This window comes from Ruegeria sp. ABM4_193, from assembly GCF_056158705.1.
The window spans coordinates 2,892,962-2,950,632 of sequence record NZ_JBSWTT010000001.1; the positions used below are offsets into that span (position 1 = coordinate 2,892,962).

Genomic DNA, 57,671 nt, shown 5'->3' on the forward strand with positions numbered 1-57,671 from the left:
TCCACGACTGCGTTTGCGTTCCCGCCCAAACCTCAGCACCTTGCCCGTCCGCATCGACAGCCGCGACAGCTGCCATCGGCTCAATCTGAGCGTGGTAGGCATAATCCGACAAATAAAGCTGCGAATACTGACGGTCAGCGTTGCCAATGGCTGTAGGGGCATCGCCTTTCTCGGCCCAGGTTGCACCCGACGCTTCAGGAGCGCTGACAGCTGCGGCGTATTCGGCCAGCGTCTCTTCGCTGTTTGAGGTTCGGAAGGGTGAGGTGGTGGACCATTCGACCTCAAGCAAGCCCCGTGCCCCTAAGGCAGACCACAGGCTTTCCGCAACTACGGCGACACCGTCTGGCACGGTAACGATGCCTATGACGCCCGGTACTTCGCGTGCGGCAGCGTCGTTGATGGAAAGTGGCACCTCGTCCTCGACCGGTGCGCGCAGAACAGCTGCATAGGCCATATTGGGCACATCCACATCGATCGCATATTCGGCCTGACCTGTGCTTTTGGCCGGAACGTCGCGACGCGGTAGATCTTGCCCGATAATCCGAAACGCGGATGGGTCTTTCAGCGGCACGGTTTCAGCGTCTGGTACCGTCACATCCCTTGAACCGAGCGCCGCAAGTTCACCATACCCTGCCTGCTGGCCATCCGGGCCCAAAACAACACTTGATTCGGTCCTAAGGCTGGCTTTGTCCACACCCCATTCGCGCGCTGCGATTTGCAATAGAACGTCGCGGGCCTGCGCGCCTGCCTTACGCATAGGGTCAAAGTAGAACTGCGTTCCAGTGCTGCCAGCCGTGTACAAAACACCGCCAAAAAGCTGATTTCCAAAGCGCCGATCATCAGCGTTCAACTGTTCGATCTCAACGTCGTCCCATGCTACATCAAGTTCCTCAGCAAGGATTTGTGGCAGCGTGGAATAGCTGCTTTGCCCCATTTCGGTCGAGGGGAAGACGATCCGGATGCTTCCGTCGGCCCGGATCGTCAACCAATGATTGACATCCAGCGTTCCAACTGCGGCCTCAGAGCGGACCGATGACAGCCCGCCCGCTCCAATGAAGAACGTCAGGCCAGCGGCGCCTTTTAGAAAACCTCGGCGGTTCATGGTCATAGTCATCTCAAACCTCCTTGGCTGCGCGTTCGATGGCTTTGAAAATGCGGTTGTACGTTCCGCAGCGACAAAGGTTCGCGCTCATCTCATCGACGATTTCCTGTCGCGTCGGGGATGGATTGTCCGCCAGAAGTGCCGCTGCGCGCATGATTTGGCCCGACTGGCAATAGCCGCATTGTGCAACCTGCTCTTCGATCCAGGCCCTCTGAACAGGATGCGAGCCGTCTTCGGACAATCCTTCGATCGTCGTGACTTGCGCATCCTCCACGTCGCTAACCGACATCTGACACGCGAAGCTCGCAACACCATCCACATGCACCGTGCAGGCCCCACACATGGCAGCACCGCATCCGTATTTCGTGCCCTTCAGTTTGAGTGTGTCCCGAAGGACCAGCAGCAACATTTCGTCAGGGGGGTTATCAACCTCTACGGGTCGGCCGTTCAATTCGAATTTGATCATTTGGAACAGTCCTTTTGATGCCTGATGCTGATGGGGTCGTGTGAAGTGGGTTTCGTCATGGCCTGACCATGGAGTGGTCTTGCTCGGCGCCGGTGACTGGGTCGACCATGGGCGTGACACGAACTTTCATTCCCGGTCTCAACGTTTGGTCGGGGTTTGACAGATCAGCCCAGACACGTATCTTTTCGCTGTTTTCGTCGAACCAGACCGCAGATCCGGTGAGCATAATTGCATCCGCCAAAACTTGACCGGTCTCCGTTTCAATACGGAACCAGCCGGAATTTGATAGCTCCCCTGAGCGCGTGTTGCTCGTGTTCAACCTTGAAACCCATTGGGAGTAGGGAACTTCGAATACAACGCGCAGGCGATCCAGATTTACGAGTTGAAACAGGGGCGGGTCGCCCGAACTGAACTCAACCAGTGAACCCGGTCCAACACGCGGGTCTTCAACATGTCCTGAGATCGGTGCACGTATGAGCGTGTCGTTGTAGTTCGTTTGTGCGATCTCCAACTCGGTTTCCGCCAAGGCCCTTTCCGCCTCAGCCAAAGCCAGATTGGTTTCAGCGTCCAACAAAGCAACTTCTGTCGCCGCTCCCCGCGTTGAGAGTTGGGCCGCGCGTTCCAGCCTATCCCGGGCTTGAAGCAACAGAGCCTCGGCTTTGGCCAACTCTGCACTCGCGGCATCGACCGCCAGTTTCTCCAGATCGTTTCGAAGCTGCAGCAATGGCGTGCCCGCTTCGACATAGTCGCCTTGCTCAACCAGCACTTCTTCGACAATGCCCTCCGCCCGGCTATAGACGTCCGACCGCTCGACTGCTTCGATACGGCCTTCAAACTCCGAACCACCAGCAGATACCTGATCAGGCGCATGAACCCAGAACAGAACCGCAAAGACTGTGGCGGAAAGAACGGGCCTATGGGTGACCAATGTCGATAGCATCTCAAACACTCTTTTCATGGTGCGATCAGATGGCGAACGACGGGTCCGCTTTCACGGGTATCAAAGGCTGCGACGGTCCGTTGAAGATCCTGATCCTGGTGTGATACACGCTCGTGCTGAGCCAGATGTTCTTCCCAAGATGAAACCATGAAGGCTTCGACCCATAGCTCAGGCTCTTCTGCACTTTGGAAAACGCGCCAGTCATAGGCTCCGTCGCGCCAGCGCTCGCCGGACCATTCCTGAAGTGCGGACAGGAACGCAGCTTCATCCTCGGGTCGAATGCGATACTCGACTTCGACCATGACAGGACCGCGGGATCCCAAGCCGTCTTTTTCCAAGGCGACTTGTGGCGCCGGCCAATGCATAGAGGGCGTCAGGTCCAGATCTTCGCCCTGACCAAGCTGGAACTTGCGCGTCAGGATCAAGCCGACGATCAGGCCGCCTGCTGCGATCAGCAAGGTGATCGAAACAGATGTTGCCGTTGCCACCTGACCCCAGATCGCTGATCCAAACGCCATGGATCCGAAGAAAACCATCAGGTTCACAGACAATCCTCGGGCCCTGATCCAATTGGGCAGCGCGGTCTGGGCCGACACATTGAACGTGGTGAGAACGGCAATCCAGCTAAACCCACCCAACAGTGCGGCGATATAGGCCAGTGGAGGGGTTGTCGCCGTTGCGAGAATTGCCATGGCAACGGCAGTGCCGATGGTGCCGCCTGCTGCTGTTGTGCTTGCATCGAGCCTCGCGCGGAACTGCGGGAGGGTTAAAGCGCCCACAACAGCCCCAGCACCGATCAAAGTCAGCAAAAATCCATACAGCGTCGCCCCGCCACCTTCGATTGTCCTTACGACAAGTGGCAGCAGTGCCCAATAGGCAGAGGCAAAGATGAAGAAGGCAAAGGATCGGATCAACGTTGCCTTGAGCGGGCCGTTATGAGCGACGTGCCGCATGCCGGTCATCATCGCGTTGAAAACAGGCTGAGATGTCTTTGAAACGCTGCCTTCATGCTTCCAAAGCAACAGAGCGCCGATGATCACAAGGTAGCTGACCGCGTTGACAGCAAACGGGGCCGCCAGACTGACCGATGCAATCAGAACGCCCGCCAAAGCAGGGCCAATGGCACGGCTGATGTTGATGCCCATTGAATTCAACGCAATGGCTGGCTGCAACGCATCACGCGGCACCAGAGTTGGCACGATCGCTTGCCAGGCAGGAGCCATGAAAGCTGTGCCAGTTCCGATGGCCAACGTGAACAGGATCAGCAGCGTAGGTGTTACCAGTTCAAGCTGAACCAACACGGTTAGCACCGACACCAGTACCAGAAGCACCACGTTCACTGTGATTAGCAATTTGCGTTTATCAAGCCGATCCGCCAGCGTTCCGGCGTACAAGGCAAAGACAAAAACCGGCAGGGTTGTTGCCGCCTGCACCAACGAGACCACAGCAGGGGATGAGTTGAGCGTTGTCATCAACCAACCCGCGCCCACATCATGCATCCACGTGCCGACGTTGGAGATGAGTGTCGCGACCCAAAGAAGGGCAAACGCCCGATGTTTGAACGGGGCCCAAGCCGAGTTTGATGCCGCAGGTGCAGGTTTTGCGATGCTACCACTGGATGACATCTGCCAACTCCTCGCGGTTTTTTTCGGCGTAGGACCGCACAAACGGGCAAAGAGGCACTATGCGGAGACCCTTGTCGCGCGCGTCTGCCACAAGCTGTGCAGCCAAGGCCCTCGCCAGGCCACGGCCACGCAGCTCATCCGGGACAAACGTATGATCGGCGATGACAAGGCTGGGCGTGACCTTAGATAGTGTCAGTTCCGCCTCACTCACGATCCCGGACACCGAAGCGCCGTACCGAGCTTTTGTGTCGCTTTCGCTGTAAGTGATTTTTAGCTTTTGGTCGTCCAACATGGGATATCTCCTGAGGTCTTTCCGCTATTCAGCGGCAAGGCTGCCTTGGTTTTGCGCCGTAGCGCCGGGGGCACCGAAAATAGGAACGGGTGACCAATCGGGAAGCTCCGGCAATGGGGCTGGTTCATGCGCCGCAAAACGGGCCTTGGCGTGCACGATCTTGCCGCCTGTCAGCGTCAGGTCGGCCTCGACCTCGGTGATCTCGTCCTCGGCGATCGAGAAATAATCCCGGTCGAGCACGGCGATATCTGCCCATTGACCTGCTTTGATCTGACCCTTCTTGCCGTTTTCCCGGCTGAACCAAGCCCCTGCAGCTGTCCAATGACGCAACGCGTCGTGCCGATCCAAGCGGTTCGCCGCACTCCAGATGACGTCTCCGCCGCGACCCTTGCCAGAAACGGCCCAGTGAATGGCCAACCACGGATTGTATGAGGATACTCGCGTGGCGTCCGTGCCAGCGGCAAGAGGCACACCAGATGCCATCATCTTCTTGACCGGCATAACCTCGCGCAGGGCGTCTTCACCGTATCGGTCGCGATAGGCTGTCGTCTGAAAAGCGATGCGGTTTTGGTAGCTGATACCGCCGCCAAGCCGGGCGACCCATTCCATGGTGGATTCCGAAATCGTCTCACCGTGATCGAAAATCCAGTTCAGCTCTTCCAGCCCTTTGTCACGACCGACCTCTTCGATAAGGCTCAGCAACCGGTGGGCGCTTTCCTCGTAAGTACAATGGAAGCGGATCGGCCAGCGGTTTTCGAACAAGAATTCAAGAACGGGCCGCAAATCACCTTCCATCCGCTTGGGCAGATCGGGGCGTGGGTAGCTGAAGTCTTCGAAATCATAGGCCGACGCGACCAGCATCTCGCCCGCTCCCACGCATTTCAGGTAGTCGTTGCCTTCATCTGGTTTGACGATGTCATTCCACCGTTTGAAATCGTCCAGTTCGAACATCGGACGTTGTGCAAAAAGCTGATAGCCGATGCGCACCGTTTGCTCGCCGCGCTTATTTAACTCGGTGATCACACCGTAATCATCGGGATAGTTCAGGAACCCACCCGCGCAATCCAAAGCTGAGGTCAATCCAAGCCCATTCAGCGCCTTGAAATAGTGCTTGGTCGAGGTGACCTGCTGCTCGAAATCCAGCTTGGGTGCCATGTCCAACAGCGCATAAAGCGGCTGAGCGTTGGGCCGCGCCATTGCCAACCCGGTCGGGTTGCCCTGATTGTCCCGCTCAAGACGGCCCGAGACAAAGGGTTCGTAGAAATGCTTGTCGATGCCGATTGCACGCAGGGCGGCTTTGTTCAGCCACGCGCGATCATACAGGTGCAACACGTAGACAGGCACGTCCGGCGCAACCGCATTGATCTCATCAATTGTTGGCAGACGCTTTTCGGCGAATTGGTCAACGGACCAGCCGCCTACGACACGGATCCATTGACCCGCAGGTGTACGCTCCGCCTGCGCCTTTAGCATACGCAGACCGTCGGCAAGAGACGGAACGTGGTCCCAGCGCAGCTCCATCGCGAAGTTATTGCCTTGCCGAATGATATGCGTGTGGCTGTCGATCAGCCCGGGGATCACACGCTGGCCGCCCAGATCGATTGTCTCGGTCTCGGGGCCCGCAAGCCCGAGTGTCTCCTTGTCTGTACCAACAGCCGTGATCTGATCCCCCGATATGGCCACAGCTTTAGCTTCGGGCATGTCGGGATCCATTGTCGTGATCTTGCCGTTGAAGAGTATCTTGTCTGGGGCGGCCATGATTTGCATCCTTTGGCAAAGCGGGACAGGTCGGTGCCCGCCGGTCGGGCACAGATGAGAATGGTTTGGGAAATCGCCCGCTCGGCAAGATGGGGAGGGGGTCGAGCCGAGCGGGCGTGGCGCGGCAGATTATTCTGCGGCGATACCAGCTTCAGAAGCGTGCTCACCCAAAGCCCACTTCGAGAAGCGAACCTGGATACCGTATGGCGTATGCGTTTTCAGGATATCCATGACACCATCGTAGGTTTCGCCGCGGGCCCAGTCCTGCTGAAGCTCGAAGATGAACTGTAGCGCGTTCATCGGAACTGCACCCGCTTGAACCAGACGATCCATTGCCCGCTCATGGGCTTCAGGCGTTACGTCGCCGCACGCATCAGCCGGGATATAGACTTCATAACCTTCGCGCAGCAGATCAAGTGTCGGGAACATGACACAGGCTTCGGTCCACAGACCGGCCAGAACGATTTTTTTGCGACCGGTAGCCGCAACTGCTTTGCGAAAATTCTCATCAACCCAAGAGTTGATCGATGTCCGGTCAATGACTTCCTGATCCGGATACAGATCGGTCACTTCAGGCATGAACGGACCCGAGAAGCTGTCTTTCGCGACGGTTGAGATCACGGTCGGCAAACCAAACAGTTTCGCGCCTTTGGCAAGGATCTGAACGTTGTGCATCACCGACAGGCGATCATGGCTTTCGACGCCCTGGAACATCGCGGGCTGAAAATCGATCAGCACAAGGGCCGCGTTCTCAGGTGTGATCATTTCGTGTTTCGACATTTGACTTCTCCGTTGTTGAGTTTGGATGGGGTTAAAGGGTTTCTGTTTTGGGTGGTTCGGTGGTCTTTTCCGCATGCGTCACGGCAAAAGACTTCATATGAAGCGCCTGGGAAACGGCGTCGGAATGACCCCTAATCCATTGCACTGCTGCTTCTCCGGCGAGCATGCCCAGAAGGCCCAATAGCGCGATGATCGGCGGGGCGGGACTGCGGACTGCGATAAGGCCATAGATGACGCCGATGCCGAGACCGGCGCCCAACGAAATAAGGTAGGGTTGCCAGGTCACGTCTGGCCTCCTTTCAATACGGGTTCGGTTGAATTCACAGCATGTTTTTCTGAGCCTGCGAGCCCGTCATGGGGTCGGTGCTGAAACCGCCGGCACGAGGTTTCGTGGCGATTATCCAGCCATCCGTTTTGCGTACGTTCCCGCGATGCTTTTTCATGAATCTTGATCATTTTACTCTGTTCCAAGTTCTGTTGTTCTTCGATGTGGGGTGTAGTTTGAACTCGACAAAGCAGAAGTTCTGCGGGTATGCATTAGCTGGGCTAAACTATAAATTTGAGATGCCATGCCACTGACCCGATTGCCTTCCTTGCTGAGTTTGCGCGCCTTTGAGGCGGCGGCCCGGCGCGGATCGATCAAGGAAGCAGCATATGAGCTTTCGGTAACGCCAGGTGCGGTTAGCCAGCAGATCAAGGCGCTGGAAGCCGACCTTGGAGTGCCTTTGTTTGTACGAAAGACCCGCGCGATCCATCTGACGCCCGAAGGTCAGCGCTTGCAGCCAACGATCAGCGAAGCGTTCCTGCAGATCCGCCAGGTGGTCGATGAGGTCCGCCCCAAGAAGACGCCTAAACTGCGCATCAATTCCAGCAACGCGCTGATCAGCAAGTGGCTTTTGCCAAGGTTGCACAAGTTCACCAAGAACCACCCTGACGTTCAGGTCCACATCGAGTCCGAAAACCCCTCGGACCACAAAACCCACGCCACGGCCGATATCGAGATCCGATATGCAAGCGAGCCGCCTTCGGACCGGTATGCGCAGTTGCTCCACCGTGAGCTTATGCTGGTTGTCGCCAGCCCGGCTGTGCTGAACACATTTGGCATAAGGTCTCCTGCCGATATTAACGCCGCGCAGGTTTTGTACGACACAACGCCGATGCTGGCCGGATCGGTTCCCAGCTGGGTTCTTTGGAGCCAACACGCTGGTCTCCCGAATGCGGTAGACCCATCCAAAGCCATGCGGTTCGAAAGACCACCGGGCGGTCAGATTGTGGACGCCGCGATCGCAGGCGCGGGTGTAGCGCTGTGTGGATCGTTGCTGGTTTACTCGGCACTTTCTGACGGTCGGCTGATCTGCCCATTCGGTCCTGTAGTAGAGACAGGGTTCAACTATTTCATTTGTTGCCACCCGGGGCGCGAGCGTGAAGAGCATATCCATGAGTTTATGTCCTGGGCGCGCAAAGAAGCCGCTGTGTTGTCTACGTTGAATGCGCTGCTTGATCATTCAGCCGAGGCTGACGTCCCCGTTGAAGTGGGTCGCTAGGGCCGTCAGCTCGGAGTTTCGCAATTCGTGCCCGCCTTCGTGAATATCTGATGTGACCACGGCGCCATTCTCGGACAGCCATTTGATCAGGCGTTCCGACATCGTCAGCGGCGTGATCGGATCGCGTCGACCCGCCGTTACCAGAACTTTCCGCCCCTTTAGCTGCGGATTTACTTCGGGTTCCCAAGTCACCATCGGATGCAAGAGCCCGACCGCTTCGAAAAGGTCCGGACGTTTTAGCAAGACGGACGCCAGAATATTCGCCCCGTTCGAATAGCCGAAACCATAGACGGGGTGGCCGGGATACTCTGAGCGATGGGCTTCGATGAACGCGATCATCTTTTCAGTCGCGCGCGCAAGGTCCTCCATGTCATAAATCCCCTCTGCGGCGCGACGGAAAAACCGCGCCGCGCCCATCTCAGAGACATCACCGCGCGGCGAGACCACTCCGCCTCCGGTAACAAGCTCGCCAGCCAGTTCGAAAAGCTGATGCTCGTCCCCTCCGGTGCCGTGAAAGGCAAAAACCAGCGGACGGGCAGATTGCGGCGCCCGCACCAGCGCCTGATAGAGATCTTTGGACATCTCAACCTCCGTCATCATGGTTCAAGTGAGGGCAGAAGACTTTCTATCTTGCTGCGATGTGGCTCGTAACGGGTGGGCAGCTTGAGCGCTTCACCCAGATGGGCCGTATCTTCGTCACGGTCAAAACCGGGCTCGTTCGTGGCGATTTCGAACAGCACACCACCCGGCGTGCGGAAATAGATCGCCCAGAAGTAGTCGCGGTCAATAACCGGCGTGACCTGATAGCCTGTATCCAGCAAAGCCTGCCGAACACGCAGCTGCGCGGCGCGGTCTTCGACGGCAAAAGCGATGTGATGAACGGACCCAGCGCCTTGACCAGCGGTCGGAGCACCTGACGGCAGCTGTTGCAGATCAATCGTGTCTGCAGCGTTACCCCCCTCGATCACGTAACGAGTAACGTCACCTTCGGATTCAGCTTTCTGGTACCCCATGAATGTCAGCAGTTCACCCGTCGCGTCGATTTCCTTCAACGCAAAGCGTGCGCCTCGGAAACCCAAGATTCCGGCGTCATCGGGAACGCCGCCCTGGGTCCAGGCTGTCCGACCTCGCACGTCAGTTTCGACCAAGGCAAAGCTGTCGCCATCGGGACCGTCGAAGGACAGCCGCTTTTCTCCGAAGACGGTGTTTTCGGTCAGCCCGGTCACACCGCCAGATGCAAGATGCTGTTTCCAGAACGCGATACCACCTGTAGGGATGGCAAACTCCGTTACGCCAACCTCTCCGGCACCACGACGCCCCCGAGGCATCTGACCGAATGGAAAGTAGGTCATGACCGAGCCAGGTGTTCCAACTTCATCTCCGTAATAGAGGTGATAAACCTCAGGTGCGTCGAAATTGACCGTCTTTTTCACCCGGCGCAGACCCAGAGTGTTGGTGAAGAAAGCATTGTTGGTGCTGGCATCTGCAGCCATCGATGTGACGTGGTGCAGCCCTTTGATGTCTTTGATCATGTTCCGCTCCTGGGCGAGTGTTCAACTTGCATCAAAGATGGCGCATCTATTATTGAAGTGAATAGACAATCATGTAGGTTTATTATTGACGAAAACGGAATTATTAAGCTGACATGATCGAGCTTAAGCCCATCCGCGTCCTGCGCGCTGTATCAGACCAGAAAAGCTTTTCCTTGGCCGCGCGCGAACTGGGTATCGCTCCGGCATCAGCAACACGCATCATAGCGCAGCTTGAGAAAGACCTCGGCACACAGCTTCTGGTACGCACCACACGTCAAGTTTCATTAACCAGCGCCGGAGCAACTGTCCTTGCGCAGTACCGACCGTTGTTGGAGGGGTTTGAGGAGGTTACACGAAACCTTCAACGGGCCAACCAACCTGACAAGGGCCATCTGCGTCTGACCGCGCCGGTATCACTGGGCGTAACTTTGCTGCCGCAAGTGATCTCGGGGTTTCGTCTCGTCTATCCGAAAATTTCAGTCGAGATCAACTTCACCGATACCCTGCTCGATGTGATCGAGGAAAACTGCGATTTAGCTGTACGTGTATCGGGCCCGCCTACCGATAAATCAACAATTTGGCGCAAACTGTGCGAAGTCCCACGACACATGATTGCTGCGCCGTCTCTGTTTGACCGCATTCCCAGGCCTGATCATCCGCGCGATCTGAACCCAGACTTTCTTATGTCATACAGCGCGCAAGGCCGCTCCGAAACCTGGGAATTCTCTCATGCAGGTAGCAACGTTTCAATTCAAGCAGGCGAAAAGTTAATCTCCAACAATGGAGACTTCCTTTACGCTCTTGCGGTCGCTGGAGACGGCATATGTGTTCTACCAGATTTCATAACTTACAAGGGATTGGCCAGCGGGCAAGTCGAGCAGGTGATGCCAAACTGGTCTATCACATCGTTGTGGCTTACGCTGTACTACCCGCCATACGAACAACTCCCACCGATCGTCGGAACGTTTGCCGAGTACTTTGAAGCGTTTGTGCAGAGCCATCCGAACCTGGAAGCAACAGCTTAGGCTCCAGACTCATTGATTTACAGCCAGAACAGGACTGTTGCAGCGAGAGCGATGGCCGAGAGGAATACCTTTGGGCATCTGTCATATCGGGTGGCGACGCGCCGCCAATCCTTCAGGCGTCCGAACATGATCTCAATGCGGTTGCGTCGTTTGTAGCGGCGCTTGTCGAATCGGACAGGCTTGTCGCGTGACTTTCGACCTGGGATACAGGACTTTATTCCCCTGTCATTAAGGGCTTCGCGGAACCAATCTGCGTCATAACCTCGATCTCCCAGCAGCCAGTCAGCCAATGGCAGACTGTTTACCAAAGCCCTGGCGCCCGTGTAGTCGCTCACCTGCCCGGCGGATATGAAGAAGCGGATGGGGCGTCCGAGGCTGTCAGTAACGGCGTGCAGTTTCGTATTCATGCCACCCTTGGTGCGCCCTATCAGCCTGCCACGCCCCCCTTTTTCAACCGCAGGCTGGAAGCCGCCCGGTGCGCTTTGAGGTATGTTGCGTCAATCATGATCGTCTTGTGGTCCGTGCCTTCAGCAGCCAGCCCGGTCATGATCCGAGCGAATACACCCATATCGCTCCATCGTTTCCAGCGATTGTACAGGGTCTTTGGTGGACCATGCTCGCGAGGTGCATCTGACCACCGCAACCCATTGCGATTGATGAAGATAATCCCACTGAGCGCATGCCGATCATCAACCCTCGGCTTGCCATGGCTCTTTGGAAAGTAAGGCTGAAGATGCGCCATCTGCTCCTCGGTCAACCAGAATAGACTACTCATTATAAACCCCCTGAAACTCAGGGGCTTGAATCAGGTCGTCGAAATGGCCGAAACCAAATTAATGGTTCCAGAACCTAGCCTTTTGGGCTCAGAATTAAAGATTTTGCCACCAGCTGCGCCAATCGCCTTGCTGCACGGGGACTGGGCTACCGTGGGCCCAAATCGGACGTTCAGACTCCGGCAAAAACCAGGCGCCGCCCAGCGCAGAAAATAAATGTGAACTGAGCTGATCACACCAACAGCGTTATGTTGTTAAGACCATCATGCAACTCAAAAAGCCTTAATTTTACGCGTTTCGCCGGAAGGCTCCGGACAACCAAACTCAAATAACTTGAAAATTCTGAGCTGATCGCGAGACTTAAAACATGAGTGAGTATTTTGATGAAATGTTTAACGGCGATGGATTACTCAGAGATCCGTATGAAGAAATAGGCCGTTGGTTCAACGCTGAGGATGCATCTCGGTTAAGGGCCAAACAGCGTGAAGCCGAAGAAGTTTTCAGGCTGACGGGCATTACATTTAACGTATATGGCAAAGCCGAGGCCGAGGAACGATTGATACCGTTTGATATCGTACCACGCGTCATTTCCGCGCGCGAATGGCAGCGGCTGGAACGCGGCATCGAGCAGCGAGTGCGGGCAATCAACGCATTTCTACATGACATTTATCATCGCCAGGAAATAGTCCGGGCCGGGCGTGTGCCGGCTGAAATGATTGCCGGAAACGAAGCGTTCCTGCCGCAGATGCTTGGTGTCTCACCGCCCGGGCAGGTTTATACGCACATTGTAGGTGTCGATCTGGTGCGAACCGGACCAGACGAATTTTTCGTTCTGGAAGACAATGCCCGCACACCATCCGGGGTCAGCTATATGCTGGAGAACCGGGAAACGATGCTAAAGATGTTCCCCGAACTTTTTAGCGCGACCAATGTGCGGAATGTTTCTGACTACCCCCGCAATCTGAGACGGTCTCTTGCGGCCTGTGCACCAGCTTGCGCAGACGGAGAACCCACTGTCGCGGTGTTAACCCCCGGCATTTATAACTCAGCCTATTACGAACATGCGTTTCTTGCCGATCAAATGGCCGTGGAATTGGTCGAAGGCCACGACCTTCGCGTTGTCGACGGGCGCGTCTGTATGCGCACCACCAGAGGCTACAAGCCCATCGATGTGCTTTATCGCCGGGTTGATGACGACTTCTTGGATCCACTGAATTTCAACCCTGACAGCGCATTGGGCGTGCCAGGCATTCTGGACGTTTATCGCGCAGGCGGCATCACGATCGCGAACGCTCCCGGAACGGGTATTGCCGATGACAAGGCGATCTATTCCTACATGCCAGAGATCGTTGAGTTCTACACAGGCGAAAAGCCTCTGCTGCAGAATGTTCCAACCTGGCGATGTAGTGACCCTGTCTCGCTGTCCTATGTTCTGGACAACCTGTCCGAACTTGTTGTGAAAGAAGTGCATGGGTCTGGCGGTTACGGTATGTTGATTGGCCCAACCGCCAGCAAAAAAGAAATTTCCGCATTCCGGGACAAGCTCAAGGCGCGGCCGGCGAATTATATCGCTCAGCCGACCCTGTCTCTTTCAACGGTTCCAATCTTCGCGCGTTCGGGGCTGGCCCCCAGACATGTCGATCTAAGGCCGTTTGTTTTGGTGTCTCCCGACGGGATCAAAATCACACCCGGAGGATTGACCCGCGTAGCGTTGAAGAAAGGCTCACTGGTCGTAAACTCGAGCCAAGGCGGCGGGACCAAAGACACCTGGGTTCTGGAGGACTGACCATGCTGGGAAAAACTGCTGGTGGGTTGTTCTGGATGTCCCGATACTTGGAGCGCGCGGAAAACACGGCCAGGCTGCTGGAGACAGGTCAAAGGATGGCGTTGACCCGGACTAAGAACTCCGCCGAAGAATGGGGCTCTGTTCTGAAAACGGCCGGGGTTCTGGACGGGTATCACGCCAAATACGATGACATCTCAAAAGAGAATGCCGTCGATTGGATGCTGCGTGACGCTGACAACCCGTCCTCGATCAAGTCGGTTATCAAGCAGGCCCGAGACAACGCGCGCCTTGTTCGAACCGCGCTGACCCACGATGTCTGGAGTGCTGTAAATGCGACTTGGATGCAGATTGATGAGGTCATGAAGCGGCGTGTGAATGAGCGGGATCTGCCAGCGACGCTGGAGCTTATTCGGCAACAGGCGGCTTTGGTCCGTGGTGCCACATTGGGAACCATGCTGCGCAATGACATTTTCGACTTCACCCGCATTGGCACATTTGTCGAGCGGGCCGACAATACAGGGCGCATTCTGGACGTGAAATACTATGTACTTCTGCCCACAGCCTTCTCGGTCGGCTCGTCCTTGGACAACATCCAATGGGAAAGCATCCTCCGGTCCGTCGGCGCAGGCGGGGGGTATCGAATGACCCATGGCGAAAAAACCCGGCCGTCTGACATTGCGCAGTTTTTGATCTTGGATCAGCGGATGCCTCGCAGCCTTCACTTTTGCTGCAGAAAGATCCAAGAGAACCTGTCATACCTGAAGAAAGACTATGGCTTTGCCGGACCTTCCTGCGAGGCGTCAAACGCTCTCTACGAGAAATACCTGGATCAGAAGATCTCGGATATCTTCGAATTCGGTCTTCACGAATACATTCAGGACTTTCTAACCGACCTCGGCAACTTAAGCCATCAGATCGAGATTGATTACCGGTTCTACGAGTAGCCAATGAAACTGCACATTCGACACGAGACACGATACGATTTCGACGCGCCGGTTCCCTTCGGGCTGCAGCAACTGAGGAAGACGCCAAAGTCATTTCGCAATCAAAGCATTGAAAGCTGGAACACCGAAATCACCGGCGGGCGCAAAGAACTGACGTTTGAAGACTACCATCGCAACACCGTGGAATTGATCAGTTTCGAAACAAACACCCAAAGTATTTCGTTGATCTCCGAAGGTGTTGTTGAGGTGGAAGACACCAATGGCATCTTGGGGCGTCACGAAGGGTCGACGCCCTTGTGGCTGTTCAAAAGGGGAACCCAGCAGACAACGCCGGGAAAAGGGGTTGCCGAACTGATAGCCGCATTACCCAAAGGCGAACTGCTGGAGCAGATGCATGCACTGTCCGAAAAAATTCGAGTTCAGGTCGCGTACGAAATTGGTAGTTCGCACCCGGGCTGGAGCGCAGAAGATGCCCTCAAAGCTGGGCGCGGCGTGTGTCAGGACCACACGCATATCTTCATTACATGCGCGCGACAGATCGGAGTGCCAGCGCGCTATGTGTCCGGTTACTTGATGATGAACGAAACGGAACTGCAAGACGCGACCCATGCTTGGGCAGAGGTGCATTTGGATGGGCTTGGCTGGGTCGGATTTGACGTGTCAAACGGGATCTCACCTGACGATCGTTACGTCCGCGTTGCAACCGGGCTGGACTATGCCCAAGCAGCACCGGTAATAGGGAACAGAATTGGTACAGCGGGCGAGCAATTGACAGTGCAGTTGCAGGTCGCACAGCAGTAACGGAGAATTTGATGACCTATGCTGTGGGCATGCGGCTGAATCGTGGGCTGGTGTTCATGTCCGATACGCGCACGAATGCAGGCGTGGACAATGTTTCGACCTTCAACAAGATGTTCAATTGGACAGTCGAGGGGGACCGCTCGATCACAATCCTAACAGCCGGAAACCTTGCGACCACTCAGGCCACAATAAGCCTTCTGGAAGAGCGTACAAAAGTGCCGGAAGAACGCTCGCCGTCCATACTGGAAGCGCCGACAATGTTTCAGGTTGCGCAACTGGTCGCGGCTACACTGAACGACGTCATCGAGGAACATGCCAGATCCGGTCAGCAAGCTGACAGCGCTTTTCACGCGACACTCATTCTAGGCGGTCAGATCAAGGGCGGCCCGTCTCGCCTGTTTTTGATCTACCCTGAAGGCAATTTTATCGAAGCCGGCGACGACACCCCGTTCTTTCAGATTGGTGAGACAAAATATGGTCGCCCGATTCTGGTGCGCGCCTATGATCCGGAAATGAGTTTTTCAGAAACCGTAAAACTCTTGCTCGTCAGTTTTGACTCTACGATTAAGGCCAATCTGTCTGTCGGGGCTCCGCTTGACATGCTTCTCTACGATGAAGACAGCCTTGACGGCGGTACGCGGTCAAGATTCGAAGCTGACGACCAGTACTTTCGCAGTGTTTCCGATGGATGGGGTGACGCGTTGAAATCGGCCCTGGCCAGACTTCCAGAGTACAATTTAGAGAGAAAATTAGACGGTTGAACGTCTGCTATGTCCCGCACTGTGTGAGTGCATAGTCCACAATTTTCACACCCTGCCTGAATGACCGCGTTCCCTCTGCCTTAAAGCGGGAGTTTTTTGGCAGCGCAGCGGATTGGCACGTTGTGTGCACGCACAGTAAGTTATTGACAGTTCTGCTTGGGGCTCCTTCGAGACATTCGTCGCGACCCGCATAAGCGTCAGGTTTTGAATTCTCGGAAGGAAGGCCTTAGATAAAACCCAATGGGCATTGCTGAACGGGTGTTACCCGAGTAGCTCGTGCAGGGAGTTACTCGTTTTATCGTGACTCAATTTCGAATGCTCGGCGATCAAGTCAGCTAATTCTGGTCGGCATGAACCGCAGTTCGTCCCAGCTTTGAGGACATCTCCGATACCGTCCACATTGATCATATGATTGTCGTGAATGGCACCGACGACGGTTTTTAATCCGACCCCGAAACACGAACAGACGATCGGGCCGCAGTCTTCAAAGCCAGCAGATGATTGGCCAGACAGAATCTGCTGGGGTGCCACCTTGGGCAAAGTTGCCAAATAGTCTCGCATCAGGGTGATAGGTTGGCGCGCGACAAAGAGCACTGCCAGAATGCGCTGACCGTCTGACAGTGCAATTCTATAAGAGCCACGTTTGGGATCTTCTACTGAAGTCGCCGTTGCATCCGGTAAACCAAACCAAACGCGAGCAGTCCTTTCCCAGTCTTCAACAATCTGGCTCCCTGCCAATTCCATCCTATAGCCGTTGTTTGTTTTGGCAGTCGCCGAATACTCTGCGTCAGTGGACGCAGCATCTACTGAAACGGCGAAACCGTACCATGCAGCTTTCATGCGTCGAACGGATACCGCTGTTGATTTGCTTTCCGGTTGTCCAGAAATCGGGTCAGTTACACTGGGAATTATCGCGTTTACACGGGCCGACGGTGCTGTTTCTCCGGTCCAATGAATGGGCGCAAACACATTGCCACGCGCAATAGCTTCCGTAATGCGAAGTCGAAATATGCCGCTTCCAGCTGAACTACTGACTTCGATCAAATCGGCAGCGCCAAAACCCAGTTGGTCAGCGTCTTTAGGGTTCATTTCCAGATAAGGCTCGGCAAGATGGGCCGATAAGCGAGGCGACAAACCGGATCGTGTCATTGTGTGCCACTGATCCCGGTTTCTCCCTGTGTTCAACAAGAAAGGGTGCCGTTTTGATGGCTCTGCCTTGGGTCGTCGATGGATCACGGGCAAAAACCGCGCCTTGCCATCGGGATGAAAAAAACGCCCGTCGCCGAAGAAACGACCATCAGATTTTCGCGATGTCGTCGGCCAACGCGTTGGGCGCAAAGCATCATATTCTTCGTCGTTGATGTCCGAAAAACCTGCAATTTCAAAGTCCTTGCCAAAAGAGACGGCAAGCGAGGACATGTTCGCGTATTCCTTGAAAATCTCCGCTGCAAACTCGTAACTAAAAGCTTCTGTCCAGCCCATGCGGCGGCCCACTTCGGCCAAAATATCCCAATCCGCGCGTGCCTGTCCCGGAGGGGCTAAAACGGCGCGTTGCCTGCTGATCGTGCGGTCGGAATTGGTTACTGTGCCGCTTTTTTCGCCCCATCCTGCCGCTGGAAGCAATACGTCTGCGAGACGCGCGGTGTCTGACCGGGCAGTCAGGTCGCTGACAACTGTGAATGGACAGCTTTCGATCGCTGTCTTCACCCGGTCGGCATCCGGCATGGTGGCCGCCGGATTGGTGTGGATGATCCAAAGTGCTTTTATCTGACCGCGTTCGACAGCGCGAAACAAGTCAACCGCTTTAAGCCCTTGCTCCTCCGGCATCTTTGGTGCTTTCCAGAAGTCCTGGACGGCTGTTCTGTGAGCTTCGTTTTCAATATCCAAGTGACACGCAAGCATGTTGGCCAGACCGCCAACCTCTCGACCACCCATGGCGTTTGGCTGACCGGTGACCGAGAACGGACCCATCCCTGCGCGCCCGATCCGCCCGGTGGCCAGATGGCAGTTCAGGATCGCGTTGACCTTGTCTGTTCCGCTGGAGGATTGGTTTACGCCCTGACTGAAAATCGTAACGACCCGCTCGGTTCCAATCCACAGATCGCAAAACGCTTCGATTTCATCTGGTGTAAGCCCGGTCTCATCCGGATCATCAAGCTGGGCGAGTTCGAGGGCTTCATTGTACCCATGGCTGCGATCCAGAAAATCCGGTGCCACATGCCCCGTCTGGTGAATTCTGGTTAGCAGTCGATTAAACAGCGCCACGTCGCTGCCAGGTTGCAACGCCAGATGAAGATCTGCTTGATCGCAGCTTGCTGTACGACGTGGATCGACAACCACAATCCTTGTACCGCGCGCCTGACGTGCGGCTATCACGCGCTGATAGAGAACGGGGTGGCACCAGGCGAGGTTCGAGCCAACCAAGACAACCAATTCAGCCTCGTCCAGATCCTCATAAGTCCCGGGCACCGTATCTGTGCCAAAGGCGCGTTTGTGTCCGGCCACTGTTGACGCCATACACAGTCGAGAATTGGTGTCGATGTTGGCCGACCCCATGAAACCCTTCATCAGCTTGTTGGCGACGTAGTAATCCTCTGTCAGCAACTGCCCCGAGACATAAAATGCCACGCTGTTCGGTCCATGGTTCTTGATTGCAGCGGAAAACCGATCTGCGACCAGCTGCAGCGCCTTGTCCCAGTTTGTGTCCTGGCCGAAGGCGCGAGGAGCCAGCAACCGATGTTCCAGCCCGACCGTTTCGCCCAAAGCCAAGCCTTTCGAGCACAAACGCCCGAAATTCGCCGGATGGTCCGGATCACCGCGAACAGTCAAGCCTCCGGCCCCATCGGGTCGCAGAAGCACACCGCAACCGACCCCGCAATAGGCGCAAGTCGAGCGAACTTCGGGTAGACCACTTCCGTCCATCAGGCGGCGCTCCGCCGGGTAACTGCGCTGTCGTTCAACAGGATACGGTCCTCTTCAAGGCGCACGGGATAGATGGTGATGCGGCCAGCTTCCGCGCCCTGCGCCTCGCCCGTGTTCAGGTCAAATACCCAATTGTGCAAAGGACAGGTCACCGACTGCCCGTGCACGATACCCTCAGACAACGGACCGCCCTTGTGCGGGCAGCTGTTGGTCGCGGCAAAGACCTCCGCCTCGGCAGTACGGAAGACAGCGATGCAGCCAATATGCGTCTTGACCAGACGCGCCCCGCGCAACGGTACTTCGTCGATATGTCCGATGTCGATCCAGCTCATTCCGCGGCCTCCAGTGTGAAATCTGCAATTGGCGCGTAGGTCCGCGCTTTTTCTTTGACGTGTTCTGCCCACGGGTCTTTGCGGTAGATGCTCTGCGACAGTTCGAACCGGGCGACCAGGGCAGCGCGGTTTTCAAGGTCTTCAACAACCTGAGCTTGGACCCAGCCCATTCCGACCTTACCCAACCATTTATACAGGCGATCCAGATATTTACCGCCTTCGCGGTAGGCCTGCGTGACGGCCATCACGACCTCGATCGCTTCGTCTTCGGTGGGAACCTGGCAGAGCAATTCGGTCTCTTTGACGTCCATGCCTGCGGCCCCCCCGATGCTGATCTGATACCCAGAGTCCACGCAGACCACGCCGATGTCCTTGCACGTCGCCTCGGCACAGTTTCGAGGGCAGCCGGATACGGCCAGCTTCAGCTTGTGCGGCGTCCACGACCCCCACAGGGTTTTCTCAAGCTTGATGCCTAGCCCAGTGCTGTCCTGTGTACCAAACCGGCAATGATCGGTGCCGACGCAGGTTTTGACCGTGCGTAGACCTTTGGAATAGGCGTGGCCAGAGACCAGCCCGGCCTTGTTCAGGTCTGACCATATGGCGGGCAGGTCTTCGCCTTTGACGCCCAGCAGATCGATCCGCTGACCGCCAGTAACCTTGACGGTGGGCACATCGTACTTGTCCGCCGCATTTGCAATGGCGCGCAGTTCGTCAGGCGTGGTGATCCCGCCCCACATACGCGGTACAACGCTAAATGTGCCGTCCTTCTGGATGTTGGCGTGCTTGCGCTCGTTGACAAAGCGGCTTTGCGGGTCGTCCTGATACTCCAGCGGCCAATCCGCCAGCAGGTAATAGTTGATCGCCGGACGGCAGACATGGCAGCCATTGGGCGTCGTCCAGCCAAGTTCCTGCCAGACGGCAGCCTGACTTTTCAGTTCCTGGCCCTTGATCAGACGACGTACATCCTCATGCGTCAGATCGGTGCAGCCGCAGATTGGTTGCGCCGTTGGCATCTGGAAGTCGTCACCCAATGTGACCTGCAACACCTGTTCCACCAGCCCAGTACAGGTGCCGCAGGACGCACTGGCCTTGGTGCTTGCACGAACCGCGCCCAGATCGTCGGCGCCACCGTTGATCGCCTCAACAATCTCGCCTTTGCATACGCCGTTGCAGCCGCAAATCTCCGCCTCAGGCGGCAATGCTGCAACGGCTGAGAGAGGGTCCGCGGAATCGCCCCCCTGATAGGCCGGGCCGAAGATCAGTGTCTCTCGCATCTCTTCGATGCTGGTGCCATCCTTGATCAGGCCAAAGAACCAGCTGCCATCGGCCGTGTCGCCATACATAACGGCGCCGACCAGACGGTCCTCTTCGATCACAAGGCGTTTGTAGACCCCGCGCGAGGGGTCTCGGAACACGATATCCTCACGTCCGGGACCATCGGCAAAGTCGCCAGCGCTGAACAGGTCACAGCCGGTGACTTTCAGCTTGGTCGAGAGGGTTTTTTGCGCGAATGCAGCGTCTTCCTCCAGCAATGCCTGCGCTGCGACTTTCGCTTGATCGTAGAGCGGTGCGACAAGGCCAAAGACCTCTCCGTCATGTTCGACACACTCACCAACCGCAAAGACATCCGGGTCCGAGGTCAGCATCTGGTCATCCACATGAATGCCACGCCCGGTGGCCAGACCAGCCTCTTGCGCCAGCGCCGTATTGGGGCGGATGCCCACCGCCATGATCAGCAGATCACAGGGCAGTTCGGTCCCGTCATCCAGCAACAAAGCGCGGACCTTGCCGTCTTCCCCGAGGATTTCTTTGGAGTTCGCCTGCAGGCAGATCTTGATTCCTTTGTCTTCCAGCGATTTCTTCAGCAGGTAGCCTGCGGCTTCATCCAGCTGCCGCTCCATCAGATGGCCCATGATATGCACCACCGTGACGTCCACACCACGCGCAGCCATGCCCGCTGCTGCCTCTAGGCCCAACAAACCACCGCCGATGACAACGACCTTGTTATCCGGGCCCATGCCCATCATCTGTTGGGTGTCTTCCAGATCACGATAGGCAATCACGCCCTCCAGATCATGCCCCGGCAGAGGGATGATGAACGGGTTAGATCCGGTGGCGATCACCAACTTGTCATAGGGAACGTGGCCGTTCGCACCCTCGACCACCTTCATCTCGCGGTCGATCTTTTCCACCTTTTCGCCAAAGCGACAGGCCACGCCCCGCTCGGCATACCAAGCGTCATCATGTGTGACGATCTCTTCGTACGTCTTTTCACCCGACAGCACCGGGCTAAGCATGATGCGGTTGTAGTTCCCGCGCGGCTCGGCGTTGAACAAGGTGATGTCGAACGCATCCGGCGCGGCGTCGGTCAGGTGCTCCAGCACCCGGCCCGAGGCCATACCTGCGCCAATGACTACAAGTCTTTGCTTCATGATTTCACTCCGCTGCAATCGCCTTGGGGGCGGGTGTTTTGGGTTTGGCGCCATGTTCGTATTCTTCCAGAAAATCGAGTACTTCCTGCCTGTAGGCGTAATAATCTGGGTGCTCCAACAAGGCTTTGCGCGTGCGCGGGCGTGGCAGGTCGACCTTGGTGATCTTGCCGATGGTCGCTTGCGGGCCGTTGGTCATCATCACCACGCGGTCGGCCAGCAGGATCGCTTCGTCCACATCATGGGTCACACAGATCGCGGTGACCTTGGTGCGGGACCAGACCTCCATCAGCACTTCCTGCAATTCCCAGCGGGTGAGGCTGTCGAGCATTCCAAAAGGTTCATCCAGCAACAGGAGTTTGGGAGACAGGGCAAAAGCGCGGGCAATACCGACGCGTTGCTTCATGCCGTTCGACAGATCACTTGCGGATTTGTCCATGGCATCGGCCAGACCAACGCGTTCCAGATAGTACTCAACCACATCCTGCCGCTCGGCCATGCTGGCTTTTGGGTAGACCTTATCCACACCGATCGCGACATTCTCTTTGGCGCTGAGCCAGGGGAACAGGTTAGGCGATTGGAACACCACCGCGCGCTCAGGATCAGCGCCTTCAACGTGACGACCATCCAGCTTGATCGCGCCTTTCGAGATGTCGTTCAGCCCGGCTGCCATGGTTAGGACCGTGGATTTGCCGCATCCCGAATGGCCGATCAACGAGATGAACTCGCCCTTATCGATCTTCAGGTCGAAGTCCTCAACGACGGTCAACGGGCCTTTGGGCGTCGGATACACCTTGTGCAGCTGCGAGAAGTCGAGGAAGCGATTCTCGATCATCCCCTTTTGCGCCTCGGCGACCGCCGTTGGAACCCCGTGGATCGGTGTAACATCCGGCAGGATGCGCGAGCCTTCAACCTTGGCCTCGATCCCCACATCCATCAGGTATTTGGTGACGTCGGCACGCAGGCGCTTGAACGTCTCATCGTTGTTCATCGCCCCACGTTCACGAGGGCGTGGGATCGACACGCGGAACTCCTGACCCAGCGTTCCATCCGGGTTCAGGGCAATTATCCGGTCGGCCAGAATGATCGCTTCGTCCACATCGTTGGTGATCAGAACGCAGGTCTTCTTGTCAGCTTCCCAGATGTGTTCGATCTCATCCGCCAGATTGGCGCGGGTGAGCGCGTCGAGCGCCGACAAAGGTTCATCCAGCAGCAGCACTTCGGGGTTCATCGACAAGGCGCGCGCCACATTGACCCGCTGGCGCATCCCGCCGGACAGTTCTGCCGGGCGGCGCGTTGCGGCATGGCTAAGGCCCACCATCTTCACATAGTGCGCGACCTTCTCGGCCTTCTCGACTTTGCTGAGGCCCGGAAAGACCGTATCGACCGCCAACCCCACATTGCCGCTGACCGTCAGCCACGGCATCAGCGAGTAGTTCTGAAAGATCACGCCCCGTTCCGGGCCTGGCCCTTTGACCGGAGCGCCTTTGAACGTGACCTCTCCGCTGGTCAGGCTATCAAGCCCCGCCATCAGTTTGATCAGGGTGGTCTTGCCGGTGCCCGAGAAGCCGAGGATCACCAGAAACTCGCCCTCTTGCACGTCCAGATCGATGCCTTTCAGCACATCCGTGCGTGCGGTGCCCTCGCCAAAAGATTTCGAGGCGTTCTTGAAGCTAAGAATGCTCATCTCGATCACCGGTTATTCGTGAAGGTAAACAGGGATTGCAGCGCATACATCACCCGGTCCAGCAGGAAGCCAATGATGCCGATGGTGAAGACTGCAACCATAATCTTGGCGAGCGAGCTGGAAGAGCCGTTCTGGAATTCATCCCAGACGAATTTGCCCAGTCCGGGGTTCTGAGCCAGCATCTCGGCTGCGATCAAGACCATCCAGCCTACGCCAAGTGACAGGCGCAAACCGGTAAAGATCAAAGGCAAGGCCGAGGGCAGCACCAGCTTGGTGATCTTGGTATAAGTGTTCATTTTCAGAACTTTGGAGACGTTCACCAGGTCCTTGTCGATGGACGCCACGCCCAGTGCGGTATTGATCAGGGTCGGCCACAGCGAACAAAGCGTCACGGTGATGGCCGAGATCAGGAAGGATTTCGCGAACCAGCCGTCATTGGTGACGTAAACCGCCGAGACGATCATGGTCACAATCGGCAGCCATGCCAGCGGCGAGACCGGCTTGAAGATCTGGATCAGTGGGTTCAGAGCCGCATTCGCAGTTGGGGACAGACCAGCGGCGATCCCCAAAGGCACGGCTACTACGGTCGCGATCAGGAACCCGAAGAACACGGTTTTGATCGAGGTCCATATCTGCTGATAGTAGGACGGCGCACCGGTATAGGCGACTTGCTTGACCTCATCCGGCCGGCCCGCATCGATCAGCTTCTGGTTTCGTTTCTCTACCATTGCCTCGAACTTGGCGCGTTTGGCAGCCTTCGCTTGTGCGTCCTCGTTGAGGTTGATCATTTCTTCCCAGACCTGAGCCGGTCCGGGGACTGCACCCAAAGAGGTCTGCACTTTCGGTGCCAGTGTCGCCCACAGAAGCAGGAAGGCACAGATCGACAACAAAGGCACGATCAGCAAACGCCAGATCTCGGTCACCTGGGCGCGAGGATTGTCTCCGGCGGCAGCCTTCAGAACAGGGGTGGCCCAGCTGAGGCCAAGCACCTGAAACCACTTGTCTGCGGCGTTGATGCGGGTGAACAGGCGGGCGCGGCGCGCCTCTCGGGCGGCGTCTGCGTTGAATTCTGGATCGACCGTTGTCATCTGATCTTGTCCTTGCGATGGCGGGGCAATATTTGGGCCACGCCCGGCAGATGCCGGGCGCGGATTTTCGGGATTAGCCTTGCACGTCCGAGCCGACGATCTTCTGATCGCCCTTCAGACCGATGGACAGGCTTTCGAGATAGGCGTTGGGGGTACGACCGTCATAGGCGATGCCGTCGATGATATCCTCGGCTGGGGTCGGCGCTTTGTAACTATCGCTCTCCCAAGGAAAGTCGGCCTCATTCGCAAGGCCTTCGTCGACAAGCAGGCGTGCGGCTTCCAGATAGATTTCGGGCTTGTAGACAGACTTTGCGACTTCGTCATACCAGCTGTCTGGTTTCGCTTCGGCGATCTGACCCCAACGGCGCATCTGAGTCAGGTACCAAACCGCGTCCGAGTAGAACGGATAGGTCGCGTTGTAGCGGAAGAACACGTTGAAATCGGGAACCTCGCGCTTGTCGCCTTTCTCGTACTCAAACGTTCCGGTCATCGAGTTAGCGATGACGTCGTAGTCCGCGCCCACATATTCCGGGCGGCTGAGGATTTCGACCGCTTCGGGGCGGTTGGCGTTTTCGTTCTCGTCCAGCCACATCGCGGCCCGGATCAGGGCCTTGGTCACGGCCAGAGTGGTATTGGGGTACTGTTCAGCGAACTCGGCATTGAGGCCAAAGACCTTTTCGGGGTTGTTCTTCCACAGCTCATAGTCAGTGATCACCGGTACGCCGATACCCTTGAACACAGCCTGCTGGTTCCACGGCTCACCCACGCAGTAGCCATAGATCGTACCGGCTTCCAACGTGGCAGGCATCTGCGGCGGAGGCGTTACCGACAGGAATACATCCGCGCCGATCTGACCGGTCACATTTTCGGGGCTATAGAAACCTGGATGCAGACCACCTGCCGCCAGCCAATAACGCAGTTCGTAGTTGTGTGTCGAAACCGGGAAGACCATGCCCATGTTAAAGGGTTTTCCCTCGGATTTGTACTTCTCGACTACCGGAGCAAGCGCCTCGGCGCTGATCGGGTGCTGCGGGCGACCATCCTCCATCTTGGGAATGTTCGGCTTCATCTCTTCCCAAACTTCATTGGATACGGTGATGCCGTTGCCGTTCAGGTCCATCGAAAATGGCGTGATGATGTGGGCTTCGGTCCCGTACCCGATAGTTGCGGCCAAAGGCTGTCCTGCCAACATATGCGCGCCATCCAACTGCCCGTCGATCACACCGTCCAGCAGGACTTTCCAGTTAGCCTGTGCCTCAAGCGTCACGAACAGACCCTCGTCCAGAAAATATCCGTTCTCATAGGCGACGGCCAGCGGTGCCATGTCGGTCAGCTTGATAAAGCCAAAGGTCAGCTCGTCTTTTTCCAGTTCCAGTTCGGCCAGTACCGGAGAAACAAGCGCCGTTGTCGCAGCGAGGCCTAGTAAAAGCTTTTTCATTTCGATCCCTTTCGGTTCAGCCCAACCCGCTGGGCAAACAAAAAAGCCGCCGACACACACCGCCGGGAGGAGTTGGCGGTTGGTCGAGCGGCTTTGCTCTTGTGAGGTGCCCAAACAGTTGGGCGAATTCCGACGGTGGGCTTCGTTGCCTACCGATGACCCGATTAAGACATCCTTGATCTAGGCGGTCATCCAGTTTTTGGCGTCAAAACGCGATTTTTCTGCATTGCAGCGTGAATTGATGCTGCAATGCAAAAAATTTAGGCGCTCTTACCCTGTTGGCTCGAAAATACGACGGTCGAAGAAGACATTCGGCGGCAGAATCAGGCTTCCGTTTGTCGACGCTACAGCAGTCGACACTGGAAGCGCCCCCTCCAGCTTCTCCGACGCTCCGGGGGTTTCGGCACCTAACCCGAACAGTTCGCGCCGGTAGAGATCGCTGCGAAACACTCGGGCTGCCTGACGTTCGGCCGTGCTAACATCGATACCGTTCCGAAGTGCCAGCTGATGCGCGATCCACTTGGCCTGACTGCGCCAAGGGAAGGTGGCAGCACCGTCGTAGAACTCGACAAACCCTTCTACATGGCGTTGTTCGCCACGTGCCGAGATAGCGAACTCGCCCATCAGCGCTCGATCAATCAGCTCGGGTGAAACGTTGAGGTAGGTTTTGCGTGACAGCATCTCGGATGCGGTTGTTCGGCTGTCCGTGTTTGAAAGCCAACGACCCGCACGCCAAACGGCCCGCATGAGTCCGCCCAGCAAATGTGGTTCGGTTTCTGCCCAGTCATTTCTGACCGCCAACACTTTTTCAGGTGCGCAGGTCCAGATCGCCTTACCGGGCAAAAGCAAGGCTCCAACATTGTCATCCACAGCGAATGAGCCCCAAGGCTCGCCCACGCAGAAGGCGTCAATCTCGCCACCCGCAAGCGCCTGCGCCATGAGAGGGGGCGGAACGGTGCGGATTTCGACCTGCTTCGAGGCGAGTCCGGTTCCCGCAACCCAATAGCGCAGCAACTCAACATGCATTGAAAACGGAAAGGGCACGCCAAACACCAAAACGTCGCCAGCGGCCTTTGCCAGCGCGGCCCCAGCGGCGGCGGCATCGGAGAAATCGAAGTCATAGCCCTGATCGGCCAGACGCTCAGCCAATTGAGCTCCAACGCCAATAACGTTGCCATTCAAGGACAAGACAGACACAGCGGATAGCGGTGTGGCAATGCCACCAAGACCCAAGGCCATGGCAACTGGGACAGGTGACAGTAGATGTGCTGCGTCCACATGCCCAAATGCCAGCATGTCGCGCAAAGAGGACCATGATGGGGCTGGACGCAGGTCTAGCGAGATACCTTCGGCATGGTCAAAACCCATCTCGCGCGCAACGATCAGCGGAGCCGCGTCAACCAAAGGCATATATGCGACGGGCAACGTTACGGTTCTCATGACAACAACCCTGAAGCAGTTACCAAAGCCTCCGCCACATCGGCGACGCGGCGTTTCTGGTTCATCGCGGTCTTCCTAAGTAAGGCATAGGCTTCGTCTTCTGAAATGCCCTTTGCTTTCATCAGCAAACCCTTTGCGCGATCGATCACTTTACGCTCTGCAAGCGCACGGCGGGTTTCTGCAAGTTCAGTCCGCATTTGGCGCAGCACTTGAAACCGAGCGATGGCGGTATCGATGACAGGTTTAATGCGCTCAGCTTGCAATCCATCGACAACATAAGCTGATACACCGGCCTCAACAGCAGCTTTCGCCAATCCGCCTGCGGCGCCTGAGACGAACATGGCCACCGGTCGCTCCATCGGGCCCGAAGCCACGGTAAGTTCTTCCAACATGTCACGAGAGGGGTTGTCGATATCAATCAGAACAATATCCGGGCTATGAGTAGCAATTTTCCTTGCCAACCCGGAAACACTGCCGATTACAGAAACGTCTACGTCTCCGGCCTCTTTAAGAGCATCCACAATCGCAAAGGCACGTTCTTGGTTCTGTTCGACTACAACGACAGTTAGATGTTGGTTCATAAGGTCACAAGTGGGGCCAAGGCTCATTGGTAGCAATTCCAGCGCCATTTAACGCTTCATCTCGCTGACGGTTCGCCCAATTTTTCAGCTTGATTTCAAGCTTAGCGGAATACCTGCACAGTTTTTCTACATGCCATCAAAGGAAGCCGTGGTAGCATATCGCATAAAATATTTTGGTTTCTTAGTTGCGCCACCCGTTGGCTTTGAGGGACCAAATTTCACCTCCATCTACAGATCAAATCGAAGCTCCGCTTTGACAGCTAAAACAGTGTCTGCCCGTGTCTGACGGAACGACCCGTAAGATACGAATAACATACACCTAAATAAAGTGCAGCGAAGGTCTGCTTCGAGCCCTAAAAGTGGACGTTCGCATGAACGGATTGGCCTAATGTTGCGTCAACAAGACCTGCCGGGGATTCACAGTAACGACGCAGAGATTAAGTATATTTCACCCTCCGGGAGTATACCAAATTGGCGACGTGTAAGCGCGTTCCTGTGTTGACGTGGGCACGTCGGCAGGCAATTCGTCTCCGAACCGAACGGCATCGTAAATTGTCCACCTCGGCGTGGGGATTTCCAAGACGCGGGCATAGTAGAAAGCCCGCACTGAAGGATCGAAATCAGGGTCCGTCCAAACAGTGATTAGCTCTGGAGACCCAATCGAATTGGTGAACGTACCCGTTGCAACATCCACAGTGTTCCCTACTGCTGGAAGGTTACCGTCCGCATCGGGTTCTCGGTCCCCTGACCAAGCCACGTCATAAACCCGCTCTTCAGTTTCGCCGCTGGCATTTAACCAACCTTTCACGATCTGAACGCGGTCTAGATTGCCGGAGAACGGATCTTTCAGCGCGGCAACCAAGAATGTTGGGGCGTCTGCGCCTTCTGTCGCGTCTGCGAGGTCCCCACCCATCGGAACGCCTTTTTCATATCCGATTTCTGCGGGCAAACGAGATCTTGCATCAGCTTCGGTAAAGTCCCAGCCACCAAAGAAACGAACCGCGATGCGACTGCCAGTTGTCCCATAGACCTCTTTCCGCTCCATTGCATCGAATATTGCTTCGCGCGTGTTGTCCTGAGCCCAGACCGCTGCATAGCCAGAGGCTGCCATCTCCCATCCAAGAATTCTTGTTGCTTCAAACTCACCAACAACATGCTGCCAACGACCGGGCTCTGGTTCGACGCCAGAGTGTTTGCCAAAGAAATTGTCTTCTTCCGCCGTTGCCAAAGCCGTATGGCTGTCGGTCGATCCCACTACTCCGAATTTGTATGGATTGGTGCCGAGCTGAGCCTCTAGCTTGAGACCGTTCTTCAATGCCTCACGCGCATATTCATATTGGAGCATCCAGTCTTCTTTGGGCGTTGGACCCAGGTTGGATTTATCCCAAGTTTCATAGTCTGCGAACTCATCGTTAGGGCTTAGAAACGGATGTGTTTCTCCGTCACCTTTGATTTGGGTGATTTCGTACATTGGTTCCCACTTCGCGCGCCGTTCTGCATAGTCACCTGTCAACGGCTCACCCGTTTCCGGGTTGGTTTCGACCGGGAACATAAGACCGTTAGAGACGTTGCCGTTGTGGGCAAGGGCCAGCACACGCCCGCCAGTCTCTTGTTCATATGTTTCCATCCAGTCCCATAACCGTTCCGGATTAAAGGTTTCTGCGGTAGTGAAAGGCAGCATCTGCCGTGCGCGAATGGCATCATCCCGGTAGATCACGTTGCGGTGGAGGTTGTTGCCAGCTTCGGTGGACGTCCATTCATATCCAATGAACGCTGTGAATGTACCGGGGGCGTTGTGATGATCCGCAGTTTGCGTGAACTCGTCCCAGACGGATTGTACGAACCTGCGGTCTGAAACAGCCTCGGGAAGAGCGTCCCCGGTGATGCCAGCAAAGGTTTCGATAACTTCCATTGTTGCGCCAAGCGCGACGTCCCCCCCAGCGTTGAGGCGTTCGTGCCAGTCTCGAAGCGTCGGGTCACGCATCAGCGTGGAGTTACCCGCAACGATCTCATTCATAGCGCCCATGGCGTCAGAGTGATCAGATACGACAAGCCAGTCGAGCGGTCGCGACAACTTCACGCGCAAACCGTGCGACGTGGTGACTTCCTCACCTCGCGCAAACCTATAGGCATCGTCGGGGCTCAGAATGACGCCAAATCCGCGGGCGTCGAGCGAGTTTGACGTGTGCAGGTGAGTGTCACCCCACAGAGGTCGTGTAGGAAAGTCTCGACCTGCATAGGGTGAGAAATCGGCGGGCGCGGGTTCACGCATATCATCGACCGATATGGTCATCTCTCCAACTTGCCCGCCTTGTGCGGCCTCTTGAGCATTTGAAGGGCTTGTTATGAATGCTGCGGAAACGATTGCTGTCGATGTCGTCAGAAAAAACTTCATTTGAACCTCCCAGCCGAGCTGAATGCCAGACTATGGCAACATCTGAGTGGGCTGTTCGTCAAGGAAAACAAAGGTTTTTCTTAGTTGATCACAAGGGATCGCGGAGGAGATTCGATTGATCGCAGATTGAAGCTTCGCCCGTAACTGGACGCCCAGCTGCTGCTTCAAAACTCTGTAGCGAATGGTCGTTCTTGACGATTGGTGACTTGGTTCGTCAGTCTTGAGCACGTGATCTTGATCGGAGCCGCTGTCATGAAATTGTTTTCTCGCACATTCCTACTTTGCCTATCTCTTCTATTTGCCACCGTCGCTTCAGCTCAAGACAAACCCAACATCGTATTCATATTTCTAGATAATTTTGGTTGGGGCGAACCCGGATTTAATGGAGGCGGCATAATCCGTGGTGCAGCGACCCCTGAGATGGACGACTTGGCCGCGGAAGGATTACGACTCACGAACTTCAACGTTGAAAGTCAATGCACGCCGTCCCGTGCAGCGACTATGACCGGTCGGTACGGCATTCGGAGTGGCAATCATACGGTGCCACTTGGAGGTGGCATCTACGGTCTGACCCAGTGGGAAATCACAATGGCCGAGATGCTCAAGGAAGCAGGGTATAACACGGCCATGTATGGCAAATGGCACCTTGGCTGGACCGAGGGACGCTATCCAACGAATCAAGGATTCGACGAGTTTTACGGCGTTGAAACCACTGATGTCACAGTCTGGCGCTCGCTGCCGGGCTTTGCCGAAGCCAACATGGAAGAACCGGTTGTGATGCAGGGTGTTGCAGGTGCGCCAGCAACCATAGCGCGCGACTATGATCTGGATTATCGCGGCGAGATAGATGGCGACCTGACAAAGAAAGCCATTGATTTCATCGAAACCAAGAGCGGGGAAGATGCACCATTCTTCATCTATCTTGCCTATACGCAGACCCACTATCCAAACATCGTGTCCGAAGAATTTGATGGCGCCACGGGAAACGGCGTCTGGGCTGACATTCTACTTCAAACAGATAGCTATATCGGACGCATCGTTGATGCACTTGAGGATGCTGGTGTTTCCGACGAAACGGTGGTGATCTTTACTGCTGACAACGGCCCCGAAGCTCTTCCGGTTGGAAACGCAAATGTCTCGCCGGTTCCTGCAGTACATGGTACAGCCGGGCCTTGGCGCGGTACTCTGTTCACCAGTCTCGAAGGAAGCATGCGCGTGCCCTTCGCAATCAAGTGGCCGGGGAAGATTCCCGCTGGTTCGGAAAGCAATGACGTTGTCCACTCGATGGACCTTTATCCAACACTGGCCGCATTTGCAGGTGGCAAGGTGCCTGATGACAGGGCCTTTGATGGCATCGACCAATCCAAGTTCTTTCTGGGCATCCAACCGCGTTCTAACCGAGAAGGCGTGATCGTCTACATGGGCGAGCAGATATTCGGCGTCAAATGGAAGGACTGGAAAGTCCTGTTCAAAGAGAACACAACGGCTTTTGGTGCGACGGAGTCTTTCGATACACCACGGGTCTACAATCTTCTGAATGATCCGCACGAGCGTGAAAGCGTACTTTTCCCTTACACATGGGCGGTCGAAAAGGCGTTGCCGCAGTTGCAGGAACACATCGCAACGTTCAAAGAGCACCCGCCAATCCCGCCCGGAACGCCGGATCCCTACGAACCTCCCAAAAACTGAACGGCAGGTTTGTCGGCATGGTTGACCTTGACTGCATCGAGCCCCGGTGTCCGCTATGCGGAAAAAGCTGTCGCTCACTGCACTAACACAGCCAACCCTTTCTTAGATGTCGCGATTATGCTCACCGCTCCGCGCTTGATACTGATCGATGTGATCAAAACAAACTGCTTACCAGCGTTTAAACAAGTCACCTGCATGTCGAAGGACATCAACCGGATGTTCCGTATAAACGTGTGGGTCAAGCAACGGGTTCTTCCGACATGACGTCTGCAAAGGATTTGAAGAACTTGGCCGCTAGTTTCTTCGCTGTACTCTGAATAAGACGGCTCCCAAGTTGCGCCAACTTACCGCCGATCACGGCTTTGGCTTCGTAGCGCAGAATGGTCTGAGAGCCATTTTCGGTCAGAGTTACGTCAGCGCCGCCTTTTGCATGGCCAGCTGCGCCACCATTGCCTTGGCCTTCCAGCGAGAATGTCTCTGGGGCGCCGTCGGTTTTTAGGACCACATCTCCGCTGAATTTCGCTTTCACGGGCCCAACTTTAAGAACAACTTTGGCTTCAAGTTCCGTGTCAGACTTCTTGATCAGCTCTTCGCACCCGGGGATACAGCGTTTCAGTATCTCGGGGTCGTTCAACGCTGCATAAACCACGTCGCGCGGGGCATCGATGAGAATTTCGTCAGCCAGTTCCATGGCGGTTCCTTCCTTTGTTCAGCAACAGGGGTATTTGATCTTTGCAAGCACCTCAGCCTGCTCACTAGAGGGCTTGAAGATACGAGTTAAGATTTTGAAAAGTTTACGCATTTGGATCTCTTTCTGCGGAATTCCTGCGCACGGTGACCAGTTCCGCCAGAATGGAGAGCGCGATTTCTTCTGGCGTGACAGCACCAATGTCCAAACCGGCTGGGGCTGAGACGGTAGCAAGTGTGACCTCGGGCACACCGGCTTCAGAGAGCTTTTTTGACAGGGCAGCGAACTTCTTCTTGCTGCCGACAAAGGCGACATAGTTTGCATCGTACGCAAGCGCGTCGCGCAAGGCGTCCAGATCGCCCTGCCCTTGCGTCGCAACGACGACCGCACTCATCTTTCCAAGTGCACTCTTTCCATCAAGGGCACGCGTGATCGACCAGTGAAAACGTGGTGCGATTTGTGCCAAAGCTTCTGCGACAGGCGAGTTCCCAAGTATTGTCAACTCTGGCATGGGAAGACAGGGCTCAATAAAAATGTCGATGGTACCACGAGAGGGACAACCGTTGCGCGCATAGAGTACGCCCTCCATCATTGCTCCGGCACTGACGCCGATATCGTTTAAAAAGTCCTCCGGCGCGACCGACACAAGCTTAGGTGCGCCGGTTTCGAGAGCCTCCAAGGTGGCTCGCCTCACAGCGCCACGGGTGCAGCCGCCGCCAAGAAACCCATGCAAGATAGTGCCATCCGCACCTATGATTGCTTTTGCGCCGGGTTTAGCTGCAGTGGTTCCCGCAGTGCGCACGATTGTGGCAAAGGCAAAAGGTTGTTCCTTGGCGCGCAGGGACAGGGCTGTTTCTGCCAGGTCTGAAGAAAACAACTCAGCGGGGGTCATAGCGATACCAGCTCCTTCTCCAACGCGGCGAGGTCCGCCAAAGTGTTGGCTGCATAAAAGCGGTCCAAATGAGGCAATGCTGCCGTCATGCCCGCTGCGACGGGTGCATAATCGCGCCAGCCTTTGAGAGGGTTCAGCCAAAGAATGCGGCAGCCACGTTTGCGCAACTTGGTCAACGCGGCGTCGATGTGGTCAGGGGAAGAGGTGTCATAACCGTCCGAAAGGATCATCACGACCGAACGACCATCGACGAACCGACGCGCATATGTAGCCGCGAAACGGTCCAGGCTTTCCCCGATTTTGGAGCCCCCGCCGAACCCATCCGCCATCAAGGACATCCGTCCGATGGCGCGCATGGCGTCCTTATCGCGTAAAGCTTCGGTTATCCGCACGAGGCGTGTGTGAAACAGGTACGCGTCGGCGGTTGGATCTCCGCGCATCAGGCCGGCCAAAAAGGCCAGGAACACTTGCGCATATACGGTCATGGAGCCGGAAACATCGCATAGGGCTACGATTTTACGACTACGATCAGGGCGTTTGCGCTTGATGAGTCGGATGGGTTCGCCCCCTGTTGCCAGGCTGCGCCGGATTGTTTTGCGGAAATGCAGGCGGTCCCCTTTACGGGCAGCGATGCGGCGGCGGGAGCGACTGTCACGCAGCGCTTGTCCGAGGCGGCGGGCAACCTCTTCGGCCTCGGCAATCTCTTCCGCCCGTACCAGATCGCGTAGGTCGCGCCGGGACAGATTGCGCATCTCGGTGGCGATCAGCTTGCCGTCGCCATCGCTTTCGGCATCACCGTCACCTCCGTCCGGCGCTGTCGCATCGCCAGCGCCTCCAACGTCTTCTCCTTTGGCATCTCGTGACGAATGTACGCTGTCGTCGCCCTTGGTAGGGGCCGATATTTTCGGCATGACCTTTGTTCGCACGCGACCAGCATCCATCCAGAAACTGTCGAACAGCAAATCAAACCTCTGCGCGTCGTCCTTGCATCCCGTGCAGACCGCCTTGAGGGCGCATCTCGCCTCTGAGGGGTTGGCTGCCTCAACATAGGTCAAGGCCGCCAGAGCCGCTTGGGTTTCCTGCACGCCAAGGCGCAGGCCATTCTCTCGCAAATGGGCCAGGAACCCCGCCATGCGCGCTGTGGCGCCGGGATCTCGGCCAGCAAAGCGGGTTACGCGGGTCATGCGGCCTTCCCCGCAATGCGTTGTGCCACTTCGGTGGTGATATGTGCGCGATCGCCCTGAGTTTTTAAAAGTGTCGTGAGTGTGGCTTGGAGGGCTGCCGGGTTTTCCGTTAGATCGGCAATCCCTAACCCCATAAGAGCGGCGGCAAAATCCAGTGTCTCCGCGATTCCGGGCACTTTCTCCAGCTCTTCCTTGCGTAACGCCTGGACGAACCCGATCACCTGATCGGCCAGCAGCGCTTCAATCCCAGCACAACGGGCCTTCAGGATCGCGAGTTCCGTCGTCCTGTCAGGATAATCGACATAAGCGAAAAGGCAGCGGCGCCTTAGCGCGTCCGACAAGTCGCGGGTGCCATTCGAGGTTAGTATAACTGTTGGCACGGTGGTGGCTTTGATGGTGCCAAGTTCTGGCACCGTGATTTGGTAATCGGCAAGGATCTCGAGCAGGAAGGCTTCGAACTCTTCGTCTGCGCGGTCAATTTCATCGATCAGCAAAACTGGAGAAACGTCTTGCGTGATCGCCGACAGCAAGGGGCGCTCCAACAAATACTCGCGCGAGAATATCCGATCCTCAACCGCCTTGCCGGTCTCGCCTGCTTCAGAGGACGCACGGATCGCCAGCAGTTGCCGTTGGTAATTCCACTCATAGATTGCCTGAGAGGCGTCCAAACCTTCATAGCATTGCAGACGGATCAATTGCGTATTCTGGGCCGCAGCCAGTACTCGGGCAACCTCGGTTTTTCCCACGCCCGCTGCACCTTCCAGCAGTAGAGGACGGTGCAATGACAAAGCCAAATGCAGCGACACCGCCAGATCGTCTGAGGCGACGTAGTTCTGTTCTACAAGTGCAGATTGGAGATCGGTCCAGGTCATCAGAGCCTCAAGTGGTTTAAAAGGCGCGCGCCGCCATCCCTGCTGCGCGCGCCAGAAGCTTAGCCGTGAAGGCCCAGTTCGTTTGCTGTCTTCCAGATCCGCCAGTGATCGTGCGGCATATGGGTGTGACGCAGGCCGAAGGCACGGAAGGCGTCATTCACCGCGTTGGAGAAACAGGGCACGCCGCCCACATGGGGGCTTTCGCCGACACCCTTGGCACCTATTGGGTGGTGCGGGCTGGGGGTAACCGTGTGATCGGTCTCGTAATTCGGCACTTCCCATGCGGTCGGCAGGAAGAAGTCCATCAGCGTGCCAGTCTTGACGTTGCCCATCTCGTCATAGGCGATCTCTTGCCCCAGAGCGACGGCCAGCGCCTCGGTCAGACCACCGTGCACCTGGCCCTCGATGATCATCGGATTTATGCGCGTGCCACAGTCATCCAGCGCATAGAAGCGGCGAATGTCGGTCACACCGGTGTCCACATCGATGTCCATCACGCAGACATAGGCGCCAAAGGGATAGGTCATGTTCGGCGGGTCATAGTAGCTGACCGCTTCCAGCCCCGGCTCGATGCCCGGAATGGCCTGATTGTAGGCGGCAAAGGCGATTTCCTTCATCGTCTTAAACTTTTCAGGCGCGCCTTTGACCACGAAACGATCCACGTCGAATTCGACATCATCGTCGTGCACTTCCAGCAGGTAGGCCGCGATCATCTGAGCCTTTGCGCGGATCTTACGTCCTGCCATCGCGGTCGCAGCACCGGCTACCGGCGTCGAGCGCGAGCCGTATGTTCCAAGACCGTAGGGCGCAGTATCCGTATCACCCTCTTCGATGGTAATACTATCTGCTGGCAGACCGATCTCGGTTGCGAGGATCTGCGCAAAGGTCGTGGCATGGCCCTGGCCTTGCGAGATGGTGCCAAGGCGCGCGATCGCTGAGCCGGTCGGGTGGATGCGGATTTCACAACTGTCGAACATGCCCAGGCCGAGGATATCGCAATTCTTGACGGGTCCAGCACCGACGATTTCGGTGAAATGCGTCAGGCCGATACCCATCAGCTTTCGGGTTTTGCCCGCCTTGAAGTCCTCGACCCGTTGAGCTTGTTCTGCACGCAGCCCTTCGTAGTCGACGGCCTTTAGCGCCTTATCCCAAGCAGTGTGATAGTCGCCCGAGTCATACTCCCACCCAAGCGCGGACTGATAGGGGAACTGCTCTTTCTTGATGAAGTTGATCCGGCGTAGTTCGGCCGCGTCCATGTCCAGCTCTATCGCCAGAACCTCGATCATGCGTTCGATGAAATAGGCGGCTTCGGTTACACGGAAAGAGCAGCGATAGCTGACCCCGCCCGGCGCCTTGTTGGTGTAGACGCCGTCCACTGCCAAATACGCGGTCGGGATGTCGTAAGACCCGGTGCAGATGTTCATAAACCCAGCCGGGAACTTCGTCGGGTCGGCACAGGCGTCAAAGCCGCCGTGGTCTGCTGTCGTGTGGCACCAGAGACCGGTGATCTTACCCTCTTTGGTGGCGCTGATCTTACCTTTCATCCAGTAGTCACGGGCAAAGGCGGTGGTCATCAGGTTTTCCATACGGTCCTCGACCCATTTCACCGGAACGCCGGTGACAATCGAGGCCACGACCGAGCACACATAGCCGGGGTAGGCCCCAACCTTATTGCCAAAGCCGCCGCCAATGTCGGGCGAGATCACGCGGATGTTGTGCTCTTCAATGCCGGAAATCAGGCTGACCACGGTGCGGATAGCGTGAGGCGCCTGGAACGTGCCATGCAGCGTGAGCTTCCCGTTGACCTTATCCATTGAGGCCACGCAGCCACAGGTTTCGAGCGGGCATGGGTGCGTGCGATGGTAATACACCATCTCTTCAGCGACCACGTCTGCCTCTCCCATTACCTGCTCGGTCGCGTCCTTCTCGCCGACTTCCCAGGTAAAGATGTGGTTAGGGTGTTTGCGGGGGCCGTGGGCCCCATCTGGAATCGCTCCACCTTCGCCCATCAGGTCTTCGCGAAGAACCACGTCGGATTCCAATGCTGCGTAGGGATCGGTCAAAACGGGGAGTTCTTCATACTCCACTTCGACCAGCTCTACTGCATCGGCAGCAATATAACGGTCTTTTGCCACCACATATGCCACTTCCTGACCTTGGAAGAGCACTTTGCAGTCAGCCAAAACCATCTGTTTGTCGCCAGCCAGCGTCGGCATCCAGTGCAGACCAAGAGGGGCGAGGTCTTCGGCCGTCAGTACGGCAATCACGCCGTCCAGCGCCAATGCGGCCTCGGCATTGACCGACACGATTTTCGCGTGGGCATAGGGCGAACGCACGAAATCACCATGCAGCATGCCGGGCAGTTTGATGTCGTCGACATAATTGCCTTTGCCTTGGGTAAACCTGGCATCTTCAACGCGCTTGCGTTTGCAACCCATTCCTCCTAGCGCGTCGGCGCGTTCTTCGCGGGTCAGTTCCTTGTTCATTGTGCCGCCTCCTTCGCAGAGTTCATCTCGGCCGCGGCGGCGAGGATAGATTTGACGATGTTCTGATACCCGGTACAGCGGCAGAGGTTACCCGCCATGCCAAAGCGCACCTCTTCCTCGGTTGGGTTCGGGTTTTCTTCCAAAAGCTTGGATGCGCGGGTGATCATACCCGGTGTGCAGAAGCCGCATTGAAGACCGTGGTGTTCTTTGAACGCTTCCTGCAACACGTGCAGGCTGTCAGGGTTACCAAGCCCTTCGATAGTGGTGATTTCGGCACCGTCAGCTTGCGCTACAAACACGGTACAGGACTTTACCGATTTGCCGTTCATGGTCACGGTGCAAGCGCCGCAATGCGAGGTCTCACAGCCAATGTGCGGACCGGTCTTGCGCAGCCTTTCGCGCAAGGTGTGGATCAGCAGTTCGCGCGGTTCTGCCAGGAACTCTTGCTCCTCGCCATTCACGGTAAGAGTGAAATGTTTCTTCTTTGACATGATCTCTCTCCTCAGGCTCTGGCCCAGGCGTTTTCGATCGCACGGCGCAGGATAATCGCCGCTGCGTGACGTTTGAATTCGATGGGACCGCGGTTGTCCTGTGTTGGATCGATGTCGCCCAACATGGCGTCCACGGCCGCTCTGATTGCCGCATCATCCACAGACGTGCCGACAAGTGCAGCACCAGCTTTTTCAGAATGAACTGGAGTGTCGCTCAGATTGGTCATCGCGATGGAAGCCGAGGTGCAAGCCCCACCTTCTTTAGTCAAAAGGACCGCAGCAGCCGCGGTGGCGTAGTCGCCGATTTTGCGCTTTTGCTTTTCATAGGCGTACCCGCCCTTTGGCGCATCGAACTCCACCGCTGTCAGGATCTCTTCGTCCTCACGGTCAGTCATATAAGCCGCTTCGTAGAAATCGCGGGCCGCGACTTTGCGTTCACCGTCCGGGCCGACCAAGGTGAAGGTCGCGTCTAGGCACTGCATCAAACCCGGCATGTCATTGCCCGGGTCGCCGTTGGCAACATTGCCGCCAACCGTGCCCATGTAGCGCACTTGCGGGTCAGCGATCTGCAATGAGGCCTCGCGCATGATCGGAGCTACTGCCGCCAATTGAGCGTTGTCGATGATGTCATGTTGCGTTGTCATCGCGCCGATGCGGATGCTATCGCCCTCAATGGATATGCCGCTCAAACCCTCCACATCCTGCAAATCGATCAGATGTGGCACTTCGGCCATGCGGAGCTTCATCATGGGTATCAGACTGTGCCCCCCTGCGAGCACGCGTGCGTCATCTCCATGCTCCACTAAAACGGACAGAGCATCCGCCAAATCCTTTGGTCTATAGTATTCAAAGGCAGCTGGAATCATTGCCTCTCCTCCCTGCAGCAACTGTTCTGGCTACTAGAGAAGCTCGCGCGCGGTGGGGTGTTTGGCCCGGGAAAACACTTTGTTTTCGCTAATTTTGCACGAAATGCGCCTCAGGATGCACGAGTTGCGCCGCCGGGTACACCGTACCTTACCCGAAGGCGGTCAGCGCTGCTTTCAGGTTCGATCGACTGACCGGTACTGGCGGAAGATCGGCTTCACCAAAGGTGCATTGTCCCTTATCTTTGGTCCGTTCAAACCGTGAAACCTTTTTAGGATTCACGATATAGCTGCGGTGCACGCGCAAGAAACCAGTCGGCTCCAACCGTTTGACCGCTTCAGTGATCGGCCAGACGCAAAAGTACTTTTCCGTTCGGGTGTAGACCTGCGTGTAGTGACCATCCGCCCTGACAAATACAACGTCCGGCGCGGCGATAAAGACTTTGCCTCCGTCTCTTTCACAAGGGATACGAATGGGCGAGGTCTGGTCTGGTGAAGGCTCATCGTGGGCGACGTCCATCGTCGAGATCTTTGTAGCTTGCGTAGGCACAAGATAAGTTGTGCCGACCCACAAGAATGCGCCGAAGATTATAAAGCTTGATAGGATCACTCCAACGGCCATGACTTCGTTGCTGATGACGGGCCCAAACTCTCGGATGTTTTGCAAGGCCACAAAATTGGTTCCTGCCATGGCCAGGAAATGCACTGAAAAGACAGCTACGCCGAAACACAGTGTGCCGATCGCGATGGTCCTGTTGGAACGCTCATTATACGCAATGCCGATCGCGAGAATGCAGAGGACAATAGCCAATACCGACGACCCGAGCACACCTTGCAGGGTATAAACGGGCTTGCAAAGCTGCATGCCAGCCATTCCGACATAGTGCATCGCCAAGATGCCGGCACCTACGATTGCTCCGGCGGCAATGATGATCCCCCTGGAACGCTCAGTGAAATGCAAAAGCACAAGTGCTAGGGCGACCATAAGGATCGCAATAAGCGCGGATGCGAGTGTGATTGCTGCGTCATAGTAAAACAGGATGGGCAGCTTTAGGCCAAGCATAGCAACAAAGTGCATCGACCAAATACCGCCACCCAAAGCAATGGCACCCAACGCGATGGCCAACCTGCGTTGTGAAAGCGACTTTTCGGACAAATCTCTCGTCAAAGACAATCCCGTAGCACCTGCAACAAGCGCCACAACGAACGATGTAACCACCAACCAAGGGTTATGTCCAAAGTCCAGAAATTCCATAGGCCGGACAATGCCGCAGCGGGTTTCTTATTTCAATAATTGCCTGTATCTAGCGACGGCTCATCTGGCAGAAACAACGCCTGAGCGGCCATTGCCAACCAGAACACGCGTCTGTCGCGGTTTTTTGCACGTTGGGCAAGGTAGCTAAGGTATGAGCTGTCGATACCATTGTACTCGCTGCAGACGTTCGTCGGAATTCAATCAACGTCTGCTGCACGTACAAACCGACCATTCTTGAATATACCTTTACCAAATATCGAAACATGCCATTTTGTTGATCTAAAGCGGCTTTCCATTATCCTGTCGAAAAAAGGGAGGATCTATCCATGCGTACCTTGTTTCTAGCGGGCACGTTGTCTGTTTTTTCGACACTTTGCGTCGCGCAGACTTACGATGTGGTCATTCTCAACGGTCGGGTCATGGACCCGGAAACCGGATTCGACCAGATCGCTAACGTCGGAGTAAGCAATGGCTGGATCACTGCAATCACTGACGAAGAAATTGACGGTAGCGAGACCATAGATGCCACGGGGCACGTCGTAGCCCCAGGCTTTATCGACCTTGAGCAACACGGGTTGGACCCTTGGGGTATCAAAGTAAACCTTAGGGATGGCGTCACAACCCAAATGGATTTTGAGGTCGGTGCCGCTAACATTGATGAATGGTATAAAGCACGACAGGGTGCAACGCAGGCTAACTATGGCACGGTCGTTGGACAAGAATTCGCACGGATGCGGGTTCATGACGGCCTCGTGCTTGAAGGTGGGGATATAGACTTCCGGAACTTTTTCGCACTTAGGGCAAAATCTGTGGAAGACGGCGTCGAAGGGTGGTCTTCTGTTCCAAGCAACCGTGAACAAATGAACGAAATCACTGCGCAGCTTGACGAGGGGCTGCGTCTTGGTGCGCTTGGTGTAGGATCGACAATCGGCTATGCCCGTAAAGGCATTACGACCTATGAAATGTTCGAAGCTCAACGCGCCGCGGCGCGCTATGGTCGATTGACTTCAGTTCATCACCGCTTTCACCCCAGCGCTTCGACACCGACGGAAACGCAGACAGGGGTCAATGAAATCCTCGTCAATGCTATGGTTCTTGGCGCCCCGTTGCACATTCATCATGACAACGATTATGGCTGGTGGGAAAATCAAGAAAAACTCCAGATGGCCCGAGATCAGGGCTATAATGTCTGGTCCAGTTTTTACCCTTGGACCGCCGGATCCGGGAACTATGGAGCTTCCATCATCGCCCCTGAAAACTGGGAAGGCTCGATGGGGTACAAATACGAAGACACCATCTTTGATCCCCAACTTGATCGCTTTGTGACCAAAGATGAGTTTTTGACCTTCGCTGAGAATGAGCCTGGACGGACGGCGATTGTTTTTAGCCCTCCAAGAGAGCAGTGGCTGAATGATTGGATCACTATCGCGGGCTATGGCATCTCAGGTGATGGTATGGCCGGGCTGGACATCGAGGGCAATCTGATGAGTTGGGATGCCCCCTACGAAGACTATGCAGGGCATCCGCGGTCAGCAGGCAGCCACGCGCTTGTTCTGAGACTGGCCCGCGAAGCGAATGTGCCGCTTATGCTCACACTGACTCAGCTCAGTTACATCCATGCGAAGCGGTTAGGTGACACAGGCTTGCGAGCAATGCAGGTGCGTGGACGTTTGCAGGAAGGCATGGTCGCGGACATTACGATTTTTGATCCGGAGACCGTGACTGAAAAGGCGAACTACACTCTCGGTCAGCAAGGGCTTCCGTCAGAAGGCATTCCGTACGTACTCGTTAACGGAACCCTTGTTGTTAAGAACAGTGAAGTGCAGCGAGACGTTTATGCAGGACAGCCGATCCGGTTTCCAGTCGAAGAAAAAGGGCGCTTCGTTCCGGCTGGTCGCGAACAAATCATGGGTATTCTCACACCGGACACCGGCACAGCACGTCCAACATTGCTCGAAGATATCACGAACAGTGAAGCCAATTTAGCACCTGTCGCGCCATCATCCAACCAGTATGCATTGGTAGAACCGACCGATCCCTTTGATTGGTTTACCCCCCGCATCGGTCTAAATGACAGTGCCCTGTTCTTTTGCGTCGTACATGCTCGCTTTGAAGACCGTGCAACAGTAAAACGTGATTATGCGAAAGCTATGATGGCCCGCACGGGTGGATTTAGACCCATCCAGTCTGAGTAACGCAGAACAATCATTCTCGCTGCGTCTTTGGGCACGGCGAAATTGAAGTCTGCTTGGGGCTCTAAACAGTCCGGCCGAAGGGCTACTTTGTGTTGGCACTGGTCGTTCTGGAGTCAAAGGATCCTTTCCTTTATGAGCGATACTTGAACCGCGACTCCTATTCGTTTTGAGGGTAGGGTGTCTTGCCCATTTCCTCCATCATCTTCTCACGGAACACTTCTGCGGGTGTCTTCCAACCGAGACATTTTCTGGGTGTTGCATTGAGGCGGTCGTCACTTTTTGTCATCCGACGGCTCCCCTGTTTGAAGACTGTCAGCAATAGCCTGACCGCCTTCCTTGACCTCGACGTGTACGATCCAGTGCCGCACACCCGAAGGGTCAACAACAAGGTACTGGCCAGAACCGTCGCCATGCCGACCCGGACAAAGATTCTCTACCAGCTTCTTTGTCAGCTTCCCACTGAGCGCAGACATGAAAACACGACAAAATATACCACTCAATGAAAGTTTACTTCTGTCATCGGATAAAATCCGATGAAGCCCATCGGCGCGGCTAAACCCATAAAATCTAAGGTTTAAGCAACCTATCGTATCTCAACATCATTTGGTGATTTCACCAAGTGGCGGACCGAGGAGCAACTATATATTTTTCGTATTTATTTGTTATATTTTAATAAAAAATTTAGCCATAGTATCCATACCACTAAATATACCACACTAAACATAGAATCTGGCGTTTCAAAGCCTCAGGTTCGAGTATGACGGAACGACCGGTAAGACGTAATATGACAGACGCTCGCGCAAAGTGCAGCAAACGACTGCTTCGAGCCCATAGCCAACGATGCTGAGGTTGCCATCAACGTCAGCGATGCGCGGAAACCGGACATTGCAAAGACTATTAGACCGCCCAGAGCGGCCACTCGGCGCTTCACCGCGCGTCGAGCGCTTGTGAGTTCTGAACGCAGCAGCGCTGGTTCATTTTGGTGACGACAACTATTGCAGTTTGAACATGGAATTGCGCATCTCTGTCAGGATGACATGTTCATCGATCCAAAGCTACGAGGATTCGAGCATCTCGTTCGTATGGATCCTCACGGAAATGAACGGCCCCATCTTCGACCCAAGCAGTCCAATAGGTCAAAAGGACCGGCATGGGCTCGGGTAGGTTAACGCGCGTTGTCTTCCCGCTATCCAAAATGGATTGCATCTTTTGCCGACTCCAGTCCGGCTCTCCCTCCATCAAAAGGCTGGCAAATTCGAACGGATACTCAAGACGAACGCAGCCGGAACTTAGGTTCCGCTCATTTCGGTCGAAAAGACTGCGGTCGTTGGTATCATGCAAGTACACAGCGTATTTATTGGGAAACATGAACTTGACTAAACCTAACGCATTGTCTGGGCCCGGCTGCTGAACCAAAGTCACCGCGGGGTTCTTTGCCCCCCAGTTGACAGCGTTGGCAGGAATTGTCTGCCCGTCTTTGTTCCGAACTACGTAATTGTTGCGCGCCAGATAGGCTGGATCCTTGCGGATCCGCGACAGCTTGTCTTTCCGAAAGATCGAGGCAGGAACGGTCCAAGTCGGATTGAATTCCATGTATTCAATTTCATCTCGGAACACTGGGGTTTTGCGGTAGGCTGATCCTGTGATTGACCGGGTGGTCCAAAGCGTCCCGCCAGATGTGACCAAGTAAGTACGAGCGCCTGCAATATTTACCAGTACGAACTCCTCGTCGATTTCCCGCATGAGCCAACGGCCCCGTTCCAGGCTGAGGCGCAACTTATTTATGCGGTCTTCGACAGATTTGTTAAGAGACGCGAAGGTCTTACCACCAACGACGCCATCTGCCTCCAGGCCGTGACGATTTTGAAAGGTTTTTACCAGTTGCACCAAGTAATCGTCATAAACCCAAGCTGGATTTATGCCGTTTTGGCTGATTTCTGGAAATTCTTTTGTTCCCTTGTAGCCTTCTGCCGCCAGCCTTTTACGCAGTTCGGCGACGGCAGGGTCCACCATTTCCGGCTTCAGAACCGTTTCTTCGGGAACTTTGTTCCAGCCTCCCTTTGATGCAATAGCTCTGTATTTGCGCAATGCATCAACAAGCATCGTATATTGCGCATTGTCGATATCGATGCGTTCAATCAAAGCGCTGAAGCCTTCACCTTGAAGAAATTGGCTCAATACCATGGAAGGGTCTTGTTGAATTACTGGTTTTGAGAAGTTCCAATCGTTATCCAATGCATTTGGATCGACTTTTCCAAAAACCAAATGATGCACGAGTTTCACTGCTGCGTCGGTCGCCAAAATATCGAACAGCGCTTTATTTGAGGCGTCGCCACCCTGTGAGTCTTTGAAAGCGGTTCGAAGCTCTTCTAGCTTGAAGTCACTCGGCGTAAAGCCCTGATCAATTGCTCCATCCAACTCCTGAAATAGCTCGTCGACCAATTCAAAACTTGTCCAAGCTGGCGCAAATTCTCTGTCTGTATAGAAACGAGGCACAAGGATTCCTGCGTCCAAACTCTTATTGTTAGAAAGTGTGCTACTCGCATTCGTATTTGACCGTAGCAGCGCTTCTATCTGCTCCGAGACTTGGTCTGCTGCGCCTAAATTGGGGCATGTCATCAGCGTCGCAGCCAGTACAGTTGCAACTGCTGATTTGAGACCTTTTACCATCCGCTCCGTCACCTTCAATCTATATGTAGTTTATTCGTCGGAGGATACTTCAACATTATGTATAATCAAATTGGAATTTATTGGTCTCGGATCTTGCTCGCGCCGCATGGACGACAATTATTTGCGAATGGCTGCGTTGCCCGTAGAACAGACGGCGGGTGAAAACTTGAGAACGTCTGCTTTGGGCTGACTGCAGTCATTGCCGTCAATAAGACTAATGCCCGTTATGTCCGCAGAGCCGGCCTTCTATCGATTTGGTTGAGCTTCTGCTTCGAGCCCAAAGTGTCGGATGCAACGCTGTACTTGAATGTCGATTATGCTGGCCAATCGGCGCCCCGACTATTCAAGCAATTTGCTCGCAGCCGAGGTAGCGGAAAACGCTGCACCGTGAACTTTAGATTGCTCGTCTCCTCCCAATGCTTCTCCGGCAAAGAACACCTTATGCGTTATTTTTGGGCCGATGGCGGCGACAAGGTGATCTTTCGAAAGGCACTTGATGCACCACCGACCGAACCAGCATTGGAAGGTCCGGTCGGTCGCTCTGAATAACGGAAACTCATTACACCCCCATCTTCAAAAAGACCCGCATCGTTCGGAGGGAAACCAAGTGAACAACGCGGGCTGTAGTTTTGGGGTGTTGTTGTTACGGTACTGATCGAAGGATGGATCAAAGTTCCCCGCGCCACCTTTATCTGGGATGATAGGCAACGCGGGGAGATAATCTGACCATGGGACTAGCCAGACTATGTCGAATGTGCGGTTAGCCGCTGGTAGTCAGCCAAGTTGGCATGAGCGCAAATTCTGTCCGCTACTCTCCAAGTTCGTTACCCGCCATTTGCACAGCGCGGCCACGTTTTTCGACGCGGAGGTTTAGGCCGAAAAAAGCAAGAAATTCTCAAGCGCGCGAGAGCAAACTTTTTGGCGCGCGTAAAATTACTTGAATTGTTGCTTTTTAGATTCAAGTATTCGCATGCGTGGCAAATTTGTATTACCTCTGCTGCTCGCGCATTCGCCAGATTTGTCTGGTTGCCTCCCGGAGATTCTAGTGAGTGGTTTCGTCGGGAGGCCATTATTTTCGGTTCAATGTTCAACAAATTAGAGGCCTGTGCGTTACCAAGCTACTGAAGCAATATGGCTGCTTTGATCCGCGGAGCAGATTTTATTGGGCTTGAAACGCTCGTTCAGGAATGGCAACCCAGCATAAATCAGCGTCACGTGGGAAACGCCAAATGAAAAACCTTTTTCTAACGTGCTGCTTTGGAGCTATTTCTCTAGGATTTGCAGCGATACCTTCAGCCGCGCAGCACCGGCTAGGTTGGGCATATCAGGTTGATGGGCTTGCTGCGTTTCAAGGGGACGCGGATTTAAGTAACGGTGGCGAATTCTCTGCAAGCCGAGCTTTTCTACGCGCTACCGCACTTTACAATCTGGAAGGAGGAAACTCCATTGGGCTTTCAACCAGCTTCGGCAAGCTGGATTATAGCTTTAGTCAATCGAACAACCAGCCATGGGAGAATATCCGTGACTTGCGCGTTGCTGTTCCCATGCGATTTCATGCGAGCGATAGAGCAACAGTTTTTGTGTCACCACAGATCAGGTGGGATTATCAAAGTGGAGCTTCCGCATCTGATGGTAGGACCTACGGTGTTTTCGCGGGTATTGCTTGGCAACTTAACGAGCGCCTTACGATAGGACCGGCCTTAGGCGCGTTCTCTCAATTTGACGATGGTGGTACCGATTTTTTTCCGGCTCTGCTGATCGATTGGGACATAAATGACCGCTGGAACTTGAACACTGGCTCAGGGATTGGAGCGACACAAGGCCCCGGGTTGACGCTGAGCTACACGTTGACTGAGGCCATAGACCTTTCCTTAACCGCACGATCGGAGAGAATTCGATTCAGGTTGGATGGGGAAGGTCTCGCGCCAGACGGGGTGGGCGAAGACAAAAGTGTCCCCGTCGTACTTTCCGTTGGATACAACCCAAATCCTGGAGTTTCATTGAGCGTATTCGCAGGCGCAGAATTTGACGGCCGCCTTACGCTAGATGATGCGAATGGAGCAGAAATAAGTCGCCAGAGCTACGATACTGCGCCATTGGTTGGACTGGCGTTTAGGGTCAGGTTCTGATCACAGCATTGACCAGGTTTGCAAGTTGCGTGGGAATTGCTCTTGTGGCTGAGTTCGAACGTCCACTTTGTCCGCTAAGCCGGAATTGCAAAGTCCTGGATTGAATGTCTGCAATGCGGACGAAGCGGACCTTGATGGTCACAGACTTAACGCCGGCTTCTGGCATTGTTGCGTGAGCTGTTTCTACAGGGCAATTAAAAACTGGCTGTCCATTTCGAGCAAACTTACAATGCCGGGCAACTTTCTTGTTCTTTCTTCTACTTTCCGACAAGAATTGCATGTTCCCGCTCTATAACCTTTTCCCAATCACCTTGCGCTTTCAGACCGGTCGAAGAGTCTCCCATTAGCGATGTAACCATCAGTCTACCGCGCGCTTTCGCTTCTTCTTTAGAAAACCCGGCCTGTTCAAACATCCAGGCGGCGAACTGGAATCGTTTGCCGATGGTTCTTTGATACGCCTCTCTTACTTTCTCATCGGTATTCGCCCACACTGAGACAGCGTGATCTGGCAAGGCGGCGTCCTCTTCAATGACCTTTTTCATAAGAAGAAGAATGCGGTCTTCCGGGGCGCCGCCAAATGTCTTTGCCTTTGCGATCACTTTGTCAGTCAGTTCCTGCTCCCAATATCTGAGAACCTCATCCAAAAGCTCACGGACGTTCTTGAAATGCCAGTAAAAGCTGCCGCTTGTTAGGTTCAGTCGCTTTGCCATTGGCACGACCTTTATCGCGGAAACCCCGCCCTCATTGAGTACTTTGTAGGCCAGCAATATCCAGTCTTCCTTGGTCGCGGCGTTTTTTGGTGAGTTTCGAGTGATAGATTCTGACATTCAGATTATAGCATTCTTTATTTGACATAGAGCAGTCTATGGACTTACCGTAGATATGTCTATGGTGAACGAGAGGCTCACGGTTTCGTGTTCTCTTACGAGGCTTCGCTTTGAAGGGGGGATCAATGAATAACTTAATGAAAACCGCAGCCGGTACATTGATGGCATTAGGCGTGACACTGGCTGGCACTGCCACGGCCCAAAACGCCTTGCCGACGGGTCGGAGTGCCACTGAAATCGAAAACGGTGTATATCCCGCGTCTTACTTTCCCAACACTGAAATCCTTGGCGCGGATGAGATGCGTATCACGGCATTGGGTACGGGGATGCCAAACCAAACCAAAGCGGCCGTTTCTATTTCGTTTTATGTGGAACTAGGGAATGGGGACGTCTTTCTGTTTGACATAGGAACGGGCGCAACAGGCAACCTGTTCTCGCTGCGGCCAGATTTTGCAAAGGTCGATAAGGTCTTTTTCAGTCATTTGCATGTAGACCACGTTGGGGATTTTATGGGTCTGCATGTTGGAGGTTGGCTTTCGGGCAGATATACTCCGCTCCGCGTCTTCGGCCCGTCCGGATCAGAGGATGAATTGGGCACCAAAGCCTATGTCGAGGGTATATCTAAAGCCTATGCTTGGGATCTAGCCACACGTACGGGGGCGCTGCCGGATGATGGGGCCAAGCTTGAAGTTACCGAATTCGACTACATGCAGGAAAACGAGATCGTTTATCAGGAAAACGACGTAACTATCCGGTCCTGGCCTGCGATCCACAGTCTAGATGGCTCGGTAAGCTACTCTCTGGAATGGAATGGACTGAAATACGTCTTTGGCGGAGATACTTACCCAAACAAATGGTATGTAGAATATGCTAAGGGGGCGGACATCGCTTCTCACGAGGCGTTTCTACCACCGGATGCGCTAGCCCCTTATTTTGGTTGGGACATGAAACAGGCGACTTATGTAGCTACGCGCGTTCATACGGAACCTGCGGCTTTCGGCAAAGTTATGTCCGCTGTCGAGCCACGCATGGCCCTAGGGTATCACTCTGTTCTTTCGCCCGAAAACTATCAGGCAATCCTGGAAGGTGTTCGTTCGACATACGATGGACCGCTTACGCTGGCGCGAGATCTACAGGTGATAAACGTAACCAAGGATCAGATCGTTGTTCGGGAAGCGAGTGTTGACGACTATGCGCTGCCACCAGCTGTGAGCGACGAATACATCAATGCACCGCGTTCAAAAGAAAAAGAGCCTTCTGAAAAGGTTCAAGCCGGCAAATGGGATGGTTACACGCCACCGCCAATGCCGGATAATTAACGTTCAGGGGTGAACAAAATTCCAATTTGGCGGTATCTGTGCCGACTATTCTTGATGCTGAGCGTGATGGCCTCGGGTGCACAGGCCGTTTCAGCAGATGTTGTTTTGACAAACGGTTCGGAAGTCGCACCCAATATTGCTGTCCTTCATATCAAAGATGATGGGGTTTACGTCGACCTTGAGGTCTATGTCGAAGATATTCCTTTGTTTGCGGATATGCTGCCAATCGGATTGTCATCCGATTTCGTCGAGGGTGAGCCGGAGGTTGAACAAGAGTCCGATCAAGGTTCTGCCCAAGCCAAAAGTCGGGCGCTGTCTATTGTTGCAAGGGACGAACAGCCCCTACACGCTGAAATCAGAAAGCTAGAATACCGAACGCGCATCGACCGGGCCTCGCCGCTTGCAGGTAAGCGCGATCCATTCTCGGGTCAAATTGTTCCCAGCCCGCCAAAAGATCCTCGTGTTCTGTTCGTCGAAGTGTTCTTTCCGTTTCAAAACTCAGTTCCCAACGAGCTGACCATAATGCCTCCATCGCAGGGTGGCGAACCACTGGTGACAATCGGGATGCAGGTTTTTGACCGAGAGGTTCCGGTCACGGGTTTCAGTTTCTTGTTAAAGCCGGCAGAGTTAAAGATTCACTGGCATGATCCGTGGGGCAGCCGCTTTTCTGCTGAAAGCCTGAATCGAAAAGCTCAGGACAGGACATCCACCTTTCTCTACATCGAACCTCGTGAAGTTCGGCATGAAACACTGATCCGCTTGCGTGAACTGGCGCCTTGGATTGGTGAAACTTTCGAAGTGGGGCAAACGCTTTCGCCACAGCATAGCGCCTTGATCGTAAACCAGGCGGCGTCCTTTTTGGCTTCTCGTAACCCGGTGACCATTGATGGCAAGTCAGTGCAACCATCAAACGCTACTGCAAAACTCCTGGAGCTGACATCGCAGGGTTTTCAGGTTGTCGAGCCGGGAAAGGAAGTGTCTGTGAACAATACGTTTATTGGAGCTATCCTGTCTTTCTCATCGGCAGACCTTCCCGATCAGGTGGCGGTCACTTGGGATATGTTTGATGAGGAAATTTCTCGCGTTGCGACCATTTCAAACGATATCGCCGGGCCGTTCTTTGGAGCTGTTACACCTGCGGACCCTCAGTTTCACTGGCAGAACCACCTACTCCAATACCAAAGAGCATCTGTTACTCAAATTCCAGTTGAGCAGGAGAAACGGCAGTACCCGGCCGTGGCTTTGATCGCCGGGATTATCAGCGCCGTCTCACTCTGTTTTCTCCTGCTAACCAGAGGCAAAGTCGCAAAGCGTACCAGTTGGGTGACTATGATTGCCGCTGCTTCGGCAACGTTTGTATTTTCGGGATATTTGCCGGAATTACCTTGGAGTAAGACCGAGCCCCCTGAGCAGCAGGTTGCGGAAGATATACTGCGCTCGATGGTCGAAAACTTGAACACAGTGACCCTGGAAACTTCGCCGGCCAAAAGAAAGGCAGAGCTGGCCCACATTGCAACAGCAGCATCTCTGGGCGACATCGCAACAGAGATAGAACGTGGTCTCGCAATCCGAACGCCAGGAGGCAGTCTTGCTACAGTTACAGATATTAGTGCCCTGAAAGTAGAGCGCGTTGACCCTACCCTCAAACCGGGTGGATTTAGCACTCTGGCCAAATGGACAGTGAAAGCCCAAGGCGGTAATTGGGGGCATGCCCACATGCGCGCTGTTACGTTTCGGGTGCTGGCCGAGGTTGTACCTGAATCCGGGCAATGGAAGCTGGATGGATTGACTGTAATCGAGGCTCGCGATCTAAATGCATAAGTATTTAAGGGCAAAGGTTTTTGCTTTCGGCGTTCTGTTTGTCGGTGTGTTTTTGTCGCTGACGCTGTCGGCCTCGGCGCATTTCTTGCTTAACCTCAACGTTCGAATTTCGCATGTCGAGCATTCCGAAGACGGTCTTCGTGTCTACATTCGTACGCCCATGCCTTATCTGGTTGCAGACAAGGTCGGTGATCAGGATGGTGGTGCCTTGCCGAAAGCTGCACCATTCACGACTAATGCCATGAGCGACGGTCAGTTGGTCCACTTCGTCGACTTGCAGGCAGTCATGAGCGATCCCAATGGGCTGGGGCAATTCGCCGAAGGTGGGTTGCATCTGCTGGTCGACAATCAGCGCTTAAGAGGAACAGTTGAGTCCGTTCGCTTGCATCGCGTTGGAAATGAGCCCGGATTTGCAACTTTGGCCGAAGCTCAACAGGCCGTGGACACCGAAACGGACTTAACACCCCCGCTTTTTGTCGGTGACACAATTGTCGATCTCGTCCTTCATTATGATACTGACGGCCCGGTCCAATCGTACAGCATTGCCAACGTGCTGGACCCCGGCTTGCCCGATCAGGACCAAACCGCCAACCTTATTCTCGATTACGCGTCGGACACACCACAGATATTCCGATCTCGGGGCCTGATGACCGAGCCATTGGTGGTTCAGCAAGAGGGATACGGAGGATTCCTGAGTTTTATCTGGGAAGGTATACGACATATCCTCGAAGGATTGGATCATGTTCTTTTTGTTGTGTGTTTGGTCATTGGAGCGCAGACACTCAGGGCGCTATTGCTGCGTGCAACCGGTTTTACCGTTGGGCATAGCGTAACGCTGTCGCTGGGGTTTTTCGGGTTTGTACCATCGGGCGCGTGGTTTGTTCCTGCCGTCGAAACCGGGATCGCGCTTTCTATCATATTTGCAGCCGTCGCAGCGTTTATGAGTTTTAAGGACAATGCGCGCTCTGAAGTCACGATGGTGCTTCTGACAACGCTGATTGGCCTCTTGCACGGGCTTGGGTTTAGCTTTGTGTTGCACAAGATCTTGCAGGTCACATCTCCAAACATCTGGCAAAGCCTGCTTGCTTTCAATCTTGGCGTCGAGCTTGGCCAAGTTGCCATTATTCTTGCACTCTGGCCTGCCTTGATAATGTGTCGGCGCGTGAACTCCAGTTTGTGGATGTCCCTACGAGTGGGGTTAGCCGGTGGATGTGCGGCTATCGCCTTCTATTGGACCTTTCAGCGAGTTGCCGAGGTTTATTCCACGTTGGCTTAAGGTCATTGCGATGGCGCGTGCCGTGACGGCCGCCTGAGAGAAAAGCGGACATTCGGCTGTTCCGCAGCATAAGACAGATTGGGCTCGAAGCAGTCATTCGTTGCGCAGTGAAGCAATGACCGCTCTGCGGGACGAAGCCGCCATTGGTGATGTCCAATCAAACGTCCGCTTTGTAGTGCGCCAAAAACATAGCGACGCAATCGTCCAGGACGTCTTTTGGTGTCGGGTTCTCGCCAAGAAAGAACTCCGGCCAGAAGAAGAAGTTTTTGACGAGCCCCAAAAGCTGGTTCGTTGCGAAGGCCGGATCAGCTTCTCGTATAACGCCAGCGTCCATAGCCTCACTAATCAATCGCGTCATCGGATAATCGTGGGTTTCGGTCTGAGTGAAGAACCGCCGGGACCGATCAAGGTCACGGATCAGCTCTGACAGGACCATGCGATTTAATCCGATGGCTGTTTCTTCCGTGATCACTCCGACGTAGCGCCAAAGAGCATCCTTCAGTTGCTCGGCGAAGTCGCGATCCGGATCATAGGATACCGGCTGCATGCTGCGGCTCTGTTCCAACATGATCTCTGAGATCGCGTCGAACAGCGCCTCCTTGCTTTCGAAGTGATTGTAAAGCGTGCGACTCGATACGTTCGCTTTTTTCGCGATTGAGGTGGTCTTCGCCCCCAGGAACCCTTGCTCACGGAACTCATCGATGGCTGCGTCGATGATATCTTTCCGTTTCTTTTCAGTACGTTTCACAGGTTCCACCTCAATAAGTAAAATGATGTGTTTACAAACACCTTACTTCCCCATAAGTAAACTTGATAATTTACTTTTGCAAGGCCAAGCGTCTTCCAACCCGAAAGGACCAAGACCATGACAACCCAAACCCTTAGCGCTGGCAAAAACCAAGTGACCTTCAAGTCCTTTGGTGTGGATTTGGCAGGCGACCTCTACCTTCCCGAAGGATTTGACGCGTCGAAGAAATACAAAGCCATCGTCGGCGCTAGCCCCTTCCCGCAGGTCAAAGATCAGATCCCCGCGACCTACGGCCCGGAAATGGCCGCACGCGGCTTCATCTATCTGGGCTTTGACTATCTGGGCATGGGCGACAGCCCCGCGCTGCCAGGAGAGCACATGAAATCGCGTTATATGTTCCGACTGATCGAGAACACTTGGGACGCTGTGTCATACCTAGGCACCCTGCCATTCGTGGAAGAAATCCACGGCCTGGGCGTGTGCCAGGGCGGCTCGATCATCGCCTCCGCCGCCGTAACCGACCACCGCATCAAGAAAATCGCTCTGGTCTCTGGAATGATGGCCGCAGATGGGTTCCAGTGGGCCGATCCCAACATGGCGCACCAGATGATCGCAGCGTCCAATGCGGCGATGCAGAAGATGTATGAGACCGGCGAGCCGGTCTACGTTGAAACTTTCGGCCTGGATGACGAGATTTCCCGCGAAGATTTTGTCGCAGCCGCTCCGTTCCCGTCGATGGCTGAGGCCAGCTATGACTACTACGGTCGCAAAGGGGCCAAGGGGCCGGAAGCAGTTCCGAACTTCTCAAACATGCATATTGCCGATCAGAGCATGCAGTCCCTGTTCTCACTTGGTGAAGCCTATGCTGACAAGATCACGCAGCCTACGCTGACGATCTACTCCAGCACGGCATTCACTGCGCCTTGCTCCACCCAGTTTATCGAAAAGCTGACGAACGAGCATGAGGAATTGGCGTTCGACGAATTCGGCCACGTGGACTTCTACTACAAGCCAGATGCCGTGAAAGCGTCGACTGACGCCGCCGCCGAGTTCTTCAACAAGTGAACCAACGAGACAGAGGCCACAGAATGGCCTCTGCCTACTTCATACCGGGAAACAGACATTGATCCGTAGCGCAGCATTTGAGAGTTTGGGCTCAGTGCAGACCTTCGCTGCACTAGGTGTGAACGACTTCTACGTGGACAAAACCGTCTCAGGCAGGCGCTGCAGATTTCGCGTTTCCACCGACAACCCACAAACACAACACCGCAAGCAAAACCTCTATCGCAAATGCGGCAAGAATGTTTTCGGATGGCCAACCATCGAGGACGAAACTGATTGTCCTGCCCACGGCGAAAGCTGAGAAAACCGTGGCCCCAAGCAAGGCTGAGGCCTGGACTAACTTTTGGTAAAATGCTCCGCACAAAATGATCAGGCCAAGTACCGCAAGATTGGCAGCAGGTGCACGCAACTCGCTCATCAGGTTTGGCTGCGGCGAGAGTACGATGCCGTAGTTGGCGTAGAAAGACCGTGGGTCCAGAGTGATGGCCAGACCTATGGCAAATGCCGTTAATCCGGACAGACCCAAGATAAGTCTGCGTTTAAGTTCAAGTTTCATGTTTTTCTCCAATGTCCTTTGGCTTGGCTTAAGCGGCTTTGGTCCACGCGCCAGACATTTCAGCTTTGTTTGCGAAGTCGGCGAAGTCGCGTGGCGCGCGTCCAAGCGCACGCTGGACCCCGTCCGCGAGGTTCGCATTGCGCCCGTCCAGCGTTTCACGCGCGATGTCCGTAATCACATCAGCAATCATCTCGCCATTCGCGTGCGCGATTTCCGCGTGGAAGTCTTCGAATGAAATGGGCAGGTATTGCACAGTCTTGCCCATTGCGCGCGAAAGCTCTGCAGCCATGTCGGCAAACGTCATGAGACGTGGTCCCGTGACTTCGTAAAGTTCGCCGTCGTGTCCTTCTTCTGTCAAAGCAGCTACGGCAACATCGGCGATGTCGTCCACGTCGATGATTGGTTCGCGTACATCGCCGGCGGGCATTGGCAAGACACCTGCCATGACCGGACCAAGCAATGCCCCTTCAGAGAAGTTTTGGGCAAACCATGCTGCACGAACGATAGTGAACGGAACTCCGGAATTGCGTACGACTGCTTCCGCTCGTTGCGCATGAAACTCGCCACGCCCGGTTAGCAGCACAAAACGCCGTAATCCCTTTTCACGAGCCAATGCTGTGAAGGCTTCGACTTGCTCAACCGCACCTGGAAAAGCGATGTCAGGAAAGTAAGAAATATAAGCAGACGAGACGCCTTCCAGGATTGCGGGCCAGGTCTGCGGTTGTTCCCAGTCAAATGGCGTTTCACTGTTCCGCGATGCGCGCCGGACTGTCTGCCCTTTTTCTTCCAGACGTGTCGCGATCCGCGATCCGGTTTTGCCTGTTGCGCCAAGTACAAGAATGGTTTGCTGTGTCATTGGTCATCTCCATGAGTTCAGTTGATGACCCGAAATTAGACAGTCAATTGAGATATTCTATTCTTCAAAATCCATTAATATTATCCAATCGTCCTAAAAGTATAGACGAAGAGCCAAATTTCAGCCAAAGTCGCGACATGAACAAGGTTGAACCACATGTCCCTGACCCAGATGCACTGGCAAAGCCGATCGGCGATCCGCTGGGGGAAATCCTTCATCTTCTGAAACTCACTGGCACATTCTATTGCCAGTCTCGCATGACAGCACCCTGGGGCGTATCGATACCGGGATTTCCCGGTGTACTGAGCTTTGCGGTCATCACACACGGGCGGTGCTTAATGAAGGTCGGTGACGATGACCCGTTCGAGGTCGAAAAAGGCGATCTTGTCTTGATGACCAACGGAGCTCCGGTCGGTTTCTTTAGCTCAGAAGACACGCCGCTTTTAACGCTGGAGGAGTTGCCTATTCGCAAGGTAACCGAGCTTTATGAAACACTGGAATACGGCGGCGGCGGCGCGGAGACGGGCATCATGTACGGCTTGGTCCGAATAGATCACGCCGCCAGTGATATGTTGATGCGCTTGCTTCCAGATGTACTCAAAATCGACCCGTGGGAGGAGGACGCCGGAAGCTGGTTACAGGCAACTTTGCAATTCATCGCAAAAGAGGCGCGGGAATTGAGACCGGGCGGCGAAACCGTGATCACACGACTGGCCGATGTGGTTGTCATTGAGGCCATTCGTCGTTGGTTGAACAGCGCACCCGATGCGGATCGAGGCTGGTTAAAAGCTGCGCGAGACCCGCAGATCGGGCGCACGATAGTCGCAATTCACCGTGCGCCTGCTGCAGCTTGGACAGTCGAGTCACTCGCGGAGGTTGCTGGTATGTCCAGATCCGCTTTCGCGGCGCGGTTTACTGAGTTGGTAGGTGTTCCGGCAATCCAGTATCTTGCAACGTGGCGTATGCACCTGGCCAGAGAAAGGTTGGTGTCCACCGATCAACCTATCTCGCAGATTGCCGCTGACATCGGATACTTGTCAGAGCCTGCGTTCAACAAAGCCTTCAAACGGGTGTATGGCGCACCACCGGGAAAAATCAGGAAGAACGGAGTTCACTCCGTATCTAGGCGAAACTTGAGAAACTGAGCATCTTCGTATTCGATCTCGCCTATGTGTTTGGCGCCGAGTTTCCGGAGCGCACCCAGATTTTTTCGACTTGGTGGCGACAGAAACGTGACAAAGGGGATACGTTTGTCAGCGATCGCAAAGTCGATTGCCATTTTGGAAATCCGTTTCCCAAGGCCAAAGGCGTCGGGCCGCAAAACCAACACAAAATCCCACTCGTCATCTTC

At 55.0% G+C, this 57,671-nt stretch carries 48 protein-coding genes and 1 pseudogene (2 of these 49 running past the window's edge); 14 read left to right on the plus strand and 35 right to left on the minus strand.

Annotation, left to right across the window (positions count from 1 at the left end):
• From ACXADZ_RS14485 to ACXADZ_RS14520, 8 genes are all read right to left on the minus strand, one after another.
• On the minus strand, nt 1–1,114 hold the 5' portion of the coding sequence (locus tag ACXADZ_RS14485; protein WP_475197378.1) for a xanthine dehydrogenase family protein molybdopterin-binding subunit. It extends 1,067 nt beyond the left edge of the window; 1,114 of the gene's 2,181 nt are visible here — the first part of the coding sequence; it begins with the start codon at nt 1,112–1,114; its stop codon lies off the left edge, out of view.
• Between the two features lies 1 nt (nt 1,115).
• Entirely contained in the window at nt 1,116–1,568 is a 453-nt protein-coding gene (locus tag ACXADZ_RS14490) for a (2Fe-2S)-binding protein (RefSeq protein ID WP_039531882.1), read from the minus strand.
• A 55-nt stretch (nt 1,569–1,623) separates the two neighbouring features.
• Nucleotides 1,624–2,508: an efflux RND transporter periplasmic adaptor subunit gene (locus ACXADZ_RS14495; RefSeq protein WP_475197380.1), complete on the minus strand. Its 885-nt coding sequence runs from the start codon at nt 2,506–2,508 to the stop codon at nt 1,624–1,626.
• 14 nt (nt 2,509–2,522) lie between these two features.
• The gene (locus ACXADZ_RS14500) at nt 2,523–4,133 is read right to left on the minus strand and encodes an MFS transporter (RefSeq protein WP_475197382.1); all 1,611 of its coding nucleotides are present in this window, start codon (nt 4,131–4,133) and stop codon (nt 2,523–2,525) included.
• Nucleotides 4,117–4,425 carry a GNAT family N-acetyltransferase gene (locus ACXADZ_RS14505; protein WP_171091841.1) on the minus strand — a complete coding sequence of 103 codons (309 nt, stop codon included), beginning with the start codon at nt 4,423–4,425 and terminating at the stop codon, nt 4,117–4,119. Before ACXADZ_RS14505 ends, ACXADZ_RS14500 begins: the two co-directional genes overlap by 17 nt.
• A gap of 24 nt (nt 4,426–4,449) precedes the next feature.
• The gene (locus tag ACXADZ_RS14510) at nt 4,450–6,183 is read right to left on the minus strand and encodes an amidohydrolase (RefSeq protein WP_475197386.1); all 1,734 of its coding nucleotides are present in this window, start codon (nt 6,181–6,183) and stop codon (nt 4,450–4,452) included.
• Nucleotides 6,184–6,312: 129 nt separating this feature from the next.
• Nucleotides 6,313–6,963, minus strand: a complete 651-nt coding sequence (locus ACXADZ_RS14515; protein WP_475197387.1) for a hydrolase — start codon at nt 6,961–6,963, stop codon at nt 6,313–6,315.
• Nucleotides 6,964–6,994: 31 nt separating this feature from the next.
• The gene (locus ACXADZ_RS14520; protein WP_475197389.1) at nt 6,995–7,249 is read right to left on the minus strand and encodes a DUF1427 family protein; all 255 of its coding nucleotides are present in this window, start codon (nt 7,247–7,249) and stop codon (nt 6,995–6,997) included.
• A 283-nt stretch (nt 7,250–7,532) separates the two neighbouring features.
• Here ACXADZ_RS14520 and ACXADZ_RS14525 point away from each other — a divergent pair, with 283 nt between their 5' ends.
• Nucleotides 7,533–8,507, plus strand: a complete 975-nt coding sequence (locus ACXADZ_RS14525; protein ID WP_475197392.1) for a LysR family transcriptional regulator — start codon at nt 7,533–7,535, stop codon at nt 8,505–8,507.
• Here ACXADZ_RS14525 and ACXADZ_RS14530 read toward each other — a convergent pair.
• Nucleotides 8,469–9,089, minus strand: coding sequence for an alpha/beta hydrolase (locus tag ACXADZ_RS14530; protein ID WP_475197395.1), 621 nt, complete (start codon nt 9,087–9,089; stop codon nt 8,469–8,471). The genes ACXADZ_RS14525 and ACXADZ_RS14530 overlap by 39 nt on opposite strands.
• 14 nt (nt 9,090–9,103) lie before the next feature.
• Nucleotides 9,104–10,039: a VOC family protein gene (locus tag ACXADZ_RS14535; protein ID WP_475197397.1), complete on the minus strand. Its 936-nt coding sequence runs from the start codon at nt 10,037–10,039 to the stop codon at nt 9,104–9,106.
• Between the two features lie 113 nt (nt 10,040–10,152).
• On the opposite strand from ACXADZ_RS14535, the gene ACXADZ_RS14540 reads away from it, so the two are divergent.
• Complete coding sequence (locus ACXADZ_RS14540; RefSeq protein ID WP_475197399.1) at nt 10,153–11,064, plus strand: LysR family transcriptional regulator; 912 nt, start codon at nt 10,153–10,155, stop codon at nt 11,062–11,064.
• A 17-nt stretch (nt 11,065–11,081) separates the two neighbouring features.
• Here ACXADZ_RS14540 and ACXADZ_RS14545 read toward each other — a convergent pair.
• A protein-coding gene (locus ACXADZ_RS14545; RefSeq protein WP_475197400.1) for an IS5 family transposase occupies nt 11,082–11,839 on the minus strand; the annotation gives its coding sequence in 2 pieces (ribosomal slippage) (nt 11,082–11,518 and nt 11,518–11,839; 759 coding nt in all).
• A gap of 365 nt (nt 11,840–12,204) precedes the next feature.
• Here ACXADZ_RS14545 and ACXADZ_RS14550 point away from each other — a divergent pair.
• The 4 genes from ACXADZ_RS14550 to ACXADZ_RS14565 are packed head-to-tail and all read left to right on the plus strand — an operon-like array spanning nt 12,205 to nt 16,129.
• Nucleotides 12,205–13,623 carry a circularly permuted type 2 ATP-grasp protein gene (locus ACXADZ_RS14550; protein WP_171091859.1) on the plus strand — a complete coding sequence of 473 codons (1,419 nt, stop codon included), beginning with the start codon at nt 12,205–12,207 and terminating at the stop codon, nt 13,621–13,623.
• 2 nt (nt 13,624–13,625) lie between these two features.
• Nucleotides 13,626–14,567 (plus strand): alpha-E domain-containing protein, encoded by a 942-nt coding sequence (locus tag ACXADZ_RS14555; RefSeq protein ID WP_475197403.1) that lies wholly within the window; start codon nt 13,626–13,628, stop codon nt 14,565–14,567.
• 3 nt (nt 14,568–14,570) lie between these two features.
• A complete protein-coding gene (locus ACXADZ_RS14560) occupies nt 14,571–15,368 on the plus strand; it encodes a transglutaminase family protein (protein WP_171091863.1) in 798 nt (265 codons plus the stop codon).
• Nucleotides 15,369–15,379: 11 nt separating this feature from the next.
• Nucleotides 15,380–16,129: a proteasome-type protease gene (locus ACXADZ_RS14565; protein WP_475197405.1), complete on the plus strand. Its 750-nt coding sequence runs from the start codon at nt 15,380–15,382 to the stop codon at nt 16,127–16,129.
• A 261-nt stretch (nt 16,130–16,390) separates the two neighbouring features.
• On the opposite strand, the gene ACXADZ_RS14570 is transcribed toward ACXADZ_RS14565, so the two are convergent.
• From ACXADZ_RS14570 to ACXADZ_RS14610, 9 genes are all read right to left on the minus strand, one after another.
• Complete coding sequence (locus ACXADZ_RS14570; RefSeq protein WP_475197408.1) at nt 16,391–19,051, minus strand: molybdopterin-dependent oxidoreductase; 2,661 nt, start codon at nt 19,049–19,051, stop codon at nt 16,391–16,393.
• Complete coding sequence (gene nirD / locus ACXADZ_RS14575) at nt 19,051–19,383, minus strand: nitrite reductase small subunit NirD (RefSeq protein ID WP_475197410.1); 333 nt, start codon at nt 19,381–19,383, stop codon at nt 19,051–19,053. The genes ACXADZ_RS14570 and nirD overlap by 1 nt, the downstream gene beginning before the upstream one ends.
• Nucleotides 19,380–21,815 (minus strand): nitrite reductase large subunit NirB, encoded by a 2,436-nt coding sequence (gene nirB, locus ACXADZ_RS14580; protein ID WP_475197411.1) that lies wholly within the window; start codon nt 21,813–21,815, stop codon nt 19,380–19,382. The genes nirD and nirB overlap by 4 nt, the downstream gene beginning before the upstream one ends.
• 4 nt (nt 21,816–21,819) lie before the next feature.
• Nucleotides 21,820–23,499, minus strand: a complete 1,680-nt coding sequence (locus ACXADZ_RS14585) for an ABC transporter ATP-binding protein (protein ID WP_475197412.1) — start codon at nt 23,497–23,499, stop codon at nt 21,820–21,822.
• A gap of 5 nt (nt 23,500–23,504) precedes the next feature.
• Nucleotides 23,505–24,587, minus strand: a complete 1,083-nt coding sequence (locus ACXADZ_RS14590; protein WP_475197414.1) for an ABC transporter permease — start codon at nt 24,585–24,587, stop codon at nt 23,505–23,507.
• Between the two features lie 73 nt (nt 24,588–24,660).
• Complete coding sequence (locus ACXADZ_RS14595; protein ID WP_475197416.1) at nt 24,661–26,025, minus strand: CmpA/NrtA family ABC transporter substrate-binding protein; 1,365 nt, start codon at nt 26,023–26,025, stop codon at nt 24,661–24,663.
• A 270-nt stretch (nt 26,026–26,295) separates the two neighbouring features.
• Complete coding sequence (locus ACXADZ_RS14600; RefSeq protein ID WP_475197417.1) at nt 26,296–27,465, minus strand: ABC transporter substrate-binding protein; 1,170 nt, start codon at nt 27,463–27,465, stop codon at nt 26,296–26,298.
• Nucleotides 27,462–28,046 (minus strand): ANTAR domain-containing response regulator, encoded by a 585-nt coding sequence (locus ACXADZ_RS14605; RefSeq protein ID WP_475198579.1) that lies wholly within the window; start codon nt 28,044–28,046, stop codon nt 27,462–27,464. Before ACXADZ_RS14605 ends, ACXADZ_RS14600 begins: the two co-directional genes overlap by 4 nt.
• Nucleotides 28,047–28,494: 448 nt before the next feature.
• A complete protein-coding gene (locus ACXADZ_RS14610) occupies nt 28,495–30,441 on the minus strand; it encodes a DUF3604 domain-containing protein (RefSeq protein ID WP_475197419.1) in 1,947 nt (648 codons plus the stop codon).
• A 252-nt stretch (nt 30,442–30,693) separates the two neighbouring features.
• Here ACXADZ_RS14610 and ACXADZ_RS14615 point away from each other — a divergent pair, with 252 nt between their 5' ends.
• Entirely contained in the window at nt 30,694–32,130 is a 1,437-nt protein-coding gene (locus ACXADZ_RS14615; RefSeq protein WP_475197420.1) for an arylsulfatase, read from the plus strand.
• A gap of 238 nt (nt 32,131–32,368) precedes the next feature.
• On the opposite strand, the gene ACXADZ_RS14620 is transcribed toward ACXADZ_RS14615, so the two are convergent.
• From ACXADZ_RS14620 to ACXADZ_RS14655, 8 genes are all read right to left on the minus strand, one after another.
• Nucleotides 32,369–32,821 (minus strand): SRPBCC family protein, encoded by a 453-nt coding sequence (locus tag ACXADZ_RS14620; protein WP_171671631.1) that lies wholly within the window; start codon nt 32,819–32,821, stop codon nt 32,369–32,371.
• Between the two features lie 103 nt (nt 32,822–32,924).
• Nucleotides 32,925–33,710, minus strand: a complete 786-nt coding sequence (locus ACXADZ_RS14625; protein ID WP_475197422.1) for an XdhC family protein — start codon at nt 33,708–33,710, stop codon at nt 32,925–32,927.
• Entirely contained in the window at nt 33,707–34,894 is a 1,188-nt protein-coding gene (locus ACXADZ_RS14630) for a vWA domain-containing protein (RefSeq protein WP_475197423.1), read from the minus strand. Before ACXADZ_RS14630 ends, ACXADZ_RS14625 begins: the two co-directional genes overlap by 4 nt.
• On the minus strand, nt 34,891–35,766 hold the full coding sequence (locus ACXADZ_RS14635; protein ID WP_171091890.1) for an AAA family ATPase: 876 nt from the start codon (nt 35,764–35,766) through the stop codon (nt 34,891–34,893). Before ACXADZ_RS14635 ends, ACXADZ_RS14630 begins: the two co-directional genes overlap by 4 nt.
• A gap of 59 nt (nt 35,767–35,825) precedes the next feature.
• The gene (locus tag ACXADZ_RS14640; protein ID WP_475197425.1) at nt 35,826–38,252 is read right to left on the minus strand and encodes an aerobic carbon-monoxide dehydrogenase large subunit; all 2,427 of its coding nucleotides are present in this window, start codon (nt 38,250–38,252) and stop codon (nt 35,826–35,828) included.
• Entirely contained in the window at nt 38,249–38,743 is a 495-nt protein-coding gene (locus tag ACXADZ_RS14645) for a (2Fe-2S)-binding protein (protein WP_152457016.1), read from the minus strand. Before ACXADZ_RS14645 ends, ACXADZ_RS14640 begins: the two co-directional genes overlap by 4 nt.
• 11 nt (nt 38,744–38,754) lie before the next feature.
• The gene (locus ACXADZ_RS14650) at nt 38,755–39,609 is read right to left on the minus strand and encodes an FAD binding domain-containing protein (RefSeq protein ID WP_171091895.1); all 855 of its coding nucleotides are present in this window, start codon (nt 39,607–39,609) and stop codon (nt 38,755–38,757) included.
• 148 nt (nt 39,610–39,757) lie between these two features.
• Nucleotides 39,758–40,861, minus strand: coding sequence for an MHYT domain-containing protein (locus ACXADZ_RS14655; protein ID WP_171188079.1), 1,104 nt, complete (start codon nt 40,859–40,861; stop codon nt 39,758–39,760).
• Between the two features lie 326 nt (nt 40,862–41,187).
• Between ACXADZ_RS14655 and ACXADZ_RS14660 the strand changes: the two genes are divergently transcribed.
• Entirely contained in the window at nt 41,188–43,056 is a 1,869-nt protein-coding gene (locus ACXADZ_RS14660) for an amidohydrolase family protein (protein ID WP_475197431.1), read from the plus strand.
• A 157-nt stretch (nt 43,057–43,213) separates the two neighbouring features.
• On the opposite strand, the pseudogene ACXADZ_RS14665 reads toward ACXADZ_RS14660, so the two are convergent.
• Nucleotides 43,214–43,327: pseudogene (locus ACXADZ_RS14665) on the minus strand (IS30 family transposase); the annotation flags it as partial.
• Between the two features lie 770 nt (nt 43,328–44,097).
• Nucleotides 44,098–45,726 (minus strand): L,D-transpeptidase family protein, encoded by a 1,629-nt coding sequence (locus ACXADZ_RS14670; RefSeq protein WP_475197434.1) that lies wholly within the window; start codon nt 45,724–45,726, stop codon nt 44,098–44,100.
• Nucleotides 45,727–46,955: 1,229 nt separating this feature from the next.
• Between ACXADZ_RS14670 and ACXADZ_RS14675 the strand changes: the two genes are divergently transcribed.
• Nucleotides 46,956–47,855: a hypothetical protein gene (locus ACXADZ_RS14675; RefSeq protein ID WP_475197437.1), complete on the plus strand. Its 900-nt coding sequence runs from the start codon at nt 46,956–46,958 to the stop codon at nt 47,853–47,855.
• Between the two features lie 257 nt (nt 47,856–48,112).
• Here ACXADZ_RS14675 and ACXADZ_RS14680 read toward each other — a convergent pair whose 3' ends face one another.
• On the minus strand, nt 48,113–48,682 hold the full coding sequence (locus tag ACXADZ_RS14680; protein WP_475197440.1) for a TetR/AcrR family transcriptional regulator: 570 nt from the start codon (nt 48,680–48,682) through the stop codon (nt 48,113–48,115).
• A gap of 125 nt (nt 48,683–48,807) precedes the next feature.
• Here ACXADZ_RS14680 and gntH point away from each other — a divergent pair, with 125 nt between their 5' ends.
• From gntH to ACXADZ_RS14695, 3 genes are read left to right on the plus strand one after another with little or no spacing between them, the layout of a single operon-like run.
• On the plus strand, nt 48,808–50,001 hold the full coding sequence (gene gntH, locus ACXADZ_RS14685; RefSeq protein WP_171105631.1) for a guanitoxin biosynthesis MBL fold metallo-hydrolase GntH: 1,194 nt from the start codon (nt 48,808–48,810) through the stop codon (nt 49,999–50,001).
• Nucleotides 50,002–50,055: 54 nt separating this feature from the next.
• Nucleotides 50,056–51,822 (plus strand): hypothetical protein, encoded by a 1,767-nt coding sequence (locus tag ACXADZ_RS14690; RefSeq protein WP_475197445.1) that lies wholly within the window; start codon nt 50,056–50,058, stop codon nt 51,820–51,822.
• Nucleotides 51,815–53,098, plus strand: coding sequence for a HupE/UreJ family protein (locus ACXADZ_RS14695; protein ID WP_475197447.1), 1,284 nt, complete (start codon nt 51,815–51,817; stop codon nt 53,096–53,098). The genes ACXADZ_RS14690 and ACXADZ_RS14695 overlap by 8 nt, the downstream gene beginning before the upstream one ends.
• 157 nt (nt 53,099–53,255) lie before the next feature.
• Here the strand turns inward: ACXADZ_RS14695 and ACXADZ_RS14700 are convergent, their stop codons facing one another.
• Nucleotides 53,256–53,846, minus strand: a complete 591-nt coding sequence (locus ACXADZ_RS14700) for a TetR/AcrR family transcriptional regulator (RefSeq protein ID WP_475197449.1) — start codon at nt 53,844–53,846, stop codon at nt 53,256–53,258.
• Nucleotides 53,847–53,963: 117 nt separating this feature from the next.
• On the opposite strand from ACXADZ_RS14700, the gene ACXADZ_RS14705 reads away from it, so the two are divergent.
• Nucleotides 53,964–54,911, plus strand: coding sequence for an alpha/beta hydrolase (locus ACXADZ_RS14705; RefSeq protein ID WP_475197452.1), 948 nt, complete (start codon nt 53,964–53,966; stop codon nt 54,909–54,911).
• A gap of 148 nt (nt 54,912–55,059) precedes the next feature.
• On the opposite strand, the gene ACXADZ_RS14710 is transcribed toward ACXADZ_RS14705, so the two are convergent.
• Both ACXADZ_RS14710 and ACXADZ_RS14715 read right to left on the minus strand, forming a co-directional pair.
• On the minus strand, nt 55,060–55,464 hold the full coding sequence (locus tag ACXADZ_RS14710; protein WP_475197455.1) for a DUF4345 domain-containing protein: 405 nt from the start codon (nt 55,462–55,464) through the stop codon (nt 55,060–55,062).
• A gap of 28 nt (nt 55,465–55,492) precedes the next feature.
• On the minus strand, nt 55,493–56,320 hold the full coding sequence (locus tag ACXADZ_RS14715) for an NmrA family NAD(P)-binding protein (RefSeq protein ID WP_171189105.1): 828 nt from the start codon (nt 56,318–56,320) through the stop codon (nt 55,493–55,495).
• A 137-nt stretch (nt 56,321–56,457) separates the two neighbouring features.
• On the opposite strand from ACXADZ_RS14715, the gene ACXADZ_RS14720 reads away from it, so the two are divergent.
• Entirely contained in the window at nt 56,458–57,465 is a 1,008-nt protein-coding gene (locus tag ACXADZ_RS14720; protein WP_171091917.1) for an AraC family transcriptional regulator, read from the plus strand.
• On the opposite strand, the gene ACXADZ_RS14725 is transcribed toward ACXADZ_RS14720, so the two are convergent.
• Nucleotides 57,432–57,671: the final stretch of a GNAT family N-acetyltransferase gene (locus ACXADZ_RS14725; protein ID WP_475197460.1), read on the minus strand. Its footprint extends 246 nt past the window's final position; the window shows 240 of its 486 coding nt (coding positions 247–486); its start codon lies off the right edge, out of view — the gene reads right to left on this strand; the stop codon is at nt 57,432–57,434. The two genes, ACXADZ_RS14720 and ACXADZ_RS14725, sit on opposite strands and share 34 nt — an antisense overlap.

Coding starts and splice junctions, on each gene's coding strand:
- ACXADZ_RS14490 (WP_039531882.1), bottom strand. CDS start 1,568: ATGATCAAATTCGAATTGAACGGCCGACCCGTAGAGGTTGATAACCCC.
- ACXADZ_RS14495 (WP_475197380.1), bottom strand. CDS start 2,508: ATGCTATCGACATTGGTCACCCATAGGCCCGTTCTTTCCGCCACAGTC.
- ACXADZ_RS14500 (WP_475197382.1), bottom strand. CDS start 4,133: ATGTCATCCAGTGGTAGCATCGCAAAACCTGCACCTGCGGCATCAAAC.
- ACXADZ_RS14505 (WP_171091841.1), bottom strand. CDS start 4,425: ATGTTGGACGACCAAAAGCTAAAAATCACTTACAGCGAAAGCGACACA.
- ACXADZ_RS14510 (WP_475197386.1), bottom strand. CDS start 6,183: ATGGCCGCCCCAGACAAGATACTCTTCAACGGCAAGATCACGACAATG.
- ACXADZ_RS14515 (WP_475197387.1), bottom strand. CDS start 6,963: ATGTCGAAACACGAAATGATCACACCTGAGAACGCGGCCCTTGTGCTG.
- ACXADZ_RS14525 (WP_475197392.1), top strand. CDS start 7,533: ATGCCACTGACCCGATTGCCTTCCTTGCTGAGTTTGCGCGCCTTTGAG.
- ACXADZ_RS14530 (WP_475197395.1), bottom strand. CDS start 9,089: ATGTCCAAAGATCTCTATCAGGCGCTGGTGCGGGCGCCGCAATCTGCC.
- ACXADZ_RS14535 (WP_475197397.1), bottom strand. CDS start 10,039: ATGATCAAAGACATCAAAGGGCTGCACCACGTCACATCGATGGCTGCA.
- ACXADZ_RS14540 (WP_475197399.1), top strand. CDS start 10,153: ATGATCGAGCTTAAGCCCATCCGCGTCCTGCGCGCTGTATCAGACCAG.
- ACXADZ_RS14550 (WP_171091859.1), top strand. CDS start 12,205: ATGAGTGAGTATTTTGATGAAATGTTTAACGGCGATGGATTACTCAGA.
- ACXADZ_RS14555 (WP_475197403.1), top strand. CDS start 13,626: ATGCTGGGAAAAACTGCTGGTGGGTTGTTCTGGATGTCCCGATACTTG.
- ACXADZ_RS14560 (WP_171091863.1), top strand. CDS start 14,571: ATGAAACTGCACATTCGACACGAGACACGATACGATTTCGACGCGCCG.
- ACXADZ_RS14565 (WP_475197405.1), top strand. CDS start 15,380: ATGACCTATGCTGTGGGCATGCGGCTGAATCGTGGGCTGGTGTTCATG.
- ACXADZ_RS14570 (WP_475197408.1), bottom strand. CDS start 19,051: ATGGACGGAAGTGGTCTACCCGAAGTTCGCTCGACTTGCGCCTATTGC.
- nirD (WP_475197410.1), bottom strand. CDS start 19,383: ATGAGCTGGATCGACATCGGACATATCGACGAAGTACCGTTGCGCGGG.
- nirB (WP_475197411.1), bottom strand. CDS start 21,815: ATGAAGCAAAGACTTGTAGTCATTGGCGCAGGTATGGCCTCGGGCCGG.
- ACXADZ_RS14585 (WP_475197412.1), bottom strand. CDS start 23,499: ATGAGCATTCTTAGCTTCAAGAACGCCTCGAAATCTTTTGGCGAGGGC.
- ACXADZ_RS14590 (WP_475197414.1), bottom strand. CDS start 24,587: ATGACAACGGTCGATCCAGAATTCAACGCAGACGCCGCCCGAGAGGCG.
- ACXADZ_RS14595 (WP_475197416.1), bottom strand. CDS start 26,025: ATGAAAAAGCTTTTACTAGGCCTCGCTGCGACAACGGCGCTTGTTTCT.
- ACXADZ_RS14600 (WP_475197417.1), bottom strand. CDS start 27,465: ATGAGAACCGTAACGTTGCCCGTCGCATATATGCCTTTGGTTGACGCG.
- ACXADZ_RS14605 (WP_475198579.1), bottom strand. CDS start 28,046: ATGAACCAACATCTAACTGTCGTTGTAGTCGAACAGAACCAAGAACGT.
- ACXADZ_RS14610 (WP_475197419.1), bottom strand. CDS start 30,441: ATGAAGTTTTTTCTGACGACATCGACAGCAATCGTTTCCGCAGCATTC.
- ACXADZ_RS14615 (WP_475197420.1), top strand. CDS start 30,694: ATGAAATTGTTTTCTCGCACATTCCTACTTTGCCTATCTCTTCTATTT.
- ACXADZ_RS14620 (WP_171671631.1), bottom strand. CDS start 32,821: ATGGAACTGGCTGACGAAATTCTCATCGATGCCCCGCGCGACGTGGTT.
- ACXADZ_RS14625 (WP_475197422.1), bottom strand. CDS start 33,710: ATGACCCCCGCTGAGTTGTTTTCTTCAGACCTGGCAGAAACAGCCCTG.
- ACXADZ_RS14630 (WP_475197423.1), bottom strand. CDS start 34,894: ATGACCCGCGTAACCCGCTTTGCTGGCCGAGATCCCGGCGCCACAGCG.
- ACXADZ_RS14635 (WP_171091890.1), bottom strand. CDS start 35,766: ATGACCTGGACCGATCTCCAATCTGCACTTGTAGAACAGAACTACGTC.
- ACXADZ_RS14640 (WP_475197425.1), bottom strand. CDS start 38,252: ATGAACAAGGAACTGACCCGCGAAGAACGCGCCGACGCGCTAGGAGGA.
- ACXADZ_RS14645 (WP_152457016.1), bottom strand. CDS start 38,743: ATGTCAAAGAAGAAACATTTCACTCTTACCGTGAATGGCGAGGAGCAA.
- ACXADZ_RS14650 (WP_171091895.1), bottom strand. CDS start 39,609: ATGATTCCAGCTGCCTTTGAATACTATAGACCAAAGGATTTGGCGGAT.
- ACXADZ_RS14655 (WP_171188079.1), bottom strand. CDS start 40,861: ATGGAATTTCTGGACTTTGGACATAACCCTTGGTTGGTGGTTACATCG.
- ACXADZ_RS14660 (WP_475197431.1), top strand. CDS start 41,188: ATGCGTACCTTGTTTCTAGCGGGCACGTTGTCTGTTTTTTCGACACTT.
- ACXADZ_RS14670 (WP_475197434.1), bottom strand. CDS start 45,726: ATGGTAAAAGGTCTCAAATCAGCAGTTGCAACTGTACTGGCTGCGACG.
- ACXADZ_RS14675 (WP_475197437.1), top strand. CDS start 46,956: ATGAAAAACCTTTTTCTAACGTGCTGCTTTGGAGCTATTTCTCTAGGA.
- ACXADZ_RS14680 (WP_475197440.1), bottom strand. CDS start 48,682: ATGTCAGAATCTATCACTCGAAACTCACCAAAAAACGCCGCGACCAAG.
- gntH (WP_171105631.1), top strand. CDS start 48,808: ATGAATAACTTAATGAAAACCGCAGCCGGTACATTGATGGCATTAGGC.
- ACXADZ_RS14690 (WP_475197445.1), top strand. CDS start 50,056: ATGCTGAGCGTGATGGCCTCGGGTGCACAGGCCGTTTCAGCAGATGTT.
- ACXADZ_RS14695 (WP_475197447.1), top strand. CDS start 51,815: ATGCATAAGTATTTAAGGGCAAAGGTTTTTGCTTTCGGCGTTCTGTTT.
- ACXADZ_RS14705 (WP_475197452.1), top strand. CDS start 53,964: ATGACAACCCAAACCCTTAGCGCTGGCAAAAACCAAGTGACCTTCAAG.
- ACXADZ_RS14710 (WP_475197455.1), bottom strand. CDS start 55,464: ATGAAACTTGAACTTAAACGCAGACTTATCTTGGGTCTGTCCGGATTA.
- ACXADZ_RS14715 (WP_171189105.1), bottom strand. CDS start 56,320: ATGACACAGCAAACCATTCTTGTACTTGGCGCAACAGGCAAAACCGGA.
- ACXADZ_RS14720 (WP_171091917.1), top strand. CDS start 56,458: ATGAACAAGGTTGAACCACATGTCCCTGACCCAGATGCACTGGCAAAG.